General features: G+C 62.4%; 57 protein-coding genes and 2 tRNA genes (2 of these 59 cut by a window edge). 33 read left to right on the top strand and 26 right to left on the bottom strand.

Features of this window, described 5'->3' with window-relative positions; translation table 11 throughout:
• Positions 1–225 carry the start of a M20 metallopeptidase family protein gene (locus tag ACFOJ9_RS13430; RefSeq protein ID WP_378979310.1) on the bottom strand. It extends 1,008 nt beyond the left edge of the window, so 225 of the gene's 1,233 nt are visible here — the first part of the coding sequence; the start codon lies at positions 223–225; its stop codon lies beyond the left edge, outside the window.
• Positions 212–1,390, bottom strand: a complete 1,179-nt coding sequence (locus ACFOJ9_RS13425) for a M24 family metallopeptidase (protein ID WP_378979309.1) — start codon at positions 1,388–1,390, stop codon at positions 212–214. The genes ACFOJ9_RS13430 and ACFOJ9_RS13425 overlap by 14 nt, the downstream gene beginning before the upstream one ends.
• Before the next feature lie 224 nt (positions 1,391–1,614).
• Here ACFOJ9_RS13425 and ACFOJ9_RS13420 point away from each other — a divergent pair, with 224 nt between their 5' ends.
• The 6 genes from ACFOJ9_RS13420 to ACFOJ9_RS13395 all read left to right on the top strand — a co-directional run bounded on the left by ACFOJ9_RS13420 (position 1,615) and on the right by ACFOJ9_RS13395 (position 6,947).
• The gene (locus ACFOJ9_RS13420; RefSeq protein ID WP_378979308.1) at positions 1,615–2,766 is read left to right on the top strand and encodes an ROK family transcriptional regulator; all 1,152 of its coding nucleotides are present in this window, start codon (positions 1,615–1,617) and stop codon (positions 2,764–2,766) included.
• A complete protein-coding gene (locus ACFOJ9_RS13415) occupies positions 2,763–3,527 on the top strand; it encodes an ATP-binding cassette domain-containing protein (RefSeq protein ID WP_136618750.1) in 765 nt (254 codons plus the stop codon). Before ACFOJ9_RS13420 ends, ACFOJ9_RS13415 begins: the two co-directional genes overlap by 4 nt.
• A gap of 39 nt (positions 3,528–3,566) precedes the next feature.
• Positions 3,567–4,607, top strand: a complete 1,041-nt coding sequence (locus ACFOJ9_RS13410) for a sugar ABC transporter substrate-binding protein (protein WP_378979307.1) — start codon at positions 3,567–3,569, stop codon at positions 4,605–4,607.
• A 149-nt stretch (positions 4,608–4,756) separates the two neighbouring features.
• Entirely contained in the window at positions 4,757–5,752 is a 996-nt protein-coding gene (locus tag ACFOJ9_RS13405; RefSeq protein WP_378979306.1) for an ABC transporter permease, read from the top strand.
• Between the two features lie 13 nt (positions 5,753–5,765).
• Complete coding sequence (locus ACFOJ9_RS13400) at positions 5,766–6,536, top strand: SDR family NAD(P)-dependent oxidoreductase (protein ID WP_378979305.1); 771 nt, start codon at positions 5,766–5,768, stop codon at positions 6,534–6,536.
• Between the two features lie 183 nt (positions 6,537–6,719).
• Positions 6,720–6,947: a hypothetical protein gene (locus tag ACFOJ9_RS13395; protein ID WP_378979304.1), complete on the top strand. Its 228-nt coding sequence runs from the start codon at positions 6,720–6,722 to the stop codon at positions 6,945–6,947.
• A 30-nt stretch (positions 6,948–6,977) separates the two neighbouring features.
• Here ACFOJ9_RS13395 and ACFOJ9_RS13390 read toward each other — a convergent pair.
• A tRNA-Val gene (locus ACFOJ9_RS13390) sits at positions 6,978–7,053 on the bottom strand.
• A 216-nt stretch (positions 7,054–7,269) separates the two neighbouring features.
• Here ACFOJ9_RS13390 and ACFOJ9_RS13385 point away from each other — a divergent pair.
• The 3 genes from ACFOJ9_RS13385 to ACFOJ9_RS13375 all read left to right on the top strand — a co-directional run bounded on the left by ACFOJ9_RS13385 (position 7,270) and on the right by ACFOJ9_RS13375 (position 9,415).
• Positions 7,270–7,346: transfer RNA gene (locus tag ACFOJ9_RS13385), tRNA-Asp, on the top strand.
• A 393-nt stretch (positions 7,347–7,739) separates the two neighbouring features.
• On the top strand, positions 7,740–8,300 hold the full coding sequence (locus tag ACFOJ9_RS13380) for a polysaccharide biosynthesis C-terminal domain-containing protein (protein ID WP_378979303.1): 561 nt from the start codon (positions 7,740–7,742) through the stop codon (positions 8,298–8,300).
• Positions 8,294–9,415 (top strand): glycosyltransferase family 2 protein, encoded by a 1,122-nt coding sequence (locus ACFOJ9_RS13375; RefSeq protein ID WP_378979302.1) that lies wholly within the window; start codon positions 8,294–8,296, stop codon positions 9,413–9,415. Before ACFOJ9_RS13380 ends, ACFOJ9_RS13375 begins: the two co-directional genes overlap by 7 nt.
• A gap of 60 nt (positions 9,416–9,475) precedes the next feature.
• On the opposite strand, the gene rbsK is transcribed toward ACFOJ9_RS13375, so the two are convergent.
• Genes rbsK through ACFOJ9_RS13360 form a run of 3 tightly spaced genes read right to left on the bottom strand, consistent with a single transcriptional unit; the run spans position 9,476 to position 11,957 of the window.
• Positions 9,476–10,420 carry a ribokinase gene (gene rbsK / locus ACFOJ9_RS13370; RefSeq protein WP_378979301.1) on the bottom strand — a complete coding sequence of 315 codons (945 nt, stop codon included), beginning with the start codon at positions 10,418–10,420 and terminating at the stop codon, positions 9,476–9,478.
• Positions 10,421–10,424: 4 nt separating this feature from the next.
• Positions 10,425–10,877 (bottom strand): RbsD/FucU family protein, encoded by a 453-nt coding sequence (locus ACFOJ9_RS13365; protein WP_109669521.1) that lies wholly within the window; start codon positions 10,875–10,877, stop codon positions 10,425–10,427.
• A 21-nt stretch (positions 10,878–10,898) separates the two neighbouring features.
• Positions 10,899–11,957 carry an ABC transporter ATP-binding protein gene (locus tag ACFOJ9_RS13360; RefSeq protein ID WP_378979300.1) on the bottom strand — a complete coding sequence of 353 codons (1,059 nt, stop codon included), beginning with the start codon at positions 11,955–11,957 and terminating at the stop codon, positions 10,899–10,901.
• A gap of 289 nt (positions 11,958–12,246) precedes the next feature.
• Here ACFOJ9_RS13360 and ACFOJ9_RS13355 point away from each other — a divergent pair, with 289 nt between their 5' ends.
• The 3 genes from ACFOJ9_RS13355 (at position 12,247) to ACFOJ9_RS13345 (ending at position 16,076) form a co-directional block, all read left to right on the top strand.
• Complete coding sequence (locus ACFOJ9_RS13355) at positions 12,247–13,923, top strand: ABC transporter substrate-binding protein (RefSeq protein ID WP_378979299.1); 1,677 nt, start codon at positions 12,247–12,249, stop codon at positions 13,921–13,923.
• 86 nt (positions 13,924–14,009) lie between these two features.
• Positions 14,010–15,131, top strand: coding sequence for a carbohydrate ABC transporter permease (locus ACFOJ9_RS13350; RefSeq protein ID WP_378979298.1), 1,122 nt, complete (start codon positions 14,010–14,012; stop codon positions 15,129–15,131).
• 27 nt (positions 15,132–15,158) lie between these two features.
• Entirely contained in the window at positions 15,159–16,076 is a 918-nt protein-coding gene (locus ACFOJ9_RS13345) for a carbohydrate ABC transporter permease (RefSeq protein WP_378979297.1), read from the top strand.
• A gap of 171 nt (positions 16,077–16,247) precedes the next feature.
• Here the strand turns inward: ACFOJ9_RS13345 and ACFOJ9_RS13340 are convergent, their stop codons facing one another.
• Positions 16,248–16,991: a creatininase family protein gene (locus ACFOJ9_RS13340; protein ID WP_378979296.1), complete on the bottom strand. Its 744-nt coding sequence runs from the start codon at positions 16,989–16,991 to the stop codon at positions 16,248–16,250.
• Between the two features lie 3 nt (positions 16,992–16,994).
• On the bottom strand, positions 16,995–17,633 hold the full coding sequence (locus ACFOJ9_RS13335) for an SIS domain-containing protein (protein ID WP_378979295.1): 639 nt from the start codon (positions 17,631–17,633) through the stop codon (positions 16,995–16,997).
• 105 nt (positions 17,634–17,738) lie between these two features.
• Between ACFOJ9_RS13335 and ACFOJ9_RS13330 the strand changes: the two genes are divergently transcribed.
• Entirely contained in the window at positions 17,739–18,761 is a 1,023-nt protein-coding gene (locus ACFOJ9_RS13330; RefSeq protein WP_378979294.1) for an aldo/keto reductase, read from the top strand.
• Positions 18,762–18,901: 140 nt separating this feature from the next.
• Here the strand turns inward: ACFOJ9_RS13330 and ACFOJ9_RS13325 are convergent, their stop codons facing one another.
• The 4 genes from ACFOJ9_RS13325 to clpP form a co-directional block, all read right to left on the bottom strand.
• Positions 18,902–19,174 (bottom strand): HU family DNA-binding protein, encoded by a 273-nt coding sequence (locus ACFOJ9_RS13325; RefSeq protein ID WP_023674657.1) that lies wholly within the window; start codon positions 19,172–19,174, stop codon positions 18,902–18,904.
• A 299-nt stretch (positions 19,175–19,473) separates the two neighbouring features.
• The gene (lon, locus tag ACFOJ9_RS13320; protein WP_378979293.1) at positions 19,474–21,885 is read right to left on the bottom strand and encodes an endopeptidase La; all 2,412 of its coding nucleotides are present in this window, start codon (positions 21,883–21,885) and stop codon (positions 19,474–19,476) included.
• A gap of 307 nt (positions 21,886–22,192) precedes the next feature.
• Positions 22,193–23,467: an ATP-dependent Clp protease ATP-binding subunit ClpX gene (gene clpX / locus ACFOJ9_RS13315; protein ID WP_023759839.1), complete on the bottom strand. Its 1,275-nt coding sequence runs from the start codon at positions 23,465–23,467 to the stop codon at positions 22,193–22,195.
• A gap of 297 nt (positions 23,468–23,764) precedes the next feature.
• The gene (clpP, locus tag ACFOJ9_RS13310; protein WP_056594216.1) at positions 23,765–24,394 is read right to left on the bottom strand and encodes an ATP-dependent Clp endopeptidase proteolytic subunit ClpP; all 630 of its coding nucleotides are present in this window, start codon (positions 24,392–24,394) and stop codon (positions 23,765–23,767) included.
• Between the two features lie 329 nt (positions 24,395–24,723).
• Here clpP and ACFOJ9_RS13305 point away from each other — a divergent pair, with 329 nt between their 5' ends.
• Positions 24,724–25,314 carry a hypothetical protein gene (locus ACFOJ9_RS13305; RefSeq protein ID WP_378979292.1) on the top strand — a complete coding sequence of 197 codons (591 nt, stop codon included), beginning with the start codon at positions 24,724–24,726 and terminating at the stop codon, positions 25,312–25,314.
• Between the two features lie 13 nt (positions 25,315–25,327).
• On the opposite strand, the gene ACFOJ9_RS13300 is transcribed toward ACFOJ9_RS13305, so the two are convergent.
• Positions 25,328–26,431: an NAD(P)/FAD-dependent oxidoreductase gene (locus tag ACFOJ9_RS13300; RefSeq protein ID WP_378979291.1), complete on the bottom strand. Its 1,104-nt coding sequence runs from the start codon at positions 26,429–26,431 to the stop codon at positions 25,328–25,330.
• Positions 26,432–26,534: 103 nt separating this feature from the next.
• Between ACFOJ9_RS13300 and ACFOJ9_RS13295 the strand changes: the two genes are divergently transcribed.
• The 3 genes from ACFOJ9_RS13295 to ACFOJ9_RS13285 are packed head-to-tail and all read left to right on the top strand — an operon-like array spanning position 26,535 to position 29,630.
• Entirely contained in the window at positions 26,535–27,785 is a 1,251-nt protein-coding gene (locus ACFOJ9_RS13295) for a cytochrome P450 (RefSeq protein ID WP_378979290.1), read from the top strand.
• Positions 27,786–27,809: 24 nt separating this feature from the next.
• A complete protein-coding gene (locus ACFOJ9_RS13290) occupies positions 27,810–28,877 on the top strand; it encodes a hypothetical protein (protein ID WP_378979289.1) in 1,068 nt (355 codons plus the stop codon).
• 36 nt (positions 28,878–28,913) lie between these two features.
• Positions 28,914–29,630, top strand: coding sequence for a transporter substrate-binding domain-containing protein (locus ACFOJ9_RS13285; RefSeq protein WP_378979288.1), 717 nt, complete (start codon positions 28,914–28,916; stop codon positions 29,628–29,630).
• A gap of 93 nt (positions 29,631–29,723) precedes the next feature.
• Here ACFOJ9_RS13285 and ACFOJ9_RS13280 read toward each other — a convergent pair whose 3' ends face one another.
• From ACFOJ9_RS13280 to ACFOJ9_RS13250, 7 genes are all read right to left on the bottom strand, one after another.
• Positions 29,724–30,074 (bottom strand): cupin domain-containing protein, encoded by a 351-nt coding sequence (locus tag ACFOJ9_RS13280; RefSeq protein ID WP_378979287.1) that lies wholly within the window; start codon positions 30,072–30,074, stop codon positions 29,724–29,726.
• A gap of 6 nt (positions 30,075–30,080) precedes the next feature.
• Complete coding sequence (locus ACFOJ9_RS13275; RefSeq protein ID WP_024504598.1) at positions 30,081–31,361, bottom strand: O-acetylhomoserine aminocarboxypropyltransferase; 1,281 nt, start codon at positions 31,359–31,361, stop codon at positions 30,081–30,083.
• 159 nt (positions 31,362–31,520) lie between these two features.
• Positions 31,521–32,042, bottom strand: a complete 522-nt coding sequence (locus ACFOJ9_RS13270; RefSeq protein WP_378979286.1) for a CoA-binding protein — start codon at positions 32,040–32,042, stop codon at positions 31,521–31,523.
• On the bottom strand, positions 32,029–32,793 hold the full coding sequence (locus tag ACFOJ9_RS13265; RefSeq protein ID WP_378979285.1) for a GNAT family N-acetyltransferase: 765 nt from the start codon (positions 32,791–32,793) through the stop codon (positions 32,029–32,031). The genes ACFOJ9_RS13270 and ACFOJ9_RS13265 overlap by 14 nt, the downstream gene beginning before the upstream one ends.
• Complete coding sequence (locus tag ACFOJ9_RS13260; protein WP_378979284.1) at positions 32,790–33,572, bottom strand: AAA family ATPase; 783 nt, start codon at positions 33,570–33,572, stop codon at positions 32,790–32,792. Before ACFOJ9_RS13260 ends, ACFOJ9_RS13265 begins: the two co-directional genes overlap by 4 nt.
• Positions 33,572–33,994 carry a VOC family protein gene (locus tag ACFOJ9_RS13255; protein WP_378979283.1) on the bottom strand — a complete coding sequence of 141 codons (423 nt, stop codon included), beginning with the start codon at positions 33,992–33,994 and terminating at the stop codon, positions 33,572–33,574. The genes ACFOJ9_RS13260 and ACFOJ9_RS13255 overlap by 1 nt, the downstream gene beginning before the upstream one ends.
• A gap of 12 nt (positions 33,995–34,006) precedes the next feature.
• Positions 34,007–34,828 (bottom strand): enoyl-CoA hydratase, encoded by an 822-nt coding sequence (locus tag ACFOJ9_RS13250; protein WP_378979282.1) that lies wholly within the window; start codon positions 34,826–34,828, stop codon positions 34,007–34,009.
• A gap of 151 nt (positions 34,829–34,979) precedes the next feature.
• Here ACFOJ9_RS13250 and ACFOJ9_RS13245 point away from each other — a divergent pair, with 151 nt between their 5' ends.
• The 5 genes from ACFOJ9_RS13245 (at position 34,980) to rpsI (ending at position 37,298) form a co-directional block, all read left to right on the top strand.
• Entirely contained in the window at positions 34,980–35,429 is a 450-nt protein-coding gene (locus tag ACFOJ9_RS13245) for a PaaI family thioesterase (protein ID WP_378979281.1), read from the top strand.
• A gap of 47 nt (positions 35,430–35,476) precedes the next feature.
• Positions 35,477–35,665 carry a type II toxin-antitoxin system HicA family toxin gene (locus tag ACFOJ9_RS13240; protein WP_378979280.1) on the top strand — a complete coding sequence of 63 codons (189 nt, stop codon included), beginning with the start codon at positions 35,477–35,479 and terminating at the stop codon, positions 35,663–35,665.
• Positions 35,666–35,690: 25 nt separating this feature from the next.
• Positions 35,691–36,089 carry a type II toxin-antitoxin system HicB family antitoxin gene (locus tag ACFOJ9_RS13235; protein ID WP_224686660.1) on the top strand — a complete coding sequence of 133 codons (399 nt, stop codon included), beginning with the start codon at positions 35,691–35,693 and terminating at the stop codon, positions 36,087–36,089.
• Between the two features lie 260 nt (positions 36,090–36,349).
• On the top strand, positions 36,350–36,814 hold the full coding sequence (rplM, locus tag ACFOJ9_RS13230; RefSeq protein ID WP_378979279.1) for a 50S ribosomal protein L13: 465 nt from the start codon (positions 36,350–36,352) through the stop codon (positions 36,812–36,814).
• A 1-nt stretch (position 36,815) separates the two neighbouring features.
• Complete coding sequence (gene rpsI, locus ACFOJ9_RS13225) at positions 36,816–37,298, top strand: 30S ribosomal protein S9 (protein ID WP_142868034.1); 483 nt, start codon at positions 36,816–36,818, stop codon at positions 37,296–37,298.
• A 242-nt stretch (positions 37,299–37,540) separates the two neighbouring features.
• Here the strand turns inward: rpsI and ACFOJ9_RS13220 are convergent, their stop codons facing one another.
• A complete protein-coding gene (locus tag ACFOJ9_RS13220) occupies positions 37,541–38,440 on the bottom strand; it encodes a LysR substrate-binding domain-containing protein (RefSeq protein ID WP_378979278.1) in 900 nt (299 codons plus the stop codon).
• Between the two features lie 91 nt (positions 38,441–38,531).
• On the opposite strand from ACFOJ9_RS13220, the gene ACFOJ9_RS13215 reads away from it, so the two are divergent.
• Positions 38,532–39,404 carry an aldo/keto reductase family oxidoreductase gene (locus tag ACFOJ9_RS13215; RefSeq protein ID WP_378979277.1) on the top strand — a complete coding sequence of 291 codons (873 nt, stop codon included), beginning with the start codon at positions 38,532–38,534 and terminating at the stop codon, positions 39,402–39,404.
• Positions 39,405–39,620: 216 nt separating this feature from the next.
• On the opposite strand, the gene ACFOJ9_RS13210 is transcribed toward ACFOJ9_RS13215, so the two are convergent.
• Both ACFOJ9_RS13210 and ACFOJ9_RS13205 read right to left on the bottom strand, forming a co-directional pair.
• On the bottom strand, positions 39,621–40,679 hold the full coding sequence (locus tag ACFOJ9_RS13210) for a glycerophosphodiester phosphodiesterase family protein (protein WP_378979276.1): 1,059 nt from the start codon (positions 40,677–40,679) through the stop codon (positions 39,621–39,623).
• An 83-nt stretch (positions 40,680–40,762) separates the two neighbouring features.
• Positions 40,763–41,971, bottom strand: a complete 1,209-nt coding sequence (locus tag ACFOJ9_RS13205; protein ID WP_378979275.1) for an acyltransferase family protein — start codon at positions 41,969–41,971, stop codon at positions 40,763–40,765.
• A 124-nt stretch (positions 41,972–42,095) separates the two neighbouring features.
• On the opposite strand from ACFOJ9_RS13205, the gene speB reads away from it, so the two are divergent.
• The 4 genes from speB (at position 42,096) to ACFOJ9_RS13185 (ending at position 45,297) form a co-directional block, all read left to right on the top strand.
• Positions 42,096–43,103, top strand: coding sequence for an agmatinase (speB, locus tag ACFOJ9_RS13200; protein ID WP_378979274.1), 1,008 nt, complete (start codon positions 42,096–42,098; stop codon positions 43,101–43,103).
• Positions 43,104–43,133: 30 nt separating this feature from the next.
• Entirely contained in the window at positions 43,134–44,060 is a 927-nt protein-coding gene (argC, locus tag ACFOJ9_RS13195; protein WP_136618096.1) for an N-acetyl-gamma-glutamyl-phosphate reductase, read from the top strand.
• Positions 44,060–44,899, top strand: coding sequence for an aminoglycoside phosphotransferase family protein (locus tag ACFOJ9_RS13190; protein WP_378979273.1), 840 nt, complete (start codon positions 44,060–44,062; stop codon positions 44,897–44,899). Before argC ends, ACFOJ9_RS13190 begins: the two co-directional genes overlap by 1 nt.
• Before the next feature lie 80 nt (positions 44,900–44,979).
• The gene (locus ACFOJ9_RS13185) at positions 44,980–45,297 is read left to right on the top strand and encodes a hypothetical protein (protein WP_378979272.1); all 318 of its coding nucleotides are present in this window, start codon (positions 44,980–44,982) and stop codon (positions 45,295–45,297) included.
• Between the two features lie 19 nt (positions 45,298–45,316).
• On the opposite strand, the gene ACFOJ9_RS13180 is transcribed toward ACFOJ9_RS13185, so the two are convergent.
• A complete protein-coding gene (locus tag ACFOJ9_RS13180; protein WP_378979271.1) occupies positions 45,317–46,408 on the bottom strand; it encodes a COX15/CtaA family protein in 1,092 nt (363 codons plus the stop codon).
• A 197-nt stretch (positions 46,409–46,605) separates the two neighbouring features.
• On the opposite strand from ACFOJ9_RS13180, the gene ACFOJ9_RS13175 reads away from it, so the two are divergent.
• Positions 46,606–46,821, top strand: coding sequence for a DUF2842 domain-containing protein (locus tag ACFOJ9_RS13175; RefSeq protein WP_378979270.1), 216 nt, complete (start codon positions 46,606–46,608; stop codon positions 46,819–46,821).
• Positions 46,822–46,837: 16 nt separating this feature from the next.
• On the opposite strand, the gene ACFOJ9_RS13170 is transcribed toward ACFOJ9_RS13175, so the two are convergent.
• Entirely contained in the window at positions 46,838–47,896 is a 1,059-nt protein-coding gene (locus tag ACFOJ9_RS13170) for a polysaccharide deacetylase family protein (protein ID WP_378979269.1), read from the bottom strand.
• Positions 47,897–47,987: 91 nt separating this feature from the next.
• Here ACFOJ9_RS13170 and ACFOJ9_RS13165 point away from each other — a divergent pair, with 91 nt between their 5' ends.
• Together ACFOJ9_RS13165 and ACFOJ9_RS13160 are read left to right on the top strand one after the other, a co-directional pair.
• Positions 47,988–49,211: a GNAT family N-acetyltransferase gene (locus tag ACFOJ9_RS13165; RefSeq protein WP_378979268.1), complete on the top strand. Its 1,224-nt coding sequence runs from the start codon at positions 47,988–47,990 to the stop codon at positions 49,209–49,211.
• Positions 49,212–49,215: 4 nt separating this feature from the next.
• The gene (locus ACFOJ9_RS13160) at positions 49,216–50,052 is read left to right on the top strand and encodes a GNAT family N-acetyltransferase (RefSeq protein ID WP_378979267.1); all 837 of its coding nucleotides are present in this window, start codon (positions 49,216–49,218) and stop codon (positions 50,050–50,052) included.
• 48 nt (positions 50,053–50,100) lie between these two features.
• Here ACFOJ9_RS13160 and ACFOJ9_RS13155 read toward each other — a convergent pair whose 3' ends face one another.
• On the bottom strand, positions 50,101–52,377 hold the full coding sequence (locus tag ACFOJ9_RS13155) for a GumC family protein (protein WP_378979266.1): 2,277 nt from the start codon (positions 52,375–52,377) through the stop codon (positions 50,101–50,103).
• 257 nt (positions 52,378–52,634) lie between these two features.
• Here ACFOJ9_RS13155 and ACFOJ9_RS13150 point away from each other — a divergent pair, with 257 nt between their 5' ends.
• The 3 genes from ACFOJ9_RS13150 to ACFOJ9_RS13140 form a co-directional block, all read left to right on the top strand.
• Positions 52,635–53,198, top strand: a complete 564-nt coding sequence (locus ACFOJ9_RS13150) for a polysaccharide biosynthesis/export family protein (RefSeq protein ID WP_109669803.1) — start codon at positions 52,635–52,637, stop codon at positions 53,196–53,198.
• Positions 53,199–53,208: 10 nt separating this feature from the next.
• Positions 53,209–54,339, top strand: coding sequence for a glycosyltransferase family 4 protein (locus ACFOJ9_RS13145; protein WP_378979265.1), 1,131 nt, complete (start codon positions 53,209–53,211; stop codon positions 54,337–54,339).
• 94 nt (positions 54,340–54,433) lie between these two features.
• Positions 54,434–54,556 carry the 5' end (the start) of an undecaprenyl-phosphate glucose phosphotransferase gene (locus tag ACFOJ9_RS13140; protein ID WP_378979264.1) on the top strand. It continues 1,413 nt past the right edge of the window, so the window shows 123 of its 1,536 coding nt (coding positions 1–123); the start codon lies at positions 54,434–54,436; its stop codon lies off the right edge, out of view.

Here is a 54,556-nt window from a genome sequence, read left to right as displayed (position 1 = left end):
GACCGCCAGGCCAAAGCCCGCGACGTCGCAAATGTCGGCAATTCCCTGGCCGGCCAGCATCTGCCGCAAATAACTTTGCGTGTTGGCTTCGCGATTCGAAAGCTCCGGATTGCGGTGTAGATGGCGGCGGATCTCGATCATCCGGTCGAGAATTCCGGCATCAATATCGATCGTGCCGGGAATCTCAGAACCGCTCGCCATCACCGGACTCTCAGGATTTGACATGGATCTCTCGCGGGAACTTCGTCAGCGTCTCATTGCCGGTTTCGGTGACCAGGATGGTCTCGCTGATCTCGATGCCCCAGCCGTCCATCCACATGCCGAGGATGGAATGAACGACATTGCCCGGTTCAAGCACCGTCTTGTCGCCCGGCCTGAGGCTGATCGTGTGTTCGCCCCAATCCGGCGGATAGGCAACGCCGATGGAATAGCCGATGCGCGATTCCTTCTTCAACCCATAGCGCTGGATAACCTTGCGCCAGGCGGCTTCGACGGCTTCGGCCGATGTTCCCGGCCTGACCGCATCGAGCACCGCATCCATGCCCTCGATCACCGCTTTGGCCGTATCCGAGACATTTGTCGGCGTTTTGCCGAGTTGCAGGGTTCTTGCCAGTCCGGCGGCATAGCGGCGGCAGACGCCGGCGAGTTCCAGGGCAATCGTCTCGTTTTCTCCGAACCGCCTGTCGCTCCACATGATGTGCGGTGCTGAAGCATTCTCGCCGCCGAGAATAGTCGGCGGTAGCGCGGTGATATCCCCCGCGAAGTCCGGGCTGCCGGCGATCTGCGCCGCCTGGATGGCGGCAATGGCATCGCATTCACGAACACCTGGCGCGATCACCTCGAAGGCCCGCGCGACCGCCGCTTCGGCCAGGGTTGACGCCTTGCGCAAATAGGCGATCTCGGGCGCCGATTTGACCGCGCGGATCCAGTTCACCAGGAGATCGGCATCATGCCATTTTGCATTGGGAAGTCCGGCGACAAGCCGGGCATGCGCTTTCGGGGAGAAATAGTAGGCTTCGAGCTCGATGCCGATGTGTCTGATACCCCAGCCCTTCGACACGATCCAATTCGCGATCCAGTCCATGGGATGGCGATCGACGCGCTGAACGTGGTCTTCCGGGAAGCCAACCACGTTTTCCGGCTTCATCCAGGCTGTCAAAAGACCGCCGGCCGCATCCATGGCGCGCCCGATCCAGACCGGCTCGACGTCTTCGACTGGAACGAGCACCACCTGGGGCGTGTAGAATGACCAGCCATCATAGCCGGTGATGTAATGCTGGTTGGCAACGTCGTTGACAACCAGGAGCTCGAGACCGCGCTTGGCCATCTCGGTGCGGATCTTGCGCAGCCGCTGTTGGTACTCGTCGCGGGCAAACGGCAATTCGATCATCTTTGCTCCATGCTTTGTCGGATCAACGGTCGAGGGGTTCGCCCACCTTTGAAACGGTTTCGACATGACGGCAATCAGCCAGGGCGGCGCGTGAGCAGGTCCTGAGCCGAATACGTCCATACCTGGCCTTTTCTGGATTTGTGTTTCACCATCATTTATTTTTGAATTCCATTTGACTGAATAAATAAGCGGTGCCAAGTTACGCTCTCCAAGGGGCGCACGTCATGGGACTGCGGGGGACCAATCAGGAGTTCGGGCGGCCGTACAACCGGCGCATCGTGCTTGAGTCCATCCGCCTTCATGGACCGATCGCCCGCGGCGAGATTGCCAGGCGTGTCGGGCTCACCGTCCAGACGGTGTCGACCATCGTTCGCGAACTGGAAGATCAGGGCTACATCCTGTCGCTGCGCGAAGAGCCGAAGGGGCGCGGCCTGCCGCCGGCGACCCTGCGCATCAACCCCGAGGGGGGCTATGCCGTCGGCGTCCACATCACCCCGCTCGGTATCAGTGCCGCCTTGATCAATCTCAGCGGCGACGTGATCGAGAGCACCTATCGCGAAGCTCCGAACGCGGCGCCGGACCATGCCTTCGAGCTGATCGGGGCGATGGTGGTCGAATTGACCAGACTGCGGGCTGGCGGACGGGTACTCGGGGTCGGCTTGGCCCTGCCCGGACCGTTCGACGTCGAATCCATGAGTTTCGTCGGCCCGACCACCATGACCGGCTGGAAGGATGTGGCGCTGCGCGAGCGGCTGGCGGCCTCGACCGGATTGCCGGCCTTCTTTGAAACCGATATGGCCGCGGCCGCCATGGGCGAGCGCCTCTACGGCCTCGGAGCCCAGTTTTCCGAGTACTACTATCTCTATTTCGGCGTCGGCCTTGGCGGTGTCATGGTGCATGACGGCGGCGCCTTGCGCGGTGCCTGGGGAAATGCCGGCGAGGTCGGACACATTCCCGTCGTTCCCGGCGGCGAGGCTTGCCCATGCGGCAATAGCGGCTGCCTCGAAAGATACCTCTCGCTCGAGGCGCTCCGGCGCTGGAACGGCAGCGAGGCCGACTGGGTGGCTGAAGTCGGCCCGATCTTCCACAATGCCGTCGCCATCATCGAGAACCTGTTCGACCCGGAGACGGTCATCCTCGGCGGGCTGGCATCTACCGATCTGCTCGAAATGCTGGCTGGTTCGGCGGGAGGCCTGCACAACTCCGTTTCGGCACGGAAGGACCGCACGACGCCTCGAATTCTCGTCGCGCGCGGCGGGCAACATTCAGTGTTGCGCGGCGCCGCCGCCCTTGCGGTTTCGGGGGTGTTGTCACCCCGCTTCGGGCAGATGTTCGCTGCCGAACGCGTTCTCAAAGCCAGGGAGATTGCGGCATGAACGAACCCCTGCTGGTGCTCGACAACGTCACCAAGAACTATGGCGCGATCGAAGCGCTCAAGGGGATCAGCTTCTCGATCGGCAAGGGCGAGGTCGTGGCGCTGCTGGGCGACAACGGCGCCGGCAAATCGACGCTGGTCAAGATCATCGCCGGCGGGCTGGAGCCGACCTCGGGCCGCATGCTGTTCGAGGGCAAGGAGTTTCTTGCCCGGTCGCCCGCCGAGGCCAAGGCGGCGGGCATCGAGACCGTCTATCAGGACCTGTCGCTGTGCACCAATGTCGACGTGGTCGCCAATTTCTTCATGGGCCGCGAGATCACCCGGAAGGTTTTTGGCATTCCCGTGCTCGACGAGCGCGCCATGGAAGCCGTCGTCGGAAAGGCACTGGCCAGCGCCGGCACCCGCATCCCTTCGCTACGCGCCAATGTCGAGCATCTTTCGGGCGGCCAGCGGCAAGCCATCGAGCTGAACCGGTTCGTCCATTGGGGCGGCAAGCTGGTGCTGCTCGATGAACCGTTCGCAGCCCTTGGCGTCGAACAGACGCGGCGCGGTCTCGACATGATCCGCCAGGTGGCGAACCAGGGCATCGGCGTCGTCATCATCACCCATATCATGCAGCAGGCCTTCCAGGTCGCCGACCGGATCGTGGTGATCCGGCAAGGCGTCGTGGCCGGCGATGTCGCACGCAACAAAACAAGTCCCGATGCGGTGATCAACATGATCACCGGTGAGACGCTTGCCGGTGCCGGACCGGCGGGCTGAGGGACAAAAGAGGGGTCCGGCTTAAGAGGAGCGAACGACATGAAGCGAATACTTCTTGCTGTCTTCGGTATCCTGGCACTGGCCTTTGCCACGCTCACGCCGGCATTCGCCCAGTCCAAGGGTATCGTCTACTATATGGTGCCGACCCTGCTGGATGAGTTCCAGACCGGCTCGGTGAGCGCGCTGGAGCTGTTCCTGAAGCAGACCGGCTACGAGATGAAGACGCTGAACGCCGACAACAAGACCGACGCCCAGCAATCGCAGATGAACGACGTCATCGCGCTGAAGCCGGCGGCCATCATCCTTGCCGCCGTCGATTTCAATGCACTGAAGCCGTCCATTGAAGCCGCCCGCGCGGCCGGCATCCCGGTGGTCGAGTTCGACCGCCAGATCACGTCGACGCCGTCCGACTTCACCTCTGTCGCCGGAACCGTCGAGATCGGCTACGTCGCCGCCGACCAGGCCGAGAAGCTGCTGAAGGCAAAGCACGGCTCGGTGAAGGGCAAGGTGCTGCAGGTGCTCGGCGACCCGGGTGACCCCTATACGCTCGACATCCAGAAGGGCTTTGAGGAGAAGATGAAGGCGTTTCCAGACGTCAAGATCATCTCGCTTCCGGCCATGCAGTGGGAGGCCAGCAATGCCGGCACCATCGTTGCCGACCAGATGCTGGCGAACCCCGACATCGACCTGATCTTCAGCCATGCCGCGCACCTTTCGGTCGCTGCCGTCGCCTCGCTCGAGGCGGCCGGCAAGAAGCCGGGCGACGTCATGCTGATGAGCTCAAACGGCGCTCCGGTCGGCCTCGACCTGATCCGCAAGGGCTGGCTCAACGTCGAAGTCGAGCAGCCGCTCTACGCACAGGCCGCGGCTGTCGCCATGTTCATGGACAAGGTCGTCAAGAAGGAAGAGATCAAGCCCGGCGAATACGATGTGCTCGGCCTGAAATCGACCGTCACCAAGGAAGCCTGGGGTCCGAATATCAAGATTCCCGGTGCCGCCATCACCAAGGAGAACGTCGACAACCCGGCCTTCTGGGGCAACCAGAAGCCGCCGACGGACACCGTCAAGTCGGTCGAATAGTTATCTAGAAGCGCTCCGGGCCGTAGCGGCCCGGAGCCTGCCCTTTCACAACGCCGCGTCCGAAAGGACGCCGTGGCGAATTTGAATCCGCGCCCGAACCCGACGAAATCGAATTGATTTCGCGGGGCATGCGCCAACCGGATCAGCCCATGAACCCGCGCACACGCAAAGCCCTGGAGTTCGTTCTCGACAACCTCGTCTGGTTCATGCTGCTGTTCGTGCTGGTGGTCTTCTCCATCTTCGTCCCGAACTATTTCCAGCTCGGCATCTTCGCCAACATCATCGAGGCTTCCAGCGTGCTTGGCGTCATGTCGATCGGCCTGGCACTGGTCATCATCGCCGGCCACATGGACCTGTCCGTCGAATCCGTGGCGGCGCTCAGCGCCATGGCGGTCGGCATCCTGTTCTGCTCGTCGGGCATCGGCATGGGCGTGCAGCTGCATCCCGAATGGCTGATGGTTCCGGTTTCGCTGCTCGTTGCGCTGGCCGTCGGCGGCCTCATCGGCGCCTTCAACGGCTATCTGGTGGTCAAGGTGAAGATGAGCGCCTTCATCATCACGCTGGCGTCCTACATCTGGGTGCGCGGTCTGGTGCTGGTGATTTCGGGCGGCCGCTCGGCGCAGGACCTGGCGCCGGCCATCCGCTGGTTCGGCATCCAGCGCCTTATCGGCCTGCCGCTCACCGCCTGGATCGCGGTTGGCTGCTTCGTGGTCTTTTCGCTGATCATGGCCAAAACGCCGTTTGGTCGCCATCTCATCATGATCGGCGGCAACGAGACGGCAACCTTCCGCGCCGGCATCCGGGTGAACCGCAATCTCATCATCGCCTTCGTGCTGGCCGGCGCCATCGCCGGCCTTGCCGGCTGGCTGCTGGCGATCCGCACCTCGGGCGCCACCGCCAATCTCGGCGTCGGCCTTTTGTTCAACGCCTTCGCCGCCGTCGTCATCGGCGGCGTCAGTCTCAAAGGCGGCGTCGGCACCCTCCCCGGCGTCTATGCCGGCGTGCTTTTGCTCTCGGCCATCAACACGGCGATCAACCTGATGGGCCTGCCGGCCAACTTCACCCAGGTGATCCATGGCCTGCTGGTGCTGGCCGCCGTGCTGCTCGACGCTTTCAAGCAAACCATCCGCCAAAGACTCGCATGACAGGACGGCTCGCATGACCAATCGGTTACAAGACAAGGTGGCGCTGATCATCGGCAGCGCCCGCGGCATCGGCAAGGGCATCGCGCTGCGCTTTGCCGAGGAAGGCGCGAGGCTGGTGCTGGCCGACACCGAGGTCGAGGCCGGGCAAGCGACCGCGGACGAGCTGGGCGCCCCCTTCATCCGCACCGACATCTCTCAAATGAGCGATGCCGAGGCCGCCGTGGCGCTGGCGCTCAAACTCCATGGCCGCCTCGACATCATCGTGCAGAATGCCGGCATCTATCCCTGGCAGCTGATCGAGAACACCAGCGCCGACGACTGGGATCGGGTCATGGAGGTCAATTTGCGCGGCACCTTCAATGCCAGCCGCGCGGCCCTGGTGCCGATGAAGGCGCAAGGCTTTGGCCGCATGCTCTACACCTCGTCCATCACCGGTCCGCATGTCACCAGCCCGGGCCATGGCCACTATTCTGCCAGCAAGGCCGGCATCAACGGTTTCATCCGCGCCGCAGCGCTCGAATTCTCCGGCTATGGCATCACCGTCAACGGTGTCGAACCCGGCAACATCCTGACCGAAGCGATTGAGCTGCATCGCGGCGCGGCCTATATCAAGAACATGGAGGACTCCATCCCGCTCGGCCGCCTCGGCAGCCCGCGCGACGTGGCCAATGCCTTCCTGTTCCTCGCTTCCGACGATGCCAGCTACATCACCGGCACGACCATTATCGTCGACGGCGGGCAGCTGCTGCCCGAGGGCAATGATTTCCGGCTGTTGCCGCCTTGATCGTTGCAGGAATGACGATGGACTGCTGAGTTTTCTGACCACGAACGGGAATGAGGCCGTAACTTCAAGCGACAGATTCGTCGCCCGCGCGTTAGTTGCCAATATTCCCTCACAAGTTGTAACGGAACAACTTCGCATCTCAAAGGTTGTTCATCAAGTGCTGATCAACGGGGATGTTTGGGAATGGCGGACGAAATCAGAACCAGTCATATCTACCAGCGGGCTCATGCTTTGGCAGAGGGCGGTGTCCACCACTCGCCAGCCGAGATCGTGGCCGCATTGCTGGCTGAGGGTTATCCGGAAGCCGCCGAGTTGTTGAACTCCAGAAACATCCATGCCGATCTGCTGCGGGTTTGTGACGCGGCGGCAAATGGACAGCCAGGCACTCCATACCGCGGGCTTCGCCATTGACGCGGCAGTGGATGGATTGTGTGATTGGAATGGTGGGCGATGACGGGCTCGAACCGCCGACATCTTCGGTGTAAACGAAGCGCTCTACCAACTGAGCTAATCGCCCGCTCCGGGCCGGACCTTTAAGCGGTCAGGGTCGGCTTCGCAAGGCCAAATGAGCGCAGGACGCCCTGGTTGGATGCCGGTTTTGCCAACAAAACGCCGGCTGTCAAAAAACCTTCTCCTGTTTGCTGTTATGCTGTCCTGTCACGCTTGACACCCGGTGGCGAACCCCTTATCCAGCGCCCCAACGACGAACACGGCTGACACGTGTTCGCCATGCGCGGGTGTAGCTCAGTTGGTTAGAGTGCCGGCCTGTCACGCCGGAGGTCGCGGGTTCGAGCCCCGTCACTCGCGCCATTTCTCTCAAGGGATACAAGCCCTTGGCTTCGGAGAAATGTCGACATTGTTGTCAAAAAATCATCTTGGATGAGGCAACTCGGATTGTCTCGGATCTGAGTTTGGTCTCCCCAGCATAGACCCAGGAACCGCCTCTGCAACGTCGGCATTGACGGCGCCGCGCTCTGGTCGCGTCAACCGGCGCAAGCAAGGCGCCGCCCAAATCCTGTCAATGGCACGCCGGCGCGCACCTGCACGTCTGGCCATCCCCTGCCTCCGATCCCATCAAAAACTCCAACCGCCCCCGAAAAAGTCATCATGGCTGCACGAACCTGTTAGCCCGATCAGGACATCCATCGAAAATTGTGAGAGGAAGGTCGATCTGAAGGCGGTCAAACAGCGGGGACTTTGTTCATGAGCGATCACACCAGCCTGAATCTTCTGGAGACCACACTTGACGCCGCTCAGCAGGATCAACGGACTCTGGACGAGCAGCGGCAAAGCACTACGCCTCTTGTGGACGGCATGTCCTTTTTCGACAGCATCCGGCACATTGACGACCGCGGCAGCGTCACGGAGATCTATGACCCGCGCTGGGGTTGGCATGCCGACCCGCTGGTCTTTTCCTACATGTTCACAATTCGCCCTGGCTTGGTGAAAGGGTGGGGCCTGCACAAGCTGCACGAGGACCGCTATTTTGTGATCAGCGGCGAGATGGAACTAGTCCTTTATGACCCTCGCCCCGAATCCAGCACATACGGCAAGATTTCGAAGGTTTACCTCTCCGGCAATCGTCCACGCCTGGTCAATATTCCGAAATTTGTCTGGCATGCCGACCGAAACATCGGAACATCCGACTTGGTCGCCATCAATTTCCCAACGATACAATACGATCACTCGAATCCCGACAAGTACCGGCTGCCCATCGACACCGATCTCATTCCCCATGATTTCGGCAGCGCCAAGGGATGGTGAGCAAGCCCCGCTTTTCCATCCTCATGCCGACGCACTCGCGCGTGGATGTCATCGGCATGGCCATCCAATCGGTTCTGGATCAAACCGTCGAAGACTTTGAGCTTCTGGTCGTCGGCGACGGCTGCGCGCGCGGCACGGCCGAGGTGGTCGAAGCCTTTCAGGACGCCCGCATTCGCTTCTTCGATTTGCCCAAGGCGCCGAACTTTGGCTACGCGAACCGCAACATCGCGCTGCGCGAGGCACGCGGCGAGCTGATTGGCTTTGCCGCCGATGACGATCTCCTGTTTCCGGATCATTTTGAGATCCTGGCGGATGGCCTCAAAAATGGGGCTGCCATCGCGTACAGTCAGGCGCTGTGGGTTTCCACCGATGGCATCGCAGCACCCTTCCTGACCAATCTGGAACTGGCCGACGAGTTCAGGGTGTTCACGGAGGTCGGCAACACGATACCCGCCACTTGCTTCCTGTATCGGGCTGATTGCCTGCCTTCGCGAGATGTCTGGCCGGAAGACGTCGCATCGGCCGGGGACTGGCAATTGTGGCGGCGAATCATGCGCGAGAACCCGCGAAATCCCTTCACCTATTGCCGCGTTCCAACCGTCCTGCATTTCAGCGCCCTATGGAAAAATTCGCGTCACTCCCAGGCATCGCAACTGGCTATTTTTCTTGATATCGCGGACAGAGCCGGCTGGTGGCCTTCAGCCTTGCGCGTCTGGATACCGAACGCCAGCAAGGAACAATCCGAGTACTCGCGTCTCATGCGCGTTGATCCCGCGGCTTGGAGCGAGCAGATGCGCCGTGCCGTCGACGATCTGGTAGCGCGGCTTGCCTGGGAGGATGTGCAAACGATCCGACCGATGCTTGCAAGCGCTGAAGCCGAGAAGGCGACGGTGCATTCTGAAATCTCAAGGTTGCGTAATGAGCTTGAGGCGGCCCACCAAAGCAGCGCCGAGTTGCAGAGCGCCGCTTCGGATGCAAGGAACGAGAAGGACGAGATCGAACAAACGCTGCAAGCGTGCCAGATGCAAATCGCAGCCTTGCATCAGTCCAGAAGCTGGCGCTTCACAGGCCCGCTGCGCAAGATCTCCACAAGCTTGCGTTCGAAAAAATCATAGGGCTCAAAGCCATAAGATCAGGCCGGAGGCGGCGTCAGCGGCCAGTCAGCCAAGCCGATCTCATCCCCTCGCCAGCAGCGCCTCGACCTCCTGCAGCGTCGGCATCGACGGCGCGGTCCCTGGTCGCGTCACGGAAATTCCGGCGACGGCGCAAGCGAAGCGCACCGCTTGCAGCGGCTCCACGCCCCGCGACAACGCGGCGGCCAGCCCACCATTGAAGGCATCGCCTGCCCCTGTGGTTTCGACCACGGCGCCCGCACTGACGGCGGGAACATGGTCGGAGCGGTCCTTCGAGTGCAACAGCGCACCCTTGTCACCCAGCGTGACGATGACCGTGCCGACGCCCTTTTCAAGCAGCTTGTCCGCGGCACGGCGCGCCTCGTCGACCGAGGACACCTTCATCCCGGTCAATTCCTCCGTTTCCGTCTCATTGGGCGTGAGGTAGTCGCAGAGCGTGTAGATGCGGTCGGAAAGCTTTGCCGCCGGGGCCGGGTTGAGGATCGTCATCACCCCTGCCCCACGCGCGATCTCCAGCGCCCGCATGGCTGCTTCGATCGGCTGTTCGAGTTGGGTGACGAAGACGCCGGCACCGCTGATCAGCGCGGCATTGGCCTCGATATCGGCTGGCGAGATCAGCATGGCAGCACCGGGGCTGACGATGATGGCGTTGTTGCCGGTCGTCTCCTCGACAAAGATGTAGGCCGCACCGGTGTAGCTTTCCGGCGTGTCGATGACGGCATTCTTGACGCCCGCCTGCGCCCAGGTCTGCCTCGCCATGTCGGCGAAGGGATCGACGCCGAGGCGGGTGAGGAAGGTGACGTCGGCGCCGAGCTTGCCGGCGGCGACCGCCTGGTTCGAGCCCTTGCCGCCCGGCCCCAGCGTGAAGGATGTGCCGAGGATAGTTTCGCCCATGCGCGGCTGGCGCTGCGCCCTGTAGGCGGTGTCGGCGACGAACACACCCAATATGACGACAGGCTTCATGACGACCGGCTTACCCGAAGCCATGCCGCTATTCCGCATCCGGCGGCACGACGCCTTTGCGGAAGGCGAAGCAGCCATAGAAGCGGCGTTCGCCGGTCTGGATGACGCAATAGGCCTGTTTGGCGCGCTCGTAGAAGGCGTAGCGCTCGACCGCTATCATCGGCCACGACTTGCCCTCGGCCTTGTCGACTTCCTTCTGCACCTCTTTCTGCACAGCCGGAATCTCGTCCGGCTTGCCGACGATCTCCATGCGCGCGGCTGAGTCGTCGACGAATGTATCCAGAGGGTAGAGCGACAGCACCGCCTTTGCCACCTCGGCGGCCGAGGCATCGATGCGCAGCAGGCGGCCGAGCGCGGTCTGGCGCGCCACCGAATCGGACGGAAAATTGGTGTCGGCGATGATCAGATCATCGCCATGCCCCATTGCCCGCAATGCCTGCAGCACGTCGGCATTGAGCAGCGGGTTGATGCCTTTGAGCATAATAGTCCTCGTGAGTTGGGATCAGAGACGCTTGCCGGTCTCGGCGTCAAAAAGATGGATCTGGTCGAGCCGCGGCTTCAGCTTGAGCGTATCGCCCGGCTTGAAGTCGTGACGCTCGCGAAACAGCGCCACCATCTCGCCTTCGCCGAAGCGCAGGAACACCAGCGTTTCCGAGCCGGTCGGCTCGACCACCGAAATCTTCGCCGGCACGCCATCGGGATGGATCTCGAGATGTTCCGGGCGCACGCCATAGACGACGGCCTGGCCGTCCTGCGCGGCATTGCCTGGTGCAATCGGAAACAGCGTGCCCGCGATCTCGACACCGGGCTTGGCACCCTTGCGCATGACACCCTTGAGCAGGTTCATCGAAGGCGAACCAATGAAGCCGGCGACAAACAGATTGACCGGCCGGTCGAACAGTTCGAGCGGCGCGCCGACCTGCTCGATACGACCGTCGCGCATGACGACGATCTTGTCGGCCATGGTCATGGCTTCGATCTGGTCGTGGGTGACGTAGATGGTGGTGGTCTTCAGCCGCTGGTGCAGTTCCTTGATCTCGGTGCGCATCTGCACGCGCAGCTTGGCGTCGAGATTGGAGAGCGGTTCGTCGAACAGGAACACTTGCGGATTGCGCACGATGGCGCGGCCCATCGCCACGCGCTGGCGCTGGCCGCCGGAGAGTTGGCGGGGATAGCGCTTCAGATAGGGATTGAGGTCGAGGATATCGGCGGCGCGCTTGACCCGCTCGGCGACCACGGCCGGATCGGTCTTCCGCAGCTTGAGCGCAAAGGCCATGTTCTGCTCGACCGTCTTGTGCGGATAGAGCGCATAGTTCTGGAACACCATGGCGATGTCGCGCTTGGCCGGCGGCAGATGATTGACGACGCGGTCGCCGATGGCAATCGTGCCGGAGGAGACGGTTTCCAGCCCGGCCACCATCCTGAGCAGCGTGGACTTGCCGCAACCCGAAGGGCCAACCAGGACCACGAACTGTCCGTCTGCGATATCGACGCTGACTTCGTGCAGAACCTTGACCGTTCCAAAGGCTTTGGCCACCTTGCTGATCGCGACTTGCGCCATATCTCCCCCATCGGCTCCATTAGCCGTAGGCGCAGAAGCTAACCAACGCGACCGGTCAGGGCAAGTCAGTCCCTTATAGATAAAAACCCGTTCTCGTTGACACGGCGTTTGGTTGTGAGAATAGTGGCAGGCGCTGGTCAAAATGTCGGTACCCGATCCGCTATCGGAACTTCAATCGACGCAGGGTGGGGTCCTGCCTAATTCGTTTCCGAACCGGGAGCATCGTTGGCGCTCCAGCGTCCGACAGTTGGCCGATTTATTCACACTGATGTTCTGGGAGGAATAGGCGATGAGAACGGGTCTTTACGAGAAACTGGTTCGTGCCGGCGCCACAAGGCGCGACATATTGAAGGGTGCGGCCAGCATGGCCGCAATCGCGGCCGCATCCGGCGCCGGGCTTGGCGCCTTGACGCGCCCGGCTTCCGCGGCAAGCGAACTGCGCACCAAAATCCTGCAGATCCCCGGCGTCGGCAAAGGCCAGCCGACAGATGCCGACTTCCAGAAAGTCGGCGAGCTCTGCCTCGAAGCGACCAAGGCCAACGTCAAGGAAGGCGAATTCGCCGGCGTCGAGCTCTCCTTCATGGGCCTCAACAACCAGAACCTGCACAATGTGCTTTTCCGCGGCTTCCTGAAGCCGTGGGAGGCCTATACCGGCGCCAAGATCAACTGGATCGACCTTGCACAGGCGGACTACAATCCGCGCCTGCAGCAGGCCATCGCCACGAACACAATCGACTTTGATATCGTCGAGATGGGCGCGCCCTTCGAAGGCGACGTCTGCGGCAAGGGCCTGACCTCTGAGATGCCCGACTGGGTCAGGAAGCAGATCGATATGGACGATCTGGTGGCCTATCTGAAGCCGCCGGTCGGCACCTGGAACGGCAAGCAATATCGCGTGACCGTCGACGGAGACGCGCACAACTTCAACTACCGCACCGACGTGTTCTCCGACTCTGATCTGGCAGCAGCCTGGAAAGCCGATAGCGGCGACAAGTCGGGCCTAACGGAATGGGGCGTGCCGAAGACCTGGCAGCAGGTGCAGGCAGTGACCAAGTTCCTCAAGGGCAAGCAGATGAAGGGCCAGGACGTCTACGGCTACCTCGACGCGCCCAAGGCATGGGGTGGATTCGGCTTCTACTTCCTCGGCAGCCGTGCCAGTGCTTATGCCAAGCACCCTGATGACAAAGCGTGGCTGTTCGACGCCGACACGATGAAGCCGCGCATCAACAACCCGGCTTGGGTGCGGGCGATCCAGGACGTGATCGACGCGCTGCCTTCCGAACCGCAGGATCAAATCAATGCCGACCCGAACCAGACCTGTTTCTCCCAATTCTTGGGCGGCACTGGTTCGATGCTGGCTTGGTGGGGAGACGCTGGCTCGAATGCGAAGACTAACGACTCCTCGGTCGTCGGCGACGTCACAGGCTTCTCGATCCTGCCAGGCTCTGACGATGTCTATAATTCGAAGACAGGCGCCTGGGACAAGCTCGCAAGCGGCCCGAACTATGCGCCGAACTGCGCCTATATCGGCTGGGGGGTCTACGTCATGGCCCGCGTCGACAGCGACGAGAAGAAGAAAAAGGCAGCCTGGTCGGCGGCAGCCCATCTCGGCGGCAAAGACCTGTCGCTTTGGTGCGCAGCGTATCCGTCGGGCTTCCAGCCTTACCGCAACAGCCATTTCGATATTCCGGAGTGGGTGGCGGCCGGCTACGACGAGGCGTTCATCACCTCGTATCTCAAGTCGGAATCCGACAGCTACAACCATCCGAACGCGGCGATCGAGCCACGCATCCCCGGCATCTTCCAATATTACAGCGCCGCCGAGGACATCCTAGCCAACACCTTCGCTGGCAAGATGAAGGCGCAAGAAGGCGCCGATGCCATTGCGGCGGCCTGGGAGAAGTTGACCGACCAGATCGGCCGCGACAACCAGATCAAGCTCTACAAGGCGTCGCTCGGCATGTAGGCTATGTGAAACCGTGGTCCGGCGGCAACGCCGGACCACACCAGACGGCTCCGGCTCCTCGATGAGCCTTCAAACGGGCGAAATTTGTGGCTGACCAGACCTCGACCGCGAACCAATGGCCGGCGGATGCCGTCCCTTCCGATCTGATTTCCCCTCGCCGCAAGCGCCTCGGCTGGGGGCTGATGGCCGTTGCCACGCTTGGCCTGCTGGCGACGATCGTGCTGGAAATCCTCTACAAGGGCGGCGCCGAGACGATCGGCTTCGAAACCTGGCGCCCGGTCGTCTACGCCTATGTGTTGTGGGGTGTGGCGATCGGCATCGGCCAGGTGCTGACGCGCGGCGAGGACGGCCAGCGAGCGCTGTTCCTGCTGCCGGCGCTCCTGTTCACCATCGCCATGGTGATCTTCCCGACGCTGTTCGGTTTCTACATTGCGCTCACCGACTGGAACCTCAGTTCCTTCTCCGGGCGAAAATTCAACGGGCTCGCCAATTTCTGGCAGATGCTGGGCGATCCCTACTACCGCAACGCGCTGTTCAACATGGTGCTCTATGTGCTGGCGGTGGCGGTCGAATATGTCATCGCCTTTGGCCTGGCGCTGCTCCTCAACGCGCAGATTCGGGCACGAAAATTCTTCCGCGTTGTCTTCCTCTTGCCCTTGATGCTGTCACCCGTCGCGGTTTCGTGGATGATCGGCAAATCGCTGATGGAGTACCGCTTCGGGCCGGCCGCGACACTGGCGCGCCATCTTGGCTGGGAAAATCCCGCCTTCTTCTCCGATCCGATCACCGCGCGCATCACGATCATGGTGCTGGACGCCTGGACGTTCATTCCGTTCATGATGATCATGCTGCTGGCGGGGTTGCAGGCGATGTCGCGCGAAGTGCTGGAAGCCGCACGGGTCGATGGCGCCAATGCGTGGCAGACCTTCTGGCAGGTCACCTTCCCGCTGATGCTGCCGGTGTCGGTGACGGCGGTTATCCTGCGCATCATCTTTAAGTTGAAGCTTGCCGACATCATCATCACGGTGACGTCGGGCGGCCCCGGCGGCGCCACCGATTCCGTGTCGAGCTTCATCTATCGCGAATACCGCGACCGCTCGAATGTCGGCTACGGAACCATGCTGGCGATGGCCTATCTGGTCATCATCGTCGTGTTCGTCACGTGGCTGCTGAAATTTGCCAACCGCTTCGTACGCAATGTGAATTGAAGCAAGATGGGGGTGAATTGAGCCAAGATGAGCGTCCAGACCACTGAATATGTCGCCTCGGAGATCCGCTCGCCGGCGAGCTTCCTCGCCAGCCGCGTCTTCATCTATGGGGCGCTGGCCTTCTGGGCGTTCATCTGCCTGTTCCCTATCTACTGGACGATCACGACGTCGTTCAAGACCGCGGTCGACGTCACGCAAGGCCATCTCATCCCCTTCATCGACTTCCAGCCGGACTGGAAGGGCTGGCGCTCGCTCGGCCTGTCACCGGATTCGATCTTCCAGACCTCGACGGTGCGCGAGGAATTCCTCAAGCGCTTCATGAATTCGGTGATCACCTCGGTCGGCGCATCGAGCCTCGCCATCGTCATCGGCAGCCTCGCCGCCTACGGGCTGACCCGCTACCGCTACCATTTCGCCTGGTTCAAGAACGAGGACATTTCGTTCTTCTTCCTGTCGCAGCTGATCCTGCCGCCGGTAGTGCTCGCTTTGCCCTTCCTGGTGCTCTACCGCGAAGTCGGTCTGCTCGATACGCGCATCGGGCTGATCCTGCTCTACACGCTGATGGTGCTGCCGATCGTCATCTGGATCATGCGCGACCAGTTCAACTCGATCCCGGTCGAACTCGAGGAAGCCGCACTCGTCGACGGGCTGTCGATCTGGGGGGCGTTCTTCCGCATCGTCATGCCGATCGCGCTGCCTGGCATGGTCGCCGCCTTCATCCTGGCGATGGTGCTGTGCTGGAACGAATATTTCTTCGCCGCCCTTTTGACCTCGACCGACGCCAAGACCATCCCCGTCATGGTGGCGAGCCAGACCGGCTCGCAAGGCATCAACTGGTGGTCGATGGCAGCGCTTGCCACGGCCGCCATCGCGCCGCTCGCCGTCATCGGCATTGCGCTCGAGCGCTATCTGATCATGGGCATGACCGCGGGAGCGGTGAAGTAGCAGGGCGCCCTCTTCCTTCTCCCCCTGTGGGAGAAGGTGGATCGGCGCGACAGCGCCGAGACGGATGAGGGGTGTTCCAGCGGAGTGAGACGTTTGCGTTCCCTGGAACACCCCTCATCCGACCGAGCTTCGCTCGGCCACCTTCTTCCCACAAGGGGAGGAAGAACCGCGCTAGGCCCTTAGAATCATCCGCAGGTGATCGAGGATCATAGCCACACCCTTCTGCCCAAGCTCGGCCGAAGCATCCGTGGCGCTCGCCGTATACCAGCCGGTATTGTCAGCAAAGTGATTGGCATCGACAGCCTCCGGACATAGTGCCAGCATCAGCGAGGTCTCGCCGATGCCGGCATGATCGAACGGGTACTTGCCATTCATTGCCGCCGGCATCAGCGGATGCACCCGCACCCAGTTGAAGAAATTGCCGCCCTCGGCGTGCTCGGCATAATAGCCGGCCATCGCCTCCGAACCCCACCAGCCTTCGCCGCGCTCCTTTTCGAGGAAGCGGAAGATCGCCTGGCGACCGGCGGTCTTGAACGCCAGATCGGTCGGCATGCCGGCGGCGAAATTCTCGGTCTGGTGGTGGATGATGGCGTGAATGTTGCGAAAACCGATGCGCAGCAGGCTGTAGAACAGGTCCTCGCCAAACGGCGCCAGCGCATTGCCGCCAACATGTACTGAGCCGCTGCCTTCCGGCGGCGCCACCGCATAGCTCGCAGCACCGTAGTAGAAGGGTGGCAGGATGACGACGTCGCTCTCCTTTTCGAACAGCTCCAGCGTCTTGATGACGGCCAGCGTATCCATGCCGACGGCCATGTGCTCGCCATGGTATTCCAGCACGCCAAGCGGCAGAGCGACCGGCCAGTTCTCGGCGATCGCCTTGCGGATCTGGTGCGGCAGCATCAATTCGTAGCGCATGATCTATTCCATGTTGGTGTGGCGGGCGCGCATCGCTTCGGGCGACGCGCCGATCAATTCCCTGAGCTTCAGCACCATCACCTCGAACAGCAGGAACAGCGCGCCTTCGAACACCGAGCCCATCGGCAGGACCGATGTCTTCTGCGTCCCTTGGTCGTTGGCCATGGTCTGTGCGGGGATGAGCAGCGCGAAATCGGCACGCTTTGCAGCACCGCTTTCGGCCTGGGCGGTCAGCAGAAGGTTGGTTGCACCGGCATCGTGCGCGACCTGCATGAGGGTCAGCACGGTCGAGGTCTCTCCCGGCCCCGAGCTGACCAGGAACACATCGCCCGGCCCCAAGGGCGGCGTGGTCATGTCGCCAACCACGGAAACCGGCAGGCCCAAATGGTAGAGCCGCATGGCAAAACCCTTGACCTGCAAGGCCTCGCGGCCACAGCCATAAACGACGATCTGCCTGGCGCCGGCCAGCTTCTTGCAGGCGGCGTCGATCCGGCTCTCGTCGACGCCCGCCAGCACGCCGCCGAGCTCGTCAAGCGCGGTCTCGAACAGGCTTTTGCTCTTGTCGCTCACCGCAAACCTGCCATTGAAAATCACCCTGGTATTTGTCGCTCTTTCGTCCACGAACAGCTTGATTTCGTTCATGCTAGCAACCGCGAAAATGCGTGTCCAACGCGCAGCTATGCTTTTGCCTGATCACAGGCATGATAGTGTCATGTCAGACAAATCAAGCGAGGCAAACGGCAGGATATGAAGACACGGCATTTCGACCGCATCGGCAATGGCGGCATCAGTTTTACCGAACTTGGCTTCGGCACGGCGCCGCTCGGCAACCTCTATCGTGCCGTCTCGGACGAGGACGCCAATGCCACGCTGGAGGCCGCCTGGGCGACCGGCTGCCGCTACTACGACACCGCGCCGCTCTACGGGCTCGGCCTGTCGGAAACGCGGCTCAATCCGTTCCTGCGCGGCAAGAAGCGTGACGACTACGTGCTGTCGAGCAAGGTCGGCCGTATCATGCGCGCCTGCCCGCCGGAAGAGCGCACCGGCATCGGCAAGTTCTTCGACACACCGTCGCGCCGCGAGGTGTATGACTACAGCTATGATGGCGTCATGCGCTCGTTTGAAGCCTCGCTGGAGCGGCTCGGCGTCGACCGTATCGACATCCTCTTCGTGCATGATGTCGACATCTTCACCCATGGCAGCAAGGAAGCCTCCGACCGGCGCATCGACGAGTTCATGCGCTCGGGCTATTACGGCTTGCTTTCGCTGCGCGACCAGGGCGTCATCAAGGCGTTCGGTGGCGGCATCAACGAGTGGCAGGTTGCCCAGACATTGGCCGAGCGTGGCGATTTCGACCTGTTCCTGCTTGCCGGGCGCTATACGCTGCTGGAACAGGAGGCGCTGACGTCCTTCCTGCCGCTCTGCCAGGCACGCGGCATCGGCATCGTTCTCGGCGGGCCCTACAACTCCGGCATCCTCGCAACGGGACCGAAGCCGGGCGCCTATTACAATTACTCCGAAGCGCCGAAGGACATCCTCGACCGGGTCACCGGCATCGAAAGCGTCTGCAAACGCCATGGCGTGAGGCTAATCGAGGCCGCCCTGCAATTCCCGTTGCTGCATCCGTCGGTCGTCTCGGTGATCCCCGGCGGCCAGCGGCCGAGCGAAGTCGAGAGCAACCGCTCGCTGCTCGATGCGAAACTGCCCGCAGCGCTCTGGGCCGATCTCAAGAAGGAAGGCCTGATGCGCACTGAAGCGCCGACCGCATAACCCGCCGCCATCGCGTCAGCGTCGGGCAAAAATGAAAAGCCGGGCAAGCCCGGCTTTTCTGGTCGCGTGTACCTACGTAGGCCACAAAAATGAAAAGCCGGGCAAGCCCGGCTTTTCTGGTCTCTGAAAAGAAAAAACGCTTAGTTGACTGCGTCCTTGAGGCCTTTGCCGGCCGAGAACTTCGGCACGGTGCGTGCCGGGATCTTCACTTCGGCGCCGGTCTGAGGATTGCGGCCGGTCGACGCCGCACGCTGTGACACGGTGAAATTGCCGAAGCCGACAAGCCGGACATCGCCGCCCTTCTTCAGTTCGCCGGTGATCACGGAAAATACCGCATCGACCGCCGACTGCGCGTCACCCTTCGAAATGCTCGCGGCGTCGGCGACAGCGGACACCAGTTCGTTCTTGTTCATAAAAATTCCCTTCCATGAGAACACCGGAACTATCGACTCATCCGGCAGGAAACGGACTTTAGAAAGAAGCGCTGCCGCAACCAAGTCGAAAAGGCAGGAAAAAAACGGAAAAAGCCCGGAATTCCGGGGTTTTTCACATGAAAAAGCCGGGCGCTGGGCCCGGCTCTCTATTTGTGCACTGCAACCATGGCGAAAGCTGACGCATGGCTCCGAAAACCGCAGCCGGTTTTCGGAGAGGACCATGCGCAAGTCCAGGACGTTAGAGCGTCCTTTGCGCGTCCAAATGGACGCTCGGCGCTCTAATGCGCAAGAGACTTTCCAGCGTCGTCGGCATTGTCTGTCGCGGCCGGCGGATTGACCGGTTCGACCCATTTGATCGGCTCCGGCATACGCACCAGCGCGTGGCGCAACACCTCACCGACACGTGAGACCGGAATGATCTCCATGCCGTTCTTCACGTTGTCCGGAATCTCCGCCAGGTCCTTGGCGTTGTCTTCCGGGATCAGCACCTTCTTGATGCCGCCGCGCAGTGCGGCGAGCAGCTTCTCCTTGAGCCCGCCGATCGGCAAGATGCGGCCGCGAAGCGTTATCTCGCCAGTCATCGCCACATCTGCCCGGACAGGAATACCCGTCAGTACCGACACAATGGCTGTCGCCATGGCAGCACCTGCGGACGGGCCGTCCTTCGGCGTGGCGCCTTCCGGCAAGTGCACGTGGATGTCGCGCTTGTCGAACAGCGGCGGCTCGATGCCGAAATCGACGGCGCGCGAGCGGACATAGGAGGCCGCCGCCGAAATCGATTCCTTCATCACGTCGCGTAGATTTCCGGTCACCGTCATGCGGCCCTTGCCGGGCATCATGACGCCTTCGACCGTCAGCAGCTCGCCGCCGACTTCCGTCCAGGCAAGACCCGTAACAACACCGACCTGATCGTCAGCCTCGACCTGGCCGAAGCGGAAGCGCTGAACACCGAGGTAATCGGCAAGGTTCGCCGCCGTGATGCTCACCGTCTTCTTCTTCGTCTTCAGGATCTCGGTCACCGCCTTGCGCCCGAGCTTCATCAGCTCGCGCTCCAGGCTTCTGACGCCCGCTTCACGGGTGTAGGTCTGGACGATGGCGCGGATCGCGTCCTCACCGACGGAAAACTCCTTCGGCTGCAGCGCGTGATCGCGGATCACCTTCGGCATCAGGTGCCGCTTGGCGATCTCGATCTTCTCGTCCTCGGTGTAGCCGGCGATACGGATGATCTCCATGCGGTCCATCAAGGGCGCCGGGATGTTCAGCGTATTCGCCGTCGTCACGAACATCACGCTCGACAGGTCGTATTCGACCTCGAGGTAGTGATCCATGAACGTCGAGTTCTGTTCCGGATCGAGCACCTCGAGCAACGCCGACGACGGATCGCCACGGAAGTCCTGGCCCATCTTGTCGATCTCGTCGAGCAAGAAGAGCGGATTGGACTTCTTCGCCTTCTTCATCGACTGGATGACCTTGCCGGGCATCGAGCCGATATAGGTGCGGCGGTGGCCACGGATCTCGGCCTCGTCACGCACGCCGCCAAGCGCCATGCGGATGAATTCGCGACCGGTCGCCTTGGCGATCGACTTGCCGAGCGAGGTCTTGCCGACGCCCGGAGGTCCGACGAGGCACAGGATCGGCCCCTTCAGCTTCTTCTGGCGGCTTTGCACGGCGAGATACTCGACGATGCGCTCCTTGACCTTGTCGAGGCCGAAATGATCGGTGTCGAGGACGTTCTGCGCGAAAGCCAGGTCCTGCTTGACCTTGGAGTTCTTGCCCCACGGGATCGACAGGATCCAGTCGAGATAGTTGCGCACGACGGTCGATTCAGCCGACATCGGCGACATCGTCCTGAGCTTCTTCAACTCGGCTTCCGCCTTTTCGCGGGCCTCCTTGGAGAGCTTGGTCTTCTTGATGCGCGCCTCGATCTCGGCGGCTTCGTCGCGGCCGTCCTCGCCCTCGCCGAGCTCCTTCTGGATCGCCTTCATCTGCTCGTTGAGGTAGTATTCGCGCTGTGTTTTCTCCATCTGGCGCTTGACGCGCGAGCGGATGCGCTTCTCCACCTGCAGAACGGAGATTTCGGCTTCCATGAAGCCCATCGCCTTTTCCAGCCGCTCCTTGACCGAGAGCGTGGCCAGCATTTCCTGCTTTTCAGGGATCTTGATGGCGAGATGCGAAGCGACCGTGTCGGCGAGCTTGGAATAGTCGTCGATCTGGCTGGCGGCGCCCACCACTTCGGGCGAAATCTTCTTGTTCAGCTTGACGTAGTTCTCGAAGTCGGTGACGACCGAACGGGCCAGCGCCTCGACCTCGACCTCTTCCTCTTCCGGCTCGACCAGTGCCGCGGCGCGGGCCTCGTGGAAGTCGGGACGGTCGGTGAACGAGACGATTTTCGCACGCGAGGCGCCCTCGACCAGAACCTTGACGGTGCCGTCGGGCAGCTTCAGCAATTGCAGCACGTTGGCGAGCGTGCCGATGTCAAAGATGGCATCGGGCTCGGGATCGTCGTCGGCGGCATTCATCTGGGTGGCAAGCAGGATCTGCTTTTCCTGACCCATCACCTCTTCCAGCGCCTTGATCGACTTCTCACGCCCGACGAAGAGCGGAACGATCATGTGCGGGAACACCACGATGTCGCGCAGTGGGAGGACTGCGAAGACGCCGTCGCTGGGTGCCTTGGATACTTTGGCCATTGTCCAACCTTTCATGTCGCGGCCGCCAATCAGCCAACCGCGAATCTTATATTAACGACCGGGGATCGTTCCGCCTACCACCGTTTGTGACGGGAGTTTTACAGCACAGAAATCGGGCACCTCGGCCTTCTCCAATTAGTTGGATGCACGATCCGCAAAGATCAAGGGGTGAGACCAAATCCGCACCTCCAGCGCAGCCCGCAAGTGACACATTTGCGACGCCGAGACCGAGCGGCCGTAAAAAACCCCGCGCGACAGCAAAACGGCGCCTTGCGGCGCCGTTTCAGAATTTCGCTGCGGGCTCATGTCAGGCGCTGACATTGCCCTTCTTTTCCTTCTGCTCGGAGTAGATGTAGAGCGGCCGGGCACTGCCGGTCACCACCTCCTCCGAAATCACCACTTCGCGCACGCCTTCGAGCGCGGGAAGTTCGAACATCGTGTCGAGCAGGATCGCTTCCATGATCGAACGCAGGCCGCGCGCGCCGGTCTTGCGCTCGATGGCGCGCTTGGCGATGGCCGACAGCGCGTTCTCGTGGAAGGTCAGGTCGACATTCTCCATCTCGAACAGCCGCTGATACTGCTTGACCAGCGCGTTCTTCGGCTCGGTCAGGATCTGGATCAACGCCGGTTCGTCGAGGTCCTCCAGCGTCGCCAGAACCGGCAGACGGCCGACAAACTCGGGGATAAGGCCGAACTTCAACAAATCCTCGGGCTCGACCAGGCGGAAGACATCGCCGGTGCGGCGATCCTCCGGCGAAGCGACGATGGCGCCGAACCCGATCGACGTCTTGCGGCCGCGATCCGAGATGATCTTGTCCAGCCCGGCGAAGGCGCCGCCGCAGATGAACAGGATGTTGGCGGTGTCGACTTGCAGGAACTCCTGCTGTGGATGCTTCCTGCCGCCCTGCGGCGGCACGGAGGCAACCGTGCCTTCCATGATCTTCAGCAGCGCCTGCTGCACGCCCTCGCCCGACACGTCGCGGGTGATGGAGGGATTGTCGGACTTGCGCGAAATCTTGTCGATTTCGTCGATGTAGACGATGCCGCGCTGGGCCCGCTCGACATTGTAGTCGGCCGACTGCAGCAGCTTGAGGATGATGTTTTCGACGTCCTCGCCGACATAGCCGGCTTCGGTCAGCGTCGTCGCGTCAGCCATTGTGAAGGGCACATCGATGATGCGGGCCAGCGTCTGCGCAAGCAGCGTCTTGCCGCAACCGGTCGGGCCGATCAGCAGGATGTTGGACTTCGCCAGCTCGACATCGTTGTTCTTGCCGGCATGCGCGAGGCGCTTGTAGTGGTTGTGGACCGCCACCGACAGCACGCGCTTGGCGTAGGGCTGGCCGATAACGTAGTCGTCGAGAACCTTGAGGATCTCCTGCGGTGTCGGCACGCCCTCGCGCGACTTCACCATCGAGGTCTTGTTCTCCTCGCGGATGATGTCCATGCAGAGTTCGACGCACTCGTCGCAGATGAAGACCGTCGGACCGGCGATCAGCTTGCGCACCTCGTGCTGGCTTTTGCCGCAAAACGAGCAGTAAAGCGTGTTCTTGGAATCGCCGCTGTTGTTGCCGACCTTGCTCATTTTCATGTCCTTTCATGGCCGCCCGCCGATGGTCTGGCTGAAAGGGCGCATACTCTATCTATCGCGGGAATCCGCCGCCGCCAGTGTGTCCCGGCTCCCGCAACGCATTCCGTACGAAACACAAATCAGAAAACGTGGCAATGATTCGCGACAACCCCGCATAAAGCTAAGCCGCCGAAACTCAACATAGCCTTAACGTAGGCAATCCTGTCCCCCGAGGGAACAGCCAATTGTGGCCGAAATGCCGCAAGACGAGCCAAAAGCACGTGATGCCGCCATCCAACCGCCAATAAGCCTTTATGCCACGGCGCCTTCAGGCGGCTCACGCGACGAAATGACCTTGTCGATGAGGCCGAAATCCCTGGCTTCGTCGGCGGTCATGAAATGGTCGCGGTCGAGCGTCCTTTCGATCTCTTCGTAGCTCTTGCCGGTGTGCTTGACGTAGACCTCGTTGAGGCGACGCTTCAGCTTGATGATGTCCTGGGCATGGCGCTCGATGTCGGACGCCTGGCCCTGGAAGCCGCCGGAAGGCTGGTGAACCATGATGCGGGCGTTCGGCGTGGCAAAGCGCATGTCCTTGTGGCCGGCGGTCAGGAGCAGCGAGCCCATCGAGGCCGCCTGGCCGATGCAGAGCGTCGACACGGCCGGCTTGATGAACTGCATGGTGTCGTAGATCGCCATGCCCGAGGTGACGACGCCGCCCGGTGAATTGATGTAGAGGTTGATTTCCTTCTTCGGATTCTCGGCTTCGAGGAACAAAAGCTGCGCGCAGACCAGCGTCGCCATGCCGTCTTCGACCGGCCCGGTGATGAAAATGATGCGCTCCTTGAGGAGGCGCGAGAAAATGTCGTAGGCCCGCTCGCCGCGATTGGTCTGTTCGACCACCATCGGAACGAGGTTCATGTAGGTTTCGACAGGGTTCTTCATTCGTTATCTCTTATCTCGCGGTGGGATTCCGGCGCCGGGAATGCTGGCAGATCGGGCAGAATCGGTTCTGGATCGTTATTCCGTAAATAGGATGCCGGCTCATCCTTGTGCAAGGCCGACCCGTCCTAGCCATCTGGGTAAGTCGAATCAAGGTTACATTCACGGGATTCATTCACCGGTGCCGTGATCGTTCGGCGGTGTCGTCACCACCGTAGCAATTTCTTAACCGCATCGCTTAACGAAATACGGCAAATCCCCTTTCCCCCGCCGTCTCTTCCCCTACAATCCAACGTTGAACCGTCATTGTGCTGTTCAACAGGGGGAGTTTCATGTCTGGGAAAACCGCATGCTTCACCATTGCCGGGCTGACCATGCTCGGCACGATTTCGCAGACAGCGGCCGGCGGCCGCGCCGTCGAATGCTATGAGCCGGTCCGCAGTCCGGTTGTCTACGACACGGTCTACGAGGACGTTCTGGTCAGTCCGCCCGGCCAGCAGGTCGACTATATCCCCGCCATCTATGGCACCCGGGAACGCGTGGTTATGACCGTTCCGGCACAAGTGACCTACGAAATCGTGCCTGCCGTCGCCCGCACCGTCTACCATACGGTCCGGGTCGATGGCGGCGGCTATTCCTGGGAATGGCGCGTCATCCATGGCCGCAAGGTGCTGTGCAAGATCTGGCACAAGGCGCGCTATGAGCGCATCGCCGAGACGGTGGTGATCCGGCCGGAGCGCACGCGGCGCATCGTTATCCCGGCGCAGTACGACAAGATCGCCCAGGAGGTGCTGGTGCAGCCGGAAGAGAGACGCATCATCGATGTTCCCGCCTCCTACCAGACCGTCGCGCGCCGCGTGCTGGTCCGCGAAGGCTCGTCGGGCTGGCGGCGCGTGCATATTCCGAGGCATTGCCAGGATTAGGCTGGGAAAGCGGTCAGGCCACCTCCGCCCGCAACCATGCCTTCAGGCCGGCGATGTCGCCATCACCAATGGCGGCGGCAACGCGCCGGCCGACCGCTGCGCCGAATTTGTAGCCGTGGCCGGAGCAGGCCGAGACAATGAGGCACTTGCCTTTTTCATGGGCCGTGAATTTCTCGTCGGCTGTGAAGGTGTAGGCGCAGGTAACGACCTCGATGACCCTGTATTCCTCTATGCGGGCGATCGGCGGCGAAAACAGGTTGCGGATCGCCTCGCCCTCGCCCGCCACCGGCTGACGGTTCCAGTCGGCATCGCTGGTCGGCACCCTGTGCAGCCCGGAACCGAATTTCATGCCGGCGCCGCCCGAGGGCGGGATCACATAACCGTCGACCGCGCCGCCGATATCGAGGACGACCGGCGCCGCCTGCCAGGCGGCCTCAAGGTCGGCCGGCGGTTCTACATAGGCGAGTGCGGTTCGATAGGTCTTCAGTTCGCCGTCCAGTTCCGGAAACAGCTTTAGCACCCATGCGCCGGCGGCGACGACGATGCGATCGGCCTGCATCGTCTCGCCGCTGTCGAGCACGATGTGACCGGCTTCGGCGTCAATCGCGGTGACCTTGCTATGTTCATAGACATTGGCGCCGTTGGCGCGCAGCCAATTTGCCAGGCCGGAGGCGATCTTGCGGCAATGCAGCGCGCCGCCTTCGGTCGAAAAATAAGCGTAGCGGAATGAGCCGGCTTCCAGGAACGGCCAGCGTTTCACGGCTGCATCGGGCTCCAGCAATTCGAAGGGAAAATTGCCCTCTTCCAGGCCTTCGCGGTATTCCTCGGCCTCGTCGCCGGGCTCGCGCGAAAGGCAGACAAATCCGCGCGCATCGAGGTGGCTTTCGCCGAGATCGGCCCACATCTCGTCCCATGCCTGGTAAGCTTCGGTGATCAGCCGGCCATAGCCGGTTCCGGCCCGGTAGGCGCGGCGGATGATGCGATGGTGGTCGCCCGACGCGGCCAGCGGATTGGGAATCGGTCCCTGCTCGACGAGCGAAACGCTGTGGCCCGCCTTGACCAGCGACCACGCCGTGGAGAGACCGGCAATACCCGCGCCGACAACGATCACATTCATCAAATCAGACTTTCCGCAGCCGGTCGGCTGGCTCAACGCATTGGGTTGCGGGCGCCAACATACGGTCTGGAACCAAGCTGGCAAGCCGCGCTATTGGTCTGGCATGAGCAAATTGCCGCCACCCACCCTGGCCTTTGATCCAGCCACTCGTCACCTGCGGCTGGACCCGCACGACACAGCCTTTTTTCAAAACCCTTATGAGGCCTATGCCTTTCTGCACGGCGCATCGAACGCCTTCTTCTGGGAAGAATTCAGCTTCTGGTGCTTTGGCGGCTTTGACGACGTCAACCGGCTGCTGCGCGACCGCCGTTTCGGCCGCCAGAACCCGGCCGGCATTCCCGACAGCCGCGGCATCGGCCAGGATCGCAGTCATCTCAGGGCATTCGACGGGATCGAAGCCAATTCGATGCTGGAGCTGGAGCCGCCGGTGCACACGCGACTGAGAACGCTGGTCAATCGTGCCTTCGTCTCGCGCCAGGTCGAACGGCTGCGGCCGCGTGTCGAGGCTCTGGCCAACGACCTGATAGACCGATTCGAACCGGGCAAGGCTGTCGACCTGCTGCCGGCCTTCGCGGCGCCGCTGCCGATCACCATCATTGCCGAAATGCTCGGCGTGCCGGTCGAGATGGGGCCTCAACTGCTCGACTGGTCGCACCAGATGGTCGCCATGTACATACACGGCCGCACCCGCGAAACCGAGGAAACCGCCAATCGCGCGGCGAGCGAATTTGCCGATTTCCTGCGCTTCTATGTCACCGAGCGGCGCAAGAACCCCGGCGACGACCTGCTGTCGCTGCTGATCTCGGCGCAGGAGGACGGCCATAAACTGTCGGAGGACGAGATGGTGTCCTCGGCGATCCTGCTGCTCAATGCCGGTCATGAAGCGACCGTGCATCAGACCGGCAATGCCGTCCGCTCGATCCTTTCGCAGGGGGGCGATGTCAGCCGCTTCTTCGGTTCGCCCGAAGCGACCGCGGCAACGGTCGAGGAATGCCTGCGCTTCGACGCGCCGCTGCATATGTTCACGCGCTACGCCTATCAGGAGATCGAAGTCTCGCCTGGTATCGTCGTGCAGCCGGGCCAGACGATCGGGCTGCTGCTTGGCATGGCCAACCACGACCCGCGCGCCTACGCCGATCCCCTCGCCTTCCGGCCCGATCGTGCGGACCAGAAGAACGTGTCGTTCGGCGCCGGCATCCATTTCTGCATCGGCGCGCCGTTGGCCCGGCTCGAATTGCAGGTGTCGCTGAAAACCTTGTTCGAGCGCCACCCAAAGCTGCATCTTGCCGAAAGCCCAAGCTTCCGCGACACTTACCACTTCCATGGGCTGGAAACGCTCGCCGTCGGCTTCTGACGATCGCGGGCCCGGGGCTGCGAGATGAGACTGTTTTCGATACGGGCGACATTGTTCGCCCTGGCGCTGGCGTGGGCATTCGCTGACATGGTGGCCGCCCAGCGGCAGCCGGAAAACATCCCATGGGAAAACAGCATGGCCATCGTCTGGAAAATGGCGACGGTTCTGCTGGAGCGGCAGACCGGGTCGAAGGGCCTGCCGCCGACATCCTTTGCCGTCGAGGTCGATCTCAACCTCGACGGCTTTCCGGAGATTTTTGCCTATCGCCATGCGCCGGGCTGCGACGGCATCCATTGCGGCAACTTCCTGTTCGTGCTGGAGGGCGACAGCTACCACGAGGTTCTCGGTGACATTCCAGGTGCCCGGCTGGTGCCGCAGGACAAGATCGGGCTCAGCGCCTTCAAGCGAAACGGTTTTCTCGATATGCAGTCCGACCAGATTACGATCGGTTGGGATGGCAAGCGCTATGTCGAGGCTTCCAGCTTTCCTGCCTCGTCGCTCGATGGCGACGCCTTCGTGGCGGCTTGCCGGAAAAGCAAATCCAACGAGCAGCCGGCGGAGGGCGAGGCGGAACGCGTAGGCGCTGAATGCCAATGCCAGTTCAACCGGTTTCAAGTAACCAGCTTCACGCAAGCCGATCTCGACATGTTCACCGCATCGCTGGGGGAGAATTTCGACTATCCGGCGGGCGGGAAAGAGATTGCCTGGCAGGCCCTTCTGAAAAATGCCGAGGATGTCGGCACCAGCTGCGATGTCGCTAGCGGCAAGAGCCAATGGCCACCGGCCTATTTCAATCATGGCGACCAGCCGCAACAAAAGCTGACCTTCGACGGCTTTCTCGATGCCTGTCCGGCGCAGGATTTCATCCTCACCAACCACAAAATTGGCTCACCGGACCGCGCGCTCAGCCTCTGCGGCTGCCTTGCCCGCGAAATGCCCACCCAAGGCATCGGCCAGGAGGGGCTCGATCTCGTGGCGCAGTATTATCGCAACGAGATCTCCGATGCCGATATCGAGGCACAGGACGCCGACGCCCTGACCTTCCACGATAAGGCGTCGGAGGCTTGCCTCAGCCAGTTCCCAGGGAAATAGGATGGCGACGGTTTGCCGAAAACACATGATCGAGACATGACCGAGTTGAAATTCGCCTTCCTGGAAGAGCCGCCATTCTGCTTTACCGGTGCATTGGGCGAGGTCTCAGGCTGTGACGTCGAGCTTGCGCGTAGGCTTGGTGAGATGCTCGGATTGGCGAGCTTCAAGCCGATCGAGACCGAATTCGCCGAGTTGCTGCCAGGGCTGATCGAGAGCCGCTGGACGATGACGACCGGGCTGTTTGTCTCGGACGAGCGCAAGCAAATCGTCGACTTCACACGGCCGATCTGGGCATTGCAGGATGGCCTGCTGGTGGTGAAGGACAATCCGCGCGGCTTTCGCGGCTACCAATCCATTGCCAGCGACCGGACGGCGTTGATTGGCGTCATAACCGACCAGATCCAGCATCTCACGGCGTTGCGCAACGGAATTGCGCCCGAGCAGGTCAGGATATTTGCAACGCAGGCCGATGCGGCGGACGCAGTGGCCAACGGCACGGTGCACGCCTATGCCAGCGTTGCGATGGCGCATCGAGGCTATCTGGCGCAGCGGCCCGATATGCCGCTTGGGCTTGTCGAGGTTCCCCCGATTGAAAAGCAGCCGTCGGCCGGTGCCTTCGCGATCGCCAAGGGCAACAGCATTCTGCTCCGGCGTATCGATTCCTGCCTTGAAGAGTTGCTGGGCAGCGACTGGCACCGGCAGATGATGGCCCGATACGGATTTTCGGACAGCGATATCGATCGCGTCGTCTGATCCGTTCTCGATGCCTAAAGCGCGACGCGCTTCAGGTCCTTATTTCTATGCATGTCGTTCTTCCAAAACCGGGCCACTTTTGGGCGACATGCATTACAGCTTGATCACATACTCCTTGCGAGTCGTTTCAAGCACTTCCCAGCTGCCCTTGAAGCCGGGCCTCAGCACGAAGCTGTCGCCCGTCTTGACGGTGCGCGCCTGCCCACCGTCCTCCGCGATCACCGAAACGCCGGACAGGATGTGGCAGAACTCCCACTCGTCGTAGACGATGCGCCATTTGCCCGGGGTCGATTCCCAGATGCCGGCGTAGAGGCCGCCGTCCCGCTCCTCGACGTTCCATGTGCGGAATTTGGGATCGCCCGAGATCAACCGGTCCGGCGCCGGCGCGCCCTGTTCGGCGTCGACAGTGTCGACGCCGATGGCAAGAAATTTTGGCTCGCTCATGATCGGTCAGACCTTGGCAAGCGCCTGTTCGAGGTCGGCGACGATGTCGTTGACGTCCTCAATGCCGATCGAGAGCCGCACCGTGTCCGGGCCTGCACCTGCCTTGACCTTCTGCTCGTCGGAGAGCTGACGGTGCGTGGTCGAGGCCGGATGGATGACCAGCGACTTGGTGTCGCCGACATTGGCGAGGTGCGAAAACAGTTCGAGCGCTTCGACGAATTTCACGCCGGCGTCATAGCCGCCCTTGAGAGCGAAGGTGAACACGGCGCCGGCGCCAAGTGGTGAGTATTTCTTCTGCAGCGCATTGTTCTTGTCGCTGGGCAGGCCTGGGTAGTTCACCGAGGCTACCTTGGGGTGATTGGACAGCCAGGCGGCGACCGTGACGGCATTGTCGCAGTGGCGCTGCATGCGCAGCGGCAAGGTTTCCAGGCCAGTCAGGATGAGGAAGGCGTTGAACGGCGAGATAGCCGGGCCAAGATCGCGCAGGCCGAGCACGCGCGCGGCAATGGCGAAAGCGAAATTGCCGAAGGTTTCGTGCAGAACAAGGCCGCCATATTCGGGGCGCGGTTCCGACAGCATCGGGTATTTGCCCGACTTCGACCAGTCGAAGGTGCCGCCATCGACGATGGCGCCGCCGATCGAATTGCCATGGCCGCCGATGAACTTGGTCAGTGAATGCACGACGATGTCGGCGCCATGCTCGATCGGCCGGATCAGGTAGGGTGAGGCCAGCGTGTTGTCGACGATCAACGGCAGGCCGTGCTTGCGCGCGATGTCGCCGATCTTCTCGATGTCGACGAAAGTGCCGCCTGGATTGGCGAGGCTCTCGATGAAGATCGCCTTGGTCCTGTCGTCGATCTGGCTCTCGAAGGTCGAGATGTCGTTGGTGTCGGCCCAGCGCACCTCCCAGCCATAATTCTTGAAGGCATGGCCGAACTGATTGATCGAACCGCCATAGAGCTTGTTGGCGGCAACGAAATTGTCGCCCGGCTGCATCAGATTGTGGAACACGATCACCTGCGCGGCATGGCCGGAGGCGACCGCAAGGGCCGCCGTGCCGCCTTCGAGGGCCGCCATGCGCTCTTCCAGCACCGCCTGGGTCGGGTTCATGATGCGGGTGTAGATGTTGCCGAAGGCCTTCAGCCCGAACAACGAGGCGGCATGGTCGGCGTCGTCGAAGACGAAGGAGGTCGTCTGGTAGATCGGCGTGGCGCGGGCGCCGGTCGCTGGGTCGGGCTTGGCGCCGGCATGGACGGCGAGCGTATTGAAACCGGGCGTGCGGGTCACTGAAAACCTCCCTGAAAAACCTTCTGAAATTCGCCGGGCATTCTTGGCGAAGCCTGGCCTCGAATGCAAAGAAGAAAATACCCTTCCGTGCAGGATCTTCTATCAAGCAGTAGGAAAATACGGCGTTTGCCGGAATAATTTTGCGCTTTTGCCCCTCGCCTATTTCTGGCGGACGCCGAAACTCTGGAATCCGGGGCGCATCAGCGGCTTCTTCGACGACAGCACGCCGGAATTGACGCCGGTCCAGCCGATCTCGCCGGACAGCTTGCCATATTCGATCTTGGGGCAGCGGTTCATCACCACCTTGATGCCGGCAGCCTCGGCGCGCGCAGCAGCCTCGTCATGGCGCACGCCAAGCTGCATCCAGATGACTTTCGGCAAGGGATCGAGCCGCAACGCCTCGTCGACGATGCCAGGCACAGCCGCCGGCGCGCGAAAAATGTCGACCATGTCGATCGGCTCCGGAATATCGGCCAATCTGGCATAGGTCATTCGGCCGAGGATCTCCTTGCCGGCCTGACCAGGATTGATTGGAAACACCGAAAAGCCCTTGGCCAGCAGATATTTCAGCACGAAATAGCTCGGTCGCACATCGTTGGCGGATGCGCCGACCATGGCGACGGTCTTCACCGAATTGAGGATGCCGGCGATGTAGGAGTTGTCGTAACTATCGTGGTTCATGCGGCTTCCTGCGGTAGTGGTATCGGTAAAGTTCACGGCTGAACCCGAGCGAGGCGTAGAGTGCGCCAGCCGGCATGTTGTCGGCCACCACCTGCAAGCATGCCGCCGACGCCCCTGCCCGCCGCGCCCAGTCGATCAGGCCGCCGACGGTCTTGCGGCCCAGGCCTTGCTGCCTGAAACGGCCATCCGTTTCAACCGATTCCACCACAAGCAGGCCATTGCGGATGACACCATAGGCCAAGGCGGCAATTTCGCTGTCGCGTTCATAGGACACGAACGCCCGGTCGCCGAGGACCAGTCCGGTCATCTCGCGAAAGATGCGGCGCTCGGCGTCGTCAAAGGCCCCCATGCGGAACCGCGCCGTGAGCCAGTCCTCGCCCGGCATCGGCGAAACGGTGACCTGCTCGTCGCGGACTTCAGCCAGGTCGCCGATCCCGGCATGGAGATGGATCGTTCCGCCTTCCGGCTGGTAGCCGCGATGGTCGAGTGCGGCTTCGAGCTCGCCGGCGATGTCGGGAACCCGAAACAAGGGCGTCTGGCCGTGGCCGATGTAGAAGGCCTCGGCGGCGTCGATGACCGCATCAGGCGCGCCACGCCTGCCGCGCAAGGGATTGGCCGAATTGGTGCGGCGGATCCGTCCGCCCGATCGCCGCGGCAGCCAGCCATCAACGACCGTCTCGGTCGCCGCCGGCCAGCCTTCGCGGCATGCCTGTTCGATTTGCCAGTTGAGATCATCGTCGCCGGCGCTCACGCGTCATCCTCCCGCAGCGCTTCCTCCATAAAGGCCTGCGGATCGGTGCAGAAGTCGCGCATCATGCGAAAATGATCGGTATCGCTGAAATCGGTCGGGTCGAGCCCGAAGCGGCTGATGCGGAACAACCGCGCGCCGGGACAAGCCATCAGCAGCGGCGAATGCGTCGCCATGATCACTTGCGCGGTGCCCGACTGGTCCATGCGCCGCAGCATCTTGAGCAGCTCGATCTGGCGCGAGGGGGAGAGCGCGCTTTCCGGTTCGTCGAGGATGTAGATGCCTTGCCTGCGGCAGCGCTCCTCGAAAAAGCGGATAAAACCCTCGCCATGCGACCAGGACAGGAAATCCGGCGGCGGTGGCCTGAAGGGATCTTCCAGCGCCGCCTGATCGAGATAGCGAGCCACGGAGTAGAAGGATTCGGCGCGAAAGAACCAGCCGGCGGTGACTTTCGGCAGCCAGTGGCCACGGAATGTGTTCGCCAGTGCTGCGCCACTCTTGTCGATGGCGCCGGAATGATCGACCGGCCGGTAGCCCTTGCCGCCGCCGGCTTCGTCGTAGCCGGCAAGCGCGCCGATCGCCTCGAGCAGCGTCGATTTGCCGGTGCCGTTCTCGCCGACGATGATGGTGATCGGCGTGGTGAATTCGAGCTCGAACTCGTGGCCGCGAAACAGCGGCAGGTTCCAGGGGTATTTTTCCCAATCCTCGACCCGCGCGGGATCGAGCAGGATGCGCTTGAGATAGGGAGCCTTGAGCCGCGTCAGCTGCTTGCGATGGGCCATCAATCGGGCAGCGAAATCGTGCCGTCTTTCGCGATCGGAAAGGCCGGATTGTGCGCCACTTCCCAGACGTGCCCGTCCGCGTCCGCGAAATAGCCGTACCAGCCACCCCAGAAGGCGCGGCCGGCCGGCTTGACTATGCGGCCGCCGGCTTTTTCCGCCATGGCGAGCACCTCGTCGACTTCGGCGTCGGAACGGGTGTTGTAGGCGAGGTAGACGGCCGATGGCGCCCCGGCGAAGGCGATGCCGGAATCCTCTTCTGCGCTGGTGCGCGGGAACAGGCCCAGGATGACGCCACCCATCTGGAAGAAGGCGACACCGTCGGTGATGCCGGCATGACGCCTCAGGCCCATCGCCTCGTAGAAGCGCACCGCGCGGTCGAGATCGTCGGTGGCGATGGTGATGATGGAGATGCGTGGTTCCATGACGTTTCTCCCTTACTCGTCCGTCCACTCCGGCTTGCGCTTGCCAATGAAGGCGCCGATGCCTTCCTCGGCGTCGCGCGCCAGCATGTTCTCGACCATGATCCGGCCGGCATAAGAATAGGCATCGGCCAGCCCCATTTCGGCCTGCGCGTAAAAGGTCTCCTTGCCGGTCTTGATCACCAAAGATGATTTGGAAGCAATGGTTTGCGCGTATTTGGTGACAATCTGATTCAGATACTCGCGCGGCACGACGCGGTTGACCAGGCCGAATTCCTTGGCAGTCGCCGCATCGATCGTCTCGCCGGTCAGCAGCATCTCCATCGCATGCTTGCGCGAGACATTGCGCGACAGCGCCACCATCGGAGTCGAGCAGAACAGGCCGATGTTGACGCCCGGCGTGCAGAAGGTCGCCTCATGCGATGCGATCGCCAGATCGCAGCTGGCGACCAGTTGCAGCCCGGCGGCGGTGGCAAGGCCGTCGACTTCGGCGATTACGGGCAAGGGATGGCGCACGATCGCCTGCATCAGCGTCGCACAAGCCGCAAACGTCTCTGCGAAGAAGGCCTTGCCATGATCGACATCGGCGCGCCGCGCGGTCATTTCCTTGAGATCATGGCCTGCGCAAAACACTTTGCCGGCTGCCGACAGCACGATGACGCGAACGGCCTTGTCGGCCCTGGCGCGCTCGAGTTCCGCCGTCAGCGCCGCCATCACCGCCAGCGACAGGGCGTTGGCGGGCGGACTGGCGAGCGTCAGGCGCAGCACGCCCTTGTCCAGTTGTGCAACAACCGGACCTTCAACGGCGGCCGGCTTGATGGCAAGGATTTCGGCCATGGATAAGGTCTCCGCGATTCCGCTCGGGGCTACCAGAGTATCTAATACCGGATCGGATTTCGTCCAACACCGATTGCTTGCACCAAGGGACGAAGGTTGCCAGAAATGCCGCGCCGCGCCCATACAGGTACGCACAAAACGAGAGACCGACATGCCCGCCCAGACCAATTTGAAGCCGGTGCTGACCGCGCAACAAGTGAATGCACTGATGGAAACCGTCTATCCGCAGCTCAATAAGCAGTTCAAATATTTCGAGGCGATCGAGGTGTTCCCTGGTGGCTGCACCGTGCGGCTCAATGCCGGTGAACGGCACCTGCGCCCCGGTGGAACCGTATCCGGCCCGTCGCTGTTCACGCTGGCCGACATCGGCGGTTATGTCTGCGTGCTGTCACATGCCGGGCCGGATGCGCTGTCGGTCACCACCAATCTCAACATCAATTTCGTCCGCAAGGCCGAGGCCGGGCCGATCGACGGCCACTGCCGCATCCTGAAGCTGGGGAAGAGCCTTATGGTGTTCGACATCGACATCGTCGCCGGCTCGGACGGACACACGGTGGCGCACGCCACCGGCACCTATTCGATCCCGCCAAAGCGGTCTTGATGATTGAACTTTCGTTCGATGTGTATATATATGCGCATAGGTGACTTTTGCTCGAACGTGACAGCCGCAAGATTGTAAAGCGCCTCAAGGAGGATGGGTTCGAGTTGATTTCCGTGCGCGGCTCACACCATAAATTCCGTAAGGGCGAGGTTGTGTTGATTGTTCCGCATCCCGAGAAGGATCTGCCAACCGGCACTGCTCGCGCGATCGCCAAGCAAGCTGGTTGGATCAAATAGGCTGACGCGGGTTTTGGAGGCCGTAGTGAAGAATTATTTCGCCTTAGTCGACAAAGACCCCGACAGCGCGTTCGGTATCCGCTTTCCGGACATTCCAGGATGCTTTTCGGCTGCGGACGCAGCGGAAGACATAGTACCCAACGCTGTTGAGGCCTTGCAATTGTGGGCGGAGGACATGCCCGTTCCCGAACCGTCCAGCCACGAAGCGATCGTCGCCCTCCCCGACATACGCAACGCACTTGCCGAAGGTGGCTATCTGGTCTCCGTGCCGCTCATCGATAATGACAGTGCCGTCGTCAGGGCGAACGTCACTTTCGAGCGTGGTGTTTTGCGGGCGATCGACGCCGCCGCCCGCGAGCGCGGCATTACGCGATCAGCGTTCCTTTCCAGCGCCGCACGCAGGGAAATCGAGGCCAAGCACTGAGGCTGCCCCAGGCAAACGGTCGCGGATTAGTGTGGTAAAATAATACCTTTTACCTAAAGCATTGTTTTCAATTGACTTTACCTGGTATCAGCCTACTCGTGCGTCTTGACGCCAAAACCACCCTCGCCTATAAGCCCCTCACGAAGCAGCGGCCCGCAAAGGCCGCCGTTTTGTTATTGGCGGCGGGCAAGTGCTTTTCGCCAATCCAAGCAACAAGAAACGCCTTCTCCCTATGAAGGTCAGAACCGAGAGCAGAAAACATGACAACCTTTTCGCAGAAGCCTGCGGATGTGGTGAAGAAGTGGATCCTGATCGACGCCGAGGGTCTCGTCGTTGGTCGTCTGGCCACTGTCATCGCCAATCATCTTCGCGGCAAGCACAAGCCGACCTTCACCCCGCATGTCGACGACGGCGACAACGTCATCGTCATCAATGCCGACAAGGTGGTGTTCACCGGCAAGAAGTTCACCGACAAGGTCTATTACTGGCACACCGGCCACCCCGGCGGCATCAAGGAGCGCACCGCGCGCCAGCTGCTCGAGGGTCGTTTCCCCGAGCGTGTCGTCGAGAAGGCCGTTGAGCGCATGGTCCCGCGTGGCCCGCTCGGTCGTCGCCAGATGAAGAACCTGCGCGTCTATGCAGGCACTGAGCATCCGCATGTCGCCCAGCAGCCCGAGATCCTCGACGTGGCCAAGCTGAATTCCAAGAACAAGAAGGTCGCATAAGATGGCTGAGCTTTCCTCGCTCGCAGAATTGGGCACCGCCACCGGCAACACCAACACGCAGCCGGCAGCCCCCGTCCACGTCCAGAAGCTCGACAAGTCGGGCCGCGCCTATGCCACCGGCAAGCGCAAGAACGCCATTGCGCGCGTCTGGGTGAAGCCGGGTTCCGGCAAGATCATCGTCAACGACAAGGAATTCGCGACCTATTTCGCGCGTCCGGTCCTGCAGATGATCCTCAACCAGCCGATCATCGCCTCCAACCGCGCCGGCCAGTACGACATCGTCGCGACCGTTGTCGGTGGCGGTCTTTCCGGCCAGGCGGGCGCCGTGCGTCACGGCATCTCCAAGGCGCTGACCTACTACGAGCCGACGCTGCGCGCCGTGCTCAAGAAGGGTGGCTTCCTGACCCGCGACAGCCGCGTCGTCGAGCGCAAGAAGTACGGCAAGGCGAAGGCCCGTCGTTCGTTCCAGTTTTCCAAGCGCTAAGAAGCGCTTGGGGCCAGTTCTCGAAGCGCTACGCCGAGAACCTACCAAGATCGAAAAGGCCGCCTCCGGGCGGCCTTTTGCTTGGGGCTTGTTGTTTACGGCTCGGCAGTCACCCCACCCGCGCCTGCGGCGCGACCTCCCCATCAAGGGGAGGTAGAAGAAAAGCGCGGCGCCCTACCTCCCCTCGATGGGGAGGTCGGCGCGTAGCGCCGGGTGGGGTGATGGCGCCGGCATAAAACAGGTCAGGCCTTGCCGCCCTTGATATAGTCGATGAACGCCCGCAGCGGGGCCGGCACCAGGCGCCGGCCGGGGTAATAGAGAAACGGCCCGGGAAAACTCGGCCACCACGGTTCGAGAATGGGCTCAAGCGCGCCGCTGTCGAAGTAAGGGCGAAGCCAGCCCTCGAAGAGGCCGATGATGCCGGTGCCGGCAATGGCCGCGTCGACGGCAAGATCGGTCGCCCCGCCGATCCGCACGATCAACGGCCCCGTCGGATCGACCCGCACCACCTCGCCGTCGCGCTCGAATTCCCAAGGCAGCATCGCGCCGCTGGCAAAGCGTCCGCGCACGCAAGAATGGCCAAGCAGGTCGCTCGGGTGTTGCGGCCGTCCATGGCGAGCAAGATAGGCAGGGCTGGCGGCGGTGGCGAAATGCTGCACACGCGGCCCGATCGGCACCGCGATCATGTCCTGTTCCAGCCGCTCGTCATAGCGGATGCCGGCGTCGCACCCGGCCGCCAGCACGTCGACAAAATTCTCATCGGCGATCACCTCCAGCCGGATACCGGGATACGCGGCGAGGAAACCCGGCACGATGTCGGGCAATATCAGCCGTGCGGCGCTGACCGGCACATTGAGACGCAACGAGCCCGCCGGCCTGTCGCGAAAGCCGTTCACCACGTCCAGCGCCGCCTCCACCTCCGACAGCGCCGGGCCGAGCCGCTCCAGCAGGCTGAGGCCCGCCTCGGTCGGGACAACGCTGCGCGTCGTGCGGTTGAACAGCCTGACACCGAGCTGTGTCTCAAGGCGACGCACCGCCTCGCTCAAGCCGGAGGCGCTGCCGCCGCTGGCACGCGCGCCATCGCGAAAACCGCCGGCGCGCGCCACCGCCACGAAAGCGTTCAGGTCACTGAGGTCCATCATTGTTCGCCATTCCGCACAGCCTGTGTGGATTGTACCTGATTATCACGAGGTTGAGCAGCGCCTATCTCTGTCTCCTCAACGGAGATCAATCATGTCCAACATCCAACAATCCGGCACCTTCACCCTTGGCAGCCACACCGTAAAGCGGCTCGGCTACGGTGCCATGCAGCTCGCCGGACCCGGCGTGTTCGGGCCGCCCAAGGACCATGACGCTGCATTGGCCGTGCTGCGCGAGGCGGTTGCGCAAGGGGTCGACCACATCGATACCAGCGACTTCTACGGTCCGCACGTCACCAACCGGCTGATCCGCGAGGCGCTGGCGCCTTACAAGGACGATCTCGTCATCGTCACCAAGATCGGTGCCCGGCGCGGCGCGGATGGATCATGGCTGCCGGCCTTCTCTCCCGGAGCGCTGACCCAGGCGGTGCACGACAATCTGAGCAATCTCGGGCTTGAGGTGCTCGATGTGGTCAATTTGCGCATCATGTTCGATACCCATGGTCCAGCCGAGGGATCGATCGAAGCGCCGCTCGCCGTGCTGGCCGAGCTTCAACAACAGGGTCTGGTCAGGCACATCGGGCTGAGCAACGTGACCTCGGCGCAGATCGCGCAAGGACGCCGCATCGCCGAGATCGTCTGCGTGCAGAACCAGTACAATCTGGCGCATCGCGGCGACGATGCCCTGATCGACGATCTTGCCCGCGACGGCATCGCCTATGTGCCGTTCTTCCCGCTCGGCGGCTTCAATCCACTGCAATCCTCCACCCTGTCGGACGTCGCGGCGCGCCTCGGCGCCACCCCGATGCAGGTCGCGCTCGCCTGGCTGCTGCGCCGCGCGCCCAATATCCTGCTGATCCCCGGCACATCGTCGGTCGGGCATTTGCGGGAGAACCTCGCTGCTGCCGAACTGGAATTGCCACAGGATACGCTCAACGAACTGGACGGCGTGGCGCTGGCGGCTTGAAGCTAACCAATCTCCCCCCTCGTGGGGAGATGGCCGGCAGGCCAGAGGGGGGCGCGAAGGATCGCTAACCTCCTCTCAAGACCACGCCGACAATCGACTTCAGCGCAATCTCTCAACTGACCCAAATTGACCGACAGGCTGGCGGGACAGCGCCCCCCCTCTGCCCTGCCGGGCATCTCCCCCACGAGGGGGGAGATTGGCTACTGCAGCCGCCGCTTAGTTGATACTCGCCGTATTCGCCGGCTCAGCCGGCCGCGCCTCGTCGGAATATGGCACGCGAAAACCATTCGTTGTCAGCCAGTCGATGGCCGCCTTCGGCTCGTCGGTCTGGATGATGGTGGCGCCGCGATCGGCCCAGAAGCCCCAGCTTTCGCGCGGCAGGCTGGCCTGCACCGCCAGTTCGTCGCCACGGCCGCCGGCAAGGAAGCCGCCCGGCTTGCCAGCGATGGCGTAGGTGTTGGCCCAGATGTGCCAGTTGCCCCTCACCGCGGCCGCGCGCATGCGCGTGCTGAACAGCGGTCCGCCGGTCTCGGTCAGCGTCTCGGCGCCTGCCCGCCAGTTGATCAGCTCGATCGCGCGCGGTGAGAAGGCGTGGTCGACCGTCTCGGCGAAACCGGCATCATGCACCGCGTCGTCGGCAATAATCGGCATGAACTGGAAGCCACCGCCGATCGCATCCATGGCGGCCTTGACCGTGGAAATCCGGCGTGAATTCCACAGGTTCTCCTTGACGATGACCTGTTCAGCCATGCCGAGATCGCGAGCGATCGCGATCATGCCTGGGAGATCGCCGACGTCGAGCTTGTTGTCGAGGTTGATGAGGATCCTGTCCCTGGTTGCCAGCAGCATCTCGCGCAGCGTCGAAACCGTCTCATTGGTGATGGCGCCGGTGCCCTCCACCACCAGCCGGCATGTCTTGAGTTCGGCCAGCGTGTACTTGACCACCTCGCCCTTGCAGGTCGTGGTGCGGTCGAGCCAGCTGTCATGCATGACGACGAACTCACCGTCCTTCGAGCGCCGGATGTCGACCTCGACGATTTCGGCGCCCATGGCGATCGAGCCTTCGACGGCGGCAATCGAATTTTCCGCATAAAGCGTCTTGCCGGCCTGCATGCTGCCGGCGCGATGCGCGGCCACCATGACGTGGTCGCGCCATTGATTGGCATGCTCGAAGCGGTCGAGGATCTGTCTGGCGCGGGTTTCTCCGGCCAAGGCCTGGCCGGAGACGGCCACAAGGGTCGCGGAAAGCAGAAGGCTCAGCCAGATGGTCCGCATCGAGAATCGCTCCTTGCCGGATCGAAACCCGGATAGGCGATGCCCGTGACATCTAGGTGAACGAAGCCGGCTAGCGGAAAGCGTCAGATGCGTTTCGAGAGCCGGCGGAACCACGCCATTGCCGGCATTTCGACGAAACGCCAGGTGATCCACGAGGCGGCAATGGTGGCGGCGAGCATGACGACGATCGCCACCGCTCCCATCCAGCCGGCGCCGAAGCCGGTGGCAGGCTGGCCGCGCAGCATGAAGTCGCCGATCAGGCCGAGGCCAAGCTTGCGCTCGACGATGCCGGCAACGTTGATCAGGCGCGCCTGGACGAAAATGTGGACCATGTAGATCGAGTAGGACAGCGCGCCGAGGGTCAGCATGAATGGCGCCCTCAGCAAGGCGCTGATCCAGCCGCCCTCATGGGCGAACAGAAACAGCGCCAGCGCGAACACCAGGGGTGCCGCGATGCCGAAATCATTGTCGCCCGCCAGCGAGACGAAAAGCACGATGACCGCCACCATGACGATCTCGGCAAGGGTCCAGTCCATCCGCGGGCCGCCCCTGGCGAGGGCCCGTCGTGCCCCTGCAATGGAATCATGCTGAAACCACGTAAGCAGGGCGCCGAGCGAGAAGCCGTACAGGCAGCGGATGAAGCCGAAATCGAAGGACACATCCATATGATGGGTCGAGAAGCCGAGCAGGAACAGCGGCGCGGTGACGGCGGCGGCAACGAACCATATCCAGGCGCGCGCGCCGGCGACCAAGACCACGCCGGCAAACAGCAGATAGGCGAAGAACTCGGCCGAAATGCTCCAGCTTGGCGCATTCCAGGTCAATTGATCCTCGAAGCCGACACCCTGGAGCAGAAGAAGATTGGCAAGCAGGCTGTTGAGGTCGAAACCGCCGGTGAAGGGAGCAGCCCCGGTTCCATGCAGTTGCGGCAGCATCAGCCGCAGCAATTCGAAGCCGGCAAAGGCGGCGAGCATGAGCAGATGCAGCGGGTAGATGCGGCCGAAACGGACCAGGGCGAAACGGGCGACCTCTTCCGGCTGATTCAGCCGATTGCCGTAGCTGCTGGCGATGACGAAGCCGGAAAGAACGAAGAAGAAATCGACGAAGAGGTAGGACGAACCGATGAAGGCGCTTTGCGAAATCGCCGAACCATTCGGGAAGTGAAACAGCGCCACCAGAAGCGCGCAGATGCCGCGCCACGAATCGAGGACCAGGAAGCGTTCGCCGGCGATCGTACCGCTGTGGGTCGACACCGCGGCGCGGGGAGGATTAAGAAACGCGGTCTGCGTCATGATGATACAAATCCTGTCTTGCCGTGGCACTCGGGCGGCGCCGTTTCGTCTCCCCAAGCTGTGACTGGCATCTTCCGTGCCGGTTCTGTAGTGGTTGCACCCCGATGAAAAACGAGGATCCGTAATGGCGAACAACAACATCGACCACGCCTTCACCGCCCGTTCCAAAACGGGCGCCGCGTTCGAGCCGACCTATGCCGGCGCGCTGTCGTTCATGCGGCGCAAATACACCAAGGACGTGAAGGGCGCGGACGCTGTGGTGTGGGGCGTTCCCTTCGATGCCGCCGTCACCAACCGGCCTGGCGCCCGTTTCGGGCCGCAGGCGATCCGTCGCGCCTCGGCGATCCTCGACAACGACCCTCAGTATCCGTTTTCACGCGATCTGTTCGAGCATCTCGCGGTCGTCGACTATGGCGACTGCCTGCTCGATTCGGGCAACCACCAGAAAACGCCCGGCACGATCGAGCGCGAAGCGGCGAAGATCCTGAAATCCGGCGCCTTCCTGCTGACGCTCGGCGGCGACCATTTCGTCACCTGGCCGCTGCTCAAGGCACATGCCGCCATCCACGGTCCGCTCGCACTGGTGCAGTTCGATGCGCATCAGGATACTTGGCCGGACGACGGCAAGCGCATCGACCACGGATCCTTCGTCGGCCGCGCCGTCAAGGAAGGCATCATCGATCCCGACCGCTCGATCCAGATCGGCATCCGCACGCATGCGCCCGACACGTTCGGCATCAAGATCCTCTACGGCCATGAAATCGAGGAGATGCGGGCGTCCGATATCGCTTACGCCATCGTCGACCGCACCGGCGGCAAGAAGACCTATCTCACCTTTGACATCGACTGCCTCGACCCGGCCTATGCGCCGGGAACCGGCACGCCGGTTGCAGGCGGACCGTCCTCGGCGAAGATCCTGTCGACGCTGCGTCAGCTCAACCAGATCGATATTGTCGGCGCCGATGTCGTAGAGGTTGCGCCGGCCTATGATCACGCCGATATAACGGCGATCGCCGGCTCGATGGTGGCCATGCAATATCTCGGCCTGCTGGCGGAGCGAAAGGCCCGGCTTGAAGAGCTGAACAACGGCAACCACAATGGCGCCGCGGTGAATCACGGTCAGGGCATATAGTCTTGAAATATCAGGGAATTTGATCAATCCATGAAACCGAAAATCTTCATCGACGGCGAACACGGCACCACCGGCCTGCAGATCCGCGCACTGCTCGCCGAGCGCGGTGACCTGGAGATCATCTCGGTTCCTGCCGAGCGCCGCAAGGAAACGGCTGCGCGCGCCGAGTTCCTCAATGCCGCTGATGTCGCGATCCTGTGCCTGCCCGACGATGCGGCGAAGGAAAGCGTCTCGCTGATCGCCAACGACACCACCAAGGTCATCGATGCGTCGACCGCGCATCGCGTGGCGGAAGGCTGGGCATATGGCTTCGCCGAGATGGACAAGACGCAGGCGAAGACAATTGCCTCGGCAAAACGCGTTGCCAACCCCGGCTGCTGGCCGCAGGGACCGATCGCCACGCTGCGGCCGCTGGTCACCGCCGGCCTGCTGCCGGCCGATTTCCCGATCACCGTCAACGGCATTTCGGGCTATTCGGGCGGTGGACGGCCGATGATCGAGGACTATGTCGCCAAGGGCGAGGACGCCTCGGAATTCCTGCCCTACGGCCTCACCCTGCAGCACAAGCACGTGCCGGAACTGAGGGCCTATGCCAGGCTGTCGCACGATCCGATCATGCAGCCGGCGGTCGGTAATTTCGCGCAAGGCATGATCACCGTGGTGCCGCTGCAGCTTGGCGGCCTCGACCATGTGCCGACGGGTGCGGAACTGCATGCGGCGATTGCCGACCATTTCGCCGCCATCAAGGGCGGCGTGGTCGAGGTGGCGCCCTATGCGCATTCGGAGCGCATGCCGGAGATCGATCCGGAGATCTACAACGGCACCAACCGGATGAAGGTTTATGTCTTTGCCAACGACAAACGGGCGCAGGCCCTGCTGCTGGCGGTCTATGACAATCTCGGCAAAGGTGCCTCGGGTGCCGCTGTCCAGAACATGGACCTGATGCTCGGCCTCTGATGGACATGCTAGCCTTTCCGGCGCGCTGGAAAGTCAGCGCGCCCGAACTCATTGCCGAGACCTTTTCGAGCCGCATCTGGAAGGTTTTGCGCGAAGACGGCTCGCCGGCGATCGTCAAGGCACTCAAGCCTTTCGATGATGTCGCCGACGAGTTGCGCGGAGAGCATTACCTCGCCTGGCGGCGCGGCGAAGGCGCGGTGCGCCTGCTCGGCCGCGACGGCCACAGCATGCTGCTCGAATATGCCGGTGAAGCCCTGCTGGAGCAGATTCTCGACGAACAGGGCGACCACGCCGCCACTGAAATCGCGGCCGAGGTGATGGCGAAACTGTTTTCACCTGGGAAAGACCCCTTCCCGGCCGAACTTCAGCCGCAGAGGGAACGGTTTTCAAGCCTGTTCAAGAAGGCCGCAACAGACCGCGACGCGGGTCATGACAGCCTTTATGTCGAGGCCGCCGTCATCGCGGATCGACTGCTGGCCAATCCGCACGATATCAGGCCTCTGCATGGTGACCTGCATCACGAAAACATCCTGCATGGACCGCGCGGCTGGCTGGCCATCGATCCGAAGGGCGTTCTCGGCGACCCCGGCTTCGACGCCGCGAACATGTTCTACAACCCGCTCGACCGGGATGAGCTTTGCCTCGATCCGGAGCGAACAGCGCATATGGCCGAGATCTTTGCCAGAACACTGGGCCAGACACCGCCAACCATCCTTGATCATGCCATCGCCTATGGGTGCCTGTCGGCGTCCTGGCATCATGAGGATGACAATGCGGTCGAGGAGAATCGCGAATTGTCGATCGCCGAGGCGATCCGGGCGGTGCGGGCAAGCTTCTGATCGCACAGGCAACGGTGCGGTAACCGCCTGTTCACCACGATGGGCTACTGATTGGTCTCGGCTCCACTTCGGGATTAGTCATGGTCAGCGCGATTTCGGGTTCGTCACAGGCGACCCAGTATTCCTCGTCCAGTTCGTCGAGCAATGCAGCGCAGGAGGCCGCGCTCGAAAAGCAGATCCAGGATCTGGAAGACCAGGCCAAGGCGATCAAGGATCAGGTCCAGGCCACCCAGGTGCAGCAGGATATCGCTGTGGCCCAGGCCAAGCTTGATGCGCTCAAGGCCGCCGACAAGGCAGCCAAGGCTGATCAGGGCCAATCCACGCCATCCGCCGCGGCGTTGCGTCAGGCGGAATTCGACGGCGAGAAGACGACGCCGTCCAACGAATTCTGGATGTGACTGGCCGGTCGGCTCGGGATCACCCCCTGAGCGCGATTTCGTGAGGCAAGGGATAGGCGCCCTTGGTGCCGCGCCAATGCGCTGATGCAAAGCCCAACACGATGAGCGCAAATCCCTGGTGGGTCAGCGCCATATGTAGCGGCACATGCATCAGCAGCGTGCCGATGCCGATCGAGGCCTGCACCAGCACAGCCAAAAACAGCAGCGTCGCGCGACGCGCATGCGTTGAGCCTGGCAGCCGCCGGCGCGTGGCGATCATGTGCCACAAGGCCACGATGAACACCGTGTAGGCGCCGAGCCGATGGATGAACTGCACCGTCTTCGGGCTCTCGAAGAAGTTGCGCCATGCCGGCTCGAGGATCAGCAGATCGCCCGGAATGATCTTGCCATCCATCAGCGGCCAGGTGTTGTAGCTGAGGCCGGCATCAAGCCCGGCGACCAGGCCGCCGAGATAGATCTGGATCAGCGCCAGCAGCACTAGAAAACCGGCCAGCCTCTGCGTCGACCGATCGGCGGCAGGCTCGGAATGTGGCGCCAGCCCACGCGCGACCACCATGGTCGCGGTGAAGATCAGCGCGGCAAGCGTCAGATGCGTCGCCAGCCGGTATTGGCTGACGGAGACGCGGTCGACCAGCCCTGAGGCCACCATCCACCAGCCGATGGCGCCCTGCAGGCCGCCGAGCAGGAGAATGCCTACAAGTTTCGGGCCCAGGCCGCGCTCGATGCGGCGCGTCGCCCAGAAAAACAGCAGCGGCAAGGCAAAGACCAGGCCGACGCTGCGCGCCAGGATGCGGTGCGCCCATTCCCACCAGAAGATCGACTTGAACGCCTCGATGCTCATGTCCTTGTTGAGCTCGGCATATTGCGGGATCTGCTGGTAGAGCTGGAATTCCTCTTGCCACTCGGCGTCGTTGAGCGGCGGGATCACGCCGTGGATCGGCTTCCACTCAGTGATCGACAGGCCGGAATCGGTGAGCCTGGTGGCGCCGCCGACCAGAACCAGTGCAAACAGCACCAGAAGCACCACATAGAGCCAGCCGCGCAGCAGCGCCCGGTTGTGCAGGTCGCGGTCGCGGGCGACGTATGGCGCGGCAGCTGATATGGCAGCCATGATCTTGTCCCGGCAGGTTGGTTTGGCGGATTGGTGGACCATCGCACCCGTGCTGGCAAGGCCATGCGGCGCGGCACGCCGTCGCGCCGCGTCTCGCCGGTTGCACAGCTTCGCGCCAAGGCCTATGCGAAGCCAACACCCTGAGCCTGCCGGGCCGCTCGTCCGATTTACCGGCATCCTCGACCAGGAGACCAACCATGCCCGTGCGCCTGAAAAAGCTGATCGGAATGTTTCTGCTGGTGGCGCTGGTCATCATTTATGCTCTGGTCGCATCGATCTTCGCGGTCGCCCAACTCTCGGAGTCGGGTCCATGGGTGCATTTCCTGTTCTTCCTGCTGAGCGGCCTGCTCTGGGTGCTGCCGGCGATGGGTATCATCAAATGGCTGATGCTGGAGCCGCGGGCCAAACGCTAAGCGGAATCCGCCACCGTCAGATGGTAACGACCATCTTGCCGGCATTGGCGAGCGGCGTCGTCACGCCCGACAGCATGGTGCGGATGTGGGCGAGGCTCTGGTAGCGGCCGTTGACTGAAATGCGCGGCAAGGCGTGCAGGAACCCGGCATGTTCGGCGCGCAGCACACCATGGCGCGTCGTCACGGCGGAGGTATAGCCGGCCTCGCGGGCTAAGCCGACCTCGCGGCAGCCGACAGCGCTGGCATAGCCATAGGGGTAGGCGAAATGGCTGGGCTTTTCGCCCAATTCGGCCTGCAACATGCCGCGCACGGCGCCGATCTCGTGCCGGGCATCGGCTTCGGAAAGCCGCTTCAGATTGCTGTGGTTGATCGTATGGGCGCCGATTGTCACCAGCGGATGCGCGGCGATGCGGCGGATTTCGTCCCAGTTCATCAGTGTCCGCAGGCGCGGGCCATCGGCGTCGACGCCATTCGAGCGAGCCAGATCGCGCAACACCGCCTGCAGGTCCTCCTCGCGGACTTCGGAGGTGAGATAGGCGTGCAGGCGTGCATTGGCCTGCAGTTTCTTCGGAGGTGTCGAGCAATCGATCGTCAGGGGACCATTCGGTCGCGTCAGAGTAAGGCTGTCGCGCGCCTTGACGACATCCTCGACCACGTCCCACCACAGATCGGCGGTGCCGTTGATCAGCCCGGGCGCGACATAGATGGTGATTGGCGCGCCGTGCTTCTCCAGCACCGGCAACGCCTCGGTCATGTTGTCGCGATAGGCGTCGTCGGCGGTGATGGTGGCAAACTCGCCGCCCTTGCCGCCTGCCTTGATGCGCTCAACGGCTTCGTCCATGGAAACAAAGGCATAACCATGCGCCTTCATGTCGGCGATCATGGCATCGAGGAACCCGGGCGCAATGTTGAGATGCCGGTTGACGCTGTCGGGCCGTTCCGGAGTCGCGGTGACGCGGTGCAGCATCAATATGGCGCCAATGCCGCCGATGAACGGTTTGGCCAGCGGTGCGAGACCGGTATAGCGGGCGACGTTCAGCGCCAGTTTCCGGATTGCCTCCCCGCCGTCGATCATTCATTCACCTTTTGCGCCTAGGCTGATCCAAGCACGGAATGCGCCTACGCGAACCCCCAAATCGCGATCAATACGCCCTAAGGATTGAGGTATGGTTGACGCTACAGCGTCATTTGACGGCAATCGGCTTGCGGCGACCGAGGCGTCGTCGCGCGCCTTGCCACGGGAGCATACCGGCCTGTCGATTTCAGTGGTGTCCGCGGATGGACTGGCGGCCTATGCCGAGTTCTGCCGCTCGGCCCTGTTTGCACCACCGCAGAGTGCTGCCTGGATCCTGAACTGGGCGGCTCAGGTTGAACCGGATCTGCTCGTCGCGACGCTGACTGTCGAAGGCAAGCCGGTTTTTTCGCTGGCCCTGGAGGTCAGCGCCAGCGGTCCGTTCCGGGTCGCCCGCTTCATGGGTGGCCGCCACGCCAATGGCAACTTCGTCGCTGCGGATCCGCACTGGCTGGCCAGGGCGGATGTCGCGGCCGTCCGATCGATGCTGACGGCCATCGCCAAGGCACGTCGCGACATCGATCTCATCGCTCTTGAACGGTTGCTGCCCGATCTCGATGGCGTCGCCAATCCCCTCGCCTCGCTTGACCATTTTGCCAGCCCCAATCTGTCGCTGGCCGTCGACCTTGCCGGCGGCTTCGATGCGCTGCTTTCTCGCGCCAGCGGCAAACGCAAGCGCAAGAAGCATCGTTCGCAGATCCGGAAGTTCGAGGCCGTCGGCAGCCATCGGCGCATCGAGGCACGCACGGCCGACGAGGTGACCAGGCTGCTCGACGCCTTTTTCGAGATGAAGGAACTCCGCTTCCGCAAGATGGGTATCGCCAACGTCTTCGGCGACGGGCAGGTGCGCGGCTTCTTCCGCGCGCTGTTTTCGCAAGCGCTTGCCGAGGACAAACCGCCCTTCGTGCTGCACGGGCTCGAGGTTGCCGGCAAGCTGCGTGCCATCACCGGGTCGAGCCGCTCGGGCAAGCGCCTGATCTGCGAATTCGGAGCCATTGCGGAGGATGATCTCGGCCACACCAGCCCCGGCGATTTCCTGTTCTTCGACAACATCCAGGAAGCCTGCGAGACCGGCTTCGAGGTCTATGATTTCTCCGTCGGCGACGAGCCCTACAAACGGCTGTGGTGCGATATCGAAACCCAGCATTTCGAGGTGCTGATACCACTGACCCTGAAGGGTCGCGCACTAGGGCTGACGCTTAGGCAAGGCGCGCGGCTGAAAGCCTTCATCAAGAACAGCCCGACGATCTGGAAGCTGACCAAGATGCTGCGTCGCAAGGCAGCCGGACAGGCAGCGCCCGCCGAAGACGATAGTTAAGGCCATGATGCCTTCCATCCGCACACTGTCGCTACAGGAGCTGGCGGTTCTCGTCGACTGGGCGGCCGCGGAAGGCTGGAACCCCGGTCTTGAAGACGCGGCGATGTTCCAGGCTGCGGACCCTGAAGGCTTCATCGGCGCCTTTGTCGGCAACGAAATGGTCGCCGCGATCTCGGCAGTGGCCTATGGAAGCGAGTTCGGTTTCATTGGCCTCTACATCTGCCGGCCGGACAGACGCGGCAAGGGCTACGGCAAGGCGGTGTGGAACGCTGGAATGACGAGACTTACCGGCCGCACCATCGGCCTCGATGGCGTCGCCGAGCAGCAGGCGAATTACCGGCGCAAGGGCTTCAGCCCTGCCTACGAGACCATCCGCTATAGTGGGCGCAAGGCAGGACCGGCGGTCAGGGCCGACGGACTGAGGACGGTGACGACTGAGCTCGTGCCCGACATCATCGCCTATGACACGCTTTGCTTTCCCGCGCCGCGGCGGGCCTTCCTGCAACGATGGCTGCAGGCACCGCATCACGGGCTGGCGGCGATCAGTTCGCACGGCACCACCGGCTACGCCGTGGCGCGGCCGTGCCGCTCCGGCTTCAAGATCGGCCCGCTGTTTGCCGACGACATGGCAATCGCCCTGCAATTGCTGGATGGGCTGGCTGGTGCCTGCGAGGGCGGCGACCTGCACATCGACGTTCCAGCCACCAAACTGGACTTCATTGCAGCGCTCGATGCGGCCGGCTTTGCGCCGACCTTCACCACCACCCGCATGTACAAGGGCCTGGCTCCGAAGCTTGGGCTGCGGCGGCTGTTCGGCGTAACGACCCTGGAACTGGGATAGCGACCAGGCAGACCTCTGACCGCTTCGGCCAAGCGATCTGCGGCTCTCTCAGGCGGCGGCAGTGCGCCGTCCCGGCACCGGATTGCCGGGCGGTTCGTGGCCGAGCGGCGTCACCAGCGTCAGGTCGGGATAGCCGTTCTCGATCAGCTTGACCGCGGCCTGTGTCACTTCGTCGTCCGGCTCCAGCATGGAAAGGAACACCTCGGTGGCATCGCCGGCCAGACGGCTGATGCCTTGCGCGTCGGCCGGCCCGCACTCGACGACGACCAGGTCATAGGCTGTTGTCAGCGACTGCATGATGATCGGCAGCCGGTCGGCTGCGCGCATGGCGCGGACCGGATCGGCGGTGCCGACAGGAATGACGTGACAGTCCGAGTAGAGATCGGCGTGGATGACATCGCTGAACTGCGCTTCCGAAGCGAGCAGGTTGGTGATGCCGGGGAAAAGCCCGCTGTCCAGCATCGGCCGTGAGGCGGCCCCCGAAGCGGTGAGGTCCAGCAACAGCACGCGCAAGCCTGCGTCCGCGACCTCGCGGGCCACCAGGATCGCCGATGCGGCTGCCTCGTCGCCCTCCGGCGACACGAATATGGCGCGCGCGGCACCACTGGCAATCAGCTTTTCGGCAGCCTTCTCGATGTCGATCTCGCCCAGCGTCGAACGCACCGGTTCGGGCTCGACAGCCGTCTGCTCGGTTTTCGCCGCATCGGGCATCGCGACCCTGTCGGGCGCCTCGGCCAGATAGGGCATCACTGCAGCATAGGACCCTGCATCTGCTTCAGCTGAATGTTCCGGCACCTCTTGGCGAACGATGGGCTCCCTGAGGATGGGGGGCTCCGGGCGGACTACAGGCATAGGGACCATATCAGGCGCTTGCGCGACATGGGGCATCGCGACCTCATCGATCCGTTCGAAACGGGAACCGCTCGCCGGGCGCATCGCGCGGCCGGAAAACAGCTCCCGCAGCAGAGTCACGATGGCCATGATCAGCAACGATGCGGCGAAAGCCGCTCCCACGATCGGCCCGACCTTCGGGAAATAGGCCTCGGAAGGCACCGACGCTTTCGAGGCGATTCGGGCGTCGACCGGCAGATAGTTGCGATCCTGGCGCGAAGCCGCTTCGCGGTAGTTGGTCAGGTACAGTTCGAGTTGCTGCCGTTTGGCGGTCGCGTCGCGCTGCAGCGCGTCGAGATCGACCTGCTGTTCACCGGCCTGCGCCGACGCCGCCTTCAACGTGTTGACGTCGGCGACAAGCTGGTTCTCACGGGCTTTTGCCGTCTCGGCCTGCATCAACAGGCCCTTCATGATCTTCTGGGCCTCGCTGCGGATTTGCGCGTCGAGATCGGTCAGTTGCGATTTCAGCGCGCGAATACGCGGATGATTGCCTAGCAGTGTCGTCGACAGATCGGCGATGTTGGAGCGCAATTCGACCTGTCGCTCGCGCAAGCGCTGGATCAGGTCCGATGACAGAACCTCCGGCACGGCGTCCAGCGAACCGCCATTCTGCAACGCCCTGCGCACACCGTCAGCTGTCGCTTCGGCCGCGGCGCGGTTAGCGCGCACTTTCGACAGTTCGCTCGACAGCTCCGAAAGCTGCTGGGTGGCCAGCACCGAATTGTTGCCGCCCATCAGAAGATCGGACTGTGAGCGATAGGCGGCGACCTTCGCCTCGGCATCCTTGACCTGCTTCGACAGGTCGGCGATCTCCGGCGCCAGAAAGTCGGCGGCGGCGTTGTTCGATTCGAGCTTGGCCGCCCCTTGCCCGGCTATATAGGCGGCGGCAATGGCGTCAGGTATGGCGGCCGCGAGCTTGGGATCTTCCGATGAGAACTCGATGGCAATAATGCGGGTCTTCTCGACGCCATAGACGTTGAGCTTCTCGTGCATTTTCTTGAGGACGCGCTCTTCCGTCGGAATTTCCATCGGGTCGCTTTTCAAGCCGACCAGAACCAGAGCGCGGCTCACCGCCGACATGTCGAGCGCTTCATTGAACTCGGGCAGCTTCTCCAGACCAAGCTTTTGCGCGACCTGCTTGAGGATTTCGTTGGAGGAAATTATCTGGACCTGGGTGGCGACGCCTTGTTCGTCGAGAATTGGCTTGTCGGTGTCGTTGTTGTTGCTGGCCGGCCGCGTATAGACGGATTCACGCGGAGCGATCTCCACCTGCGTCTCGGCCTTGTAGTGCCGGGTTGCCAATGAGGCGAAGGCGAACGCCAGCCCTGTCACCAACAAGACGACGACGAATATGCGCAGCCAATTCCTCGCCAGGCTGGCGAAGAGCTGCCTGAGATCGACGTCGACATCTGCGGCCGCGGACTGAACGGACATGCATCCCTACTCCGATACTGGGTCAGCACGCACCGTAAACAACTATGGTAACTCAGCCGTTAAGATCGCGGTAAGTTTCCGTTAGGGTTTACTGGCAAGCGACAAACAAAACCGCCAAAAATCGTAAAACTCTTGCCGATGCGCCGCGTGTCGACCGCTCCCTTTACCGGCCATTAACCCTAACAGGATGATAACGGACCTCGATCTTAGAGTTTGCTGCGACGCTGCAGCGACCAGTCGAAGGTACCTGTCCGGCCATGAAAAGCACTGCTTCCCTGTTTCGCGCTCTGCTTGCCGTATCGATGCTTGCTGGCTGCTCCAGTTACCGGCCAACGCCGGCGGCCTTCCATGAGGTGCTCGATCAGCCCTATCGCCTTGGCGCCGGCGACCGCGTCCGCGTCACCGTGTTCGAGCAGGACGGGCTGACCAACACCTATAGCGTCGACCAATCCGGCTACCTCTCCTTCCCGCTTGTCGGCGCCATACCGGCGCGCGGCCACACCGCGCAGCAGATGGAAAAGGCAATCGCCGACAAATTGCGGCAAGGCTACCTGCGCGATCCCGACGTTTCGGTCGAGATCGACCGCTACCGGCCGATCTTCGTCATGGGCGAAGTCGGAGCCGCGGGCCAATACTCTTACGTCCCCGGCCTCACGGTGCAGAAGGCAATCGCCATTGCCGGCGGGTTCTCGCCGCGCGCCAATCAGGAAAGCGTCGACATCACCCGCGACATCAACGGCAAGGTGATGACCGGCCGCGTGGTCACCTCCGACCCGCTGCTGCCGGGCGATACCGTCTACGTCCGCGAACGTCTGTTCTGACAGATACCAAGTGGCGGACACACTCAGGATCGTCCATTGCTTTCGTTCACCCGTCGGAGGAATCTTCCGGCATGTGCGCGACCTGACCGAGGCGCAGGTCGCCGCCGGGCATTCCGTCGGCATCGTTTGCGATTCGACGACGGGCGGCGCATTCGAGGAACATCTGTTCGAGCAGATGAAGGACATGCTGGCGCTTGGCATCCATCGCACGCCGATGCAGCGCCATGTCGGCCCGGGCGATCTTGCCTCGGCCTGGCGCACCTACAGGATCATCAAGGAATTGCGGCCGGACGTGTTGCACGGGCACGGCGCCAAGGGTGGCGCCTATGCCCGTCTGTTCGGCTCATTGTTGCGGGTATCAAGGTCTCGCGTAGCCCGCCTTTATTCGCCGCATGGTGGCTCTCTCCACTATGACGAGAACACGACCACCGGAAGGCTGTTCTTCGCGCTCGAGCGCTTCATGGCCCGCTTCACCGATTGCCTGCTGTTTGTCTCCGACTATGAACGGCAAACATATCGCAGGAAGGTCGGCGAGCCGCCCATTCCCAACAGCCTGGTCTATAACGGCCTGCGCGCCATTGAATTCGAGCCGGTGATCACCGACCCCGATGCTGCCGATCTGCTTTATATCGGCATGATGCGCGATTTGAAGGGACCGGACATCTTTATCGATGCACTGGCCCTCGCCGGCCCCCAGTTCGACCGCGCGCTGACCGCTGTCATGGTCGGCGACGGCGACGACCTGCCGCGTTACCACGCTCAAGTGAAACGCCTCGGGATTGAGCGCCATGTCCGCTTCCTGCCGCCGATGCCGGCCAGAGAAGCCTTTGCGCTGGCGGCGCTCGTCATCGTTCCCTCGCGCGCCGAGGCCATGCCCTATATCGTCCTGGAAACGCTTGCCGCGGGAAAGCCGATGATCGCAACCGCGGTCGGCGGCATTCCAGAGATCTTCGGCACCGGTTCCCCTGCCCTGATCCGGCCCGACCCGGTCGAGCTTGCCGACAAGATGAGCCAGGCGCTGGCCGACCCCGCCGCCTATCGCAAGCTGATGCCCGATGGCGCCGACCTCAAGGCGCGCTTCGGCGCCGATGTGATGGCCGCCGACATCGAGAAGGTCTACTTCGCCGCGCTGGGCAAATAGACGCAAGGCCAAGCCGTTTCAAAGCCACGGGTTGTTTCAAGGGTTTCTTAGCTCTCTTTTGCTATTCACCGTAGGGAAGCTTGCGGAAAGCCCCATGAACGAGATCGACCCCGCGCGCCGCTTTTCAGTAGAGGCGGTGCGTAAATTCGACGGCCCGGCCGATGGCGACACGCCAAGCGGCATGAACGATGTCGCCCGCCAGGTCGCCTCGCAGTAC

This window comes from Mesorhizobium cantuariense (genome assembly GCF_042647205.1).
Classification (GTDB): Bacteria; Pseudomonadota; Alphaproteobacteria; order Rhizobiales; family Rhizobiaceae; genus Mesorhizobium; species Mesorhizobium cantuariense.
This window is presented reverse-complemented; position numbering and strand designations above follow the sequence as displayed.

What these genes read in the sequence shown, in the direction of transcription:
- ACFOJ9_RS13160 (WP_378979267.1), top strand. Translation starts at nt 49,216, where the DNA reads ATGATGCCTTCCATCCGCACACTGTCGCTACAGGAGCTGGCGGTTCTC.
- ACFOJ9_RS13175 (WP_378979270.1), top strand. Translation starts at nt 46,606, where the DNA reads ATGCCCGTGCGCCTGAAAAAGCTGATCGGAATGTTTCTGCTGGTGGCG.
- ACFOJ9_RS13245 (WP_378979281.1), top strand. Translation starts at nt 34,980, where the DNA reads ATGCCCGCCCAGACCAATTTGAAGCCGGTGCTGACCGCGCAACAAGTG.
- ACFOJ9_RS13290 (WP_378979289.1), top strand. Translation starts at nt 27,810, where the DNA reads ATGAGACTGTTTTCGATACGGGCGACATTGTTCGCCCTGGCGCTGGCG.
- ACFOJ9_RS13400 (WP_378979305.1), top strand. Translation starts at nt 5,766, where the DNA reads ATGACCAATCGGTTACAAGACAAGGTGGCGCTGATCATCGGCAGCGCC.
- ACFOJ9_RS13380 (WP_378979303.1), top strand. Translation starts at nt 7,740, where the DNA reads ATGAGCGATCACACCAGCCTGAATCTTCTGGAGACCACACTTGACGCC.
- ACFOJ9_RS13330 (WP_378979294.1), top strand. Translation starts at nt 17,739, where the DNA reads ATGAAGACACGGCATTTCGACCGCATCGGCAATGGCGGCATCAGTTTT.
- ACFOJ9_RS13360 (WP_378979300.1), bottom strand. Translation starts at nt 11,957, where the DNA reads ATGGCGCAAGTCGCGATCAGCAAGGTGGCCAAAGCCTTTGGAACGGTC.
- ACFOJ9_RS13340 (WP_378979296.1), bottom strand. Translation starts at nt 16,991, where the DNA reads ATGCGCTACGAATTGATGCTGCCGCACCAGATCCGCAAGGCGATCGCC.
- ACFOJ9_RS13335 (WP_378979295.1), bottom strand. Translation starts at nt 17,633, where the DNA reads ATGAACGAAATCAAGCTGTTCGTGGACGAAAGAGCGACAAATACCAGG.
- ACFOJ9_RS13415 (WP_136618750.1), top strand. Translation starts at nt 2,763, where the DNA reads ATGAACGAACCCCTGCTGGTGCTCGACAACGTCACCAAGAACTATGGC.
- ACFOJ9_RS13170 (WP_378979269.1), bottom strand. Translation starts at nt 47,896, where the DNA reads ATGATCGACGGCGGGGAGGCAATCCGGAAACTGGCGCTGAACGTCGCC.
- ACFOJ9_RS13180 (WP_378979271.1), bottom strand. Translation starts at nt 46,408, where the DNA reads ATGGCTGCCATATCAGCTGCCGCGCCATACGTCGCCCGCGACCGCGAC.
- ACFOJ9_RS13155 (WP_378979266.1), bottom strand. Translation starts at nt 52,377, where the DNA reads ATGTCCGTTCAGTCCGCGGCCGCAGATGTCGACGTCGATCTCAGGCAG.
- ACFOJ9_RS13420 (WP_378979308.1), top strand. Translation starts at nt 1,615, where the DNA reads ATGGGACTGCGGGGGACCAATCAGGAGTTCGGGCGGCCGTACAACCGG.
- ACFOJ9_RS13280 (WP_378979287.1), bottom strand. Translation starts at nt 30,074, where the DNA reads ATGAGCGAGCCAAAATTTCTTGCCATCGGCGTCGACACTGTCGACGCC.
- ACFOJ9_RS13260 (WP_378979284.1), bottom strand. Translation starts at nt 33,572, where the DNA reads ATGGCCCATCGCAAGCAGCTGACGCGGCTCAAGGCTCCCTATCTCAAG.
- ACFOJ9_RS13405 (WP_378979306.1), top strand. Translation starts at nt 4,757, where the DNA reads ATGAACCCGCGCACACGCAAAGCCCTGGAGTTCGTTCTCGACAACCTC.
- ACFOJ9_RS13150 (WP_109669803.1), top strand. Translation starts at nt 52,635, where the DNA reads ATGAAAAGCACTGCTTCCCTGTTTCGCGCTCTGCTTGCCGTATCGATG.
- ACFOJ9_RS13285 (WP_378979288.1), top strand. Translation starts at nt 28,914, where the DNA reads ATGACCGAGTTGAAATTCGCCTTCCTGGAAGAGCCGCCATTCTGCTTT.
- clpP (WP_056594216.1), bottom strand. Translation starts at nt 24,394, where the DNA reads ATGAAGAACCCTGTCGAAACCTACATGAACCTCGTTCCGATGGTGGTC.
- rplM (WP_378979279.1), top strand. Translation starts at nt 36,350, where the DNA reads ATGACAACCTTTTCGCAGAAGCCTGCGGATGTGGTGAAGAAGTGGATC.
- ACFOJ9_RS13425 (WP_378979309.1), bottom strand. Translation starts at nt 1,390, where the DNA reads ATGATCGAATTGCCGTTTGCCCGCGACGAGTACCAACAGCGGCTGCGC.
- ACFOJ9_RS13305 (WP_378979292.1), top strand. Translation starts at nt 24,724, where the DNA reads ATGTCTGGGAAAACCGCATGCTTCACCATTGCCGGGCTGACCATGCTC.
- ACFOJ9_RS13255 (WP_378979283.1), bottom strand. Translation starts at nt 33,994, where the DNA reads ATGGAACCACGCATCTCCATCATCACCATCGCCACCGACGATCTCGAC.
- ACFOJ9_RS13395 (WP_378979304.1), top strand. Translation starts at nt 6,720, where the DNA reads ATGGCGGACGAAATCAGAACCAGTCATATCTACCAGCGGGCTCATGCT.
- ACFOJ9_RS13220 (WP_378979278.1), bottom strand. Translation starts at nt 38,440, where the DNA reads ATGATGGACCTCAGTGACCTGAACGCTTTCGTGGCGGTGGCGCGCGCC.
- ACFOJ9_RS13365 (WP_109669521.1), bottom strand. Translation starts at nt 10,877, where the DNA reads ATGCTCAAAGGCATCAACCCGCTGCTCAATGCCGACGTGCTGCAGGCA.
- rbsK (WP_378979301.1), bottom strand. Translation starts at nt 10,420, where the DNA reads ATGGCTTCGGGTAAGCCGGTCGTCATGAAGCCTGTCGTCATATTGGGT.
- rpsI (WP_142868034.1), top strand. Translation starts at nt 36,816, where the DNA reads ATGGCTGAGCTTTCCTCGCTCGCAGAATTGGGCACCGCCACCGGCAAC.
- ACFOJ9_RS13345 (WP_378979297.1), top strand. Translation starts at nt 15,159, where the DNA reads ATGAGCGTCCAGACCACTGAATATGTCGCCTCGGAGATCCGCTCGCCG.
- ACFOJ9_RS13355 (WP_378979299.1), top strand. Translation starts at nt 12,247, where the DNA reads ATGAGAACGGGTCTTTACGAGAAACTGGTTCGTGCCGGCGCCACAAGG.
- ACFOJ9_RS13375 (WP_378979302.1), top strand. Translation starts at nt 8,294, where the DNA reads ATGGTGAGCAAGCCCCGCTTTTCCATCCTCATGCCGACGCACTCGCGC.
- ACFOJ9_RS13250 (WP_378979282.1), bottom strand. Translation starts at nt 34,828, where the DNA reads ATGGCCGAAATCCTTGCCATCAAGCCGGCCGCCGTTGAAGGTCCGGTT.
- ACFOJ9_RS13270 (WP_378979286.1), bottom strand. Translation starts at nt 32,042, where the DNA reads ATGAACCACGATAGTTACGACAACTCCTACATCGCCGGCATCCTCAAT.
- ACFOJ9_RS13300 (WP_378979291.1), bottom strand. Translation starts at nt 26,431, where the DNA reads ATGAATGTGATCGTTGTCGGCGCGGGTATTGCCGGTCTCTCCACGGCG.
- clpX (WP_023759839.1), bottom strand. Translation starts at nt 23,467, where the DNA reads ATGAGCAAGGTCGGCAACAACAGCGGCGATTCCAAGAACACGCTTTAC.
- ACFOJ9_RS13165 (WP_378979268.1), top strand. Translation starts at nt 47,988, where the DNA reads ATGGTTGACGCTACAGCGTCATTTGACGGCAATCGGCTTGCGGCGACC.
- ACFOJ9_RS13410 (WP_378979307.1), top strand. Translation starts at nt 3,567, where the DNA reads ATGAAGCGAATACTTCTTGCTGTCTTCGGTATCCTGGCACTGGCCTTT.
- ACFOJ9_RS13205 (WP_378979275.1), bottom strand. Translation starts at nt 41,971, where the DNA reads ATGACGCAGACCGCGTTTCTTAATCCTCCCCGCGCCGCGGTGTCGACC.
- lon (WP_378979293.1), bottom strand. Translation starts at nt 21,885, where the DNA reads ATGGCCAAAGTATCCAAGGCACCCAGCGACGGCGTCTTCGCAGTCCTC.
- ACFOJ9_RS13215 (WP_378979277.1), top strand. Translation starts at nt 38,532, where the DNA reads ATGTCCAACATCCAACAATCCGGCACCTTCACCCTTGGCAGCCACACC.
- ACFOJ9_RS13185 (WP_378979272.1), top strand. Translation starts at nt 44,980, where the DNA reads ATGGTCAGCGCGATTTCGGGTTCGTCACAGGCGACCCAGTATTCCTCG.
- ACFOJ9_RS13325 (WP_023674657.1), bottom strand. Translation starts at nt 19,174, where the DNA reads ATGAACAAGAACGAACTGGTGTCCGCTGTCGCCGACGCCGCGAGCATT.
- ACFOJ9_RS13295 (WP_378979290.1), top strand. Translation starts at nt 26,535, where the DNA reads ATGAGCAAATTGCCGCCACCCACCCTGGCCTTTGATCCAGCCACTCGT.
- speB (WP_378979274.1), top strand. Translation starts at nt 42,096, where the DNA reads ATGGCGAACAACAACATCGACCACGCCTTCACCGCCCGTTCCAAAACG.
- ACFOJ9_RS13190 (WP_378979273.1), top strand. Translation starts at nt 44,060, where the DNA reads ATGGACATGCTAGCCTTTCCGGCGCGCTGGAAAGTCAGCGCGCCCGAA.
- ACFOJ9_RS13210 (WP_378979276.1), bottom strand. Translation starts at nt 40,679, where the DNA reads ATGCGGACCATCTGGCTGAGCCTTCTGCTTTCCGCGACCCTTGTGGCC.
- argC (WP_136618096.1), top strand. Translation starts at nt 43,134, where the DNA reads ATGAAACCGAAAATCTTCATCGACGGCGAACACGGCACCACCGGCCTG.